49 protein-coding genes and 1 riboswitch (1 of these 50 running past the window's edge) are annotated in these 49126 nt (G+C 53.9%); of the genes, 48 read left to right on the plus strand and 1 reads right to left on the minus strand.

Going from position 1 to position 49126, the window contains the following annotated elements:
• The 45 genes from FLZ89_RS11570 to FLZ89_RS11790 form a co-directional block, all read left to right on the plus strand.
• On the plus strand, nt 1-710 hold the 3' portion of the coding sequence (locus FLZ89_RS11570) for a class I SAM-dependent rRNA methyltransferase (RefSeq protein ID WP_141305003.1). The gene continues 472 nt to the left of window position 1, outside the view; only the last 710 of its 1182 coding nucleotides appear in the window; the start codon falls outside the window, past its left edge; its stop codon occupies nt 708-710.
• A gap of 140 nt (nt 711-850) precedes the next feature.
• Nucleotides 851-1360: a YqeG family HAD IIIA-type phosphatase gene (locus FLZ89_RS11575; RefSeq protein WP_141264989.1), complete on the plus strand. Its 510-nt coding sequence runs from the start codon at nt 851-853 to the stop codon at nt 1358-1360.
• 64 nt (nt 1361-1424) lie between these two features.
• Nucleotides 1425-2294, plus strand: a complete 870-nt coding sequence (locus FLZ89_RS11580) for a shikimate dehydrogenase (RefSeq protein ID WP_141305004.1) — start codon at nt 1425-1427, stop codon at nt 2292-2294.
• 182 nt (nt 2295-2476) lie between these two features.
• The gene (aroC, locus tag FLZ89_RS11585) at nt 2477-3628 is read left to right on the plus strand and encodes a chorismate synthase (RefSeq protein WP_141305005.1); all 1152 of its coding nucleotides are present in this window, start codon (nt 2477-2479) and stop codon (nt 3626-3628) included.
• A gap of 13 nt (nt 3629-3641) precedes the next feature.
• Nucleotides 3642-4235, plus strand: a complete 594-nt coding sequence (locus tag FLZ89_RS11590; protein WP_172613588.1) for a shikimate kinase — start codon at nt 3642-3644, stop codon at nt 4233-4235.
• Nucleotides 4214-5287 (plus strand): 3-dehydroquinate synthase, encoded by a 1074-nt coding sequence (aroB, locus tag FLZ89_RS11595; RefSeq protein WP_141264985.1) that lies wholly within the window; start codon nt 4214-4216, stop codon nt 5285-5287. The genes FLZ89_RS11590 and aroB overlap by 22 nt, the downstream gene beginning before the upstream one ends.
• Nucleotides 5288-5350: 63 nt before the next feature.
• Nucleotides 5351-7006: a GspE/PulE family protein gene (locus FLZ89_RS11600; protein WP_141264984.1), complete on the plus strand. Its 1656-nt coding sequence runs from the start codon at nt 5351-5353 to the stop codon at nt 7004-7006.
• Nucleotides 7007-7173: 167 nt separating this feature from the next.
• On the plus strand, nt 7174-8193 hold the full coding sequence (locus FLZ89_RS11605) for a type IV pilus twitching motility protein PilT (protein ID WP_141305006.1): 1020 nt from the start codon (nt 7174-7176) through the stop codon (nt 8191-8193).
• Between the two features lie 55 nt (nt 8194-8248).
• A riboswitch (cyclic di-GMP riboswitch) is annotated at nt 8249-8331 on the plus strand.
• A 27-nt stretch (nt 8332-8358) separates the two neighbouring features.
• A complete protein-coding gene (locus tag FLZ89_RS11610) occupies nt 8359-9594 on the plus strand; it encodes a type II secretion system F family protein (RefSeq protein WP_253256472.1) in 1236 nt (411 codons plus the stop codon).
• 217 nt (nt 9595-9811) lie between these two features.
• On the plus strand, nt 9812-10345 hold the full coding sequence (locus FLZ89_RS11615; RefSeq protein WP_141305007.1) for a prepilin-type N-terminal cleavage/methylation domain-containing protein: 534 nt from the start codon (nt 9812-9814) through the stop codon (nt 10343-10345).
• A 137-nt stretch (nt 10346-10482) separates the two neighbouring features.
• Complete coding sequence (locus FLZ89_RS11620; RefSeq protein WP_141305008.1) at nt 10483-11070, plus strand: prepilin-type N-terminal cleavage/methylation domain-containing protein; 588 nt, start codon at nt 10483-10485, stop codon at nt 11068-11070.
• A gap of 79 nt (nt 11071-11149) precedes the next feature.
• Nucleotides 11150-11902 (plus strand): prepilin peptidase, encoded by a 753-nt coding sequence (locus FLZ89_RS11625; RefSeq protein ID WP_172613589.1) that lies wholly within the window; start codon nt 11150-11152, stop codon nt 11900-11902.
• 46 nt (nt 11903-11948) lie between these two features.
• Nucleotides 11949-12428, plus strand: a complete 480-nt coding sequence (locus tag FLZ89_RS11630; RefSeq protein WP_141305009.1) for a type II secretion system protein — start codon at nt 11949-11951, stop codon at nt 12426-12428.
• Entirely contained in the window at nt 12425-12823 is a 399-nt protein-coding gene (locus tag FLZ89_RS11635) for a prepilin-type N-terminal cleavage/methylation domain-containing protein (protein WP_141305010.1), read from the plus strand. Before FLZ89_RS11630 ends, FLZ89_RS11635 begins: the two co-directional genes overlap by 4 nt.
• Complete coding sequence (locus FLZ89_RS11640) at nt 12814-13326, plus strand: hypothetical protein (protein WP_172613590.1); 513 nt, start codon at nt 12814-12816, stop codon at nt 13324-13326. Before FLZ89_RS11635 ends, FLZ89_RS11640 begins: the two co-directional genes overlap by 10 nt.
• Before the next feature lie 55 nt (nt 13327-13381).
• On the plus strand, nt 13382-14773 hold the full coding sequence (locus FLZ89_RS11645) for a hypothetical protein (RefSeq protein WP_141305011.1): 1392 nt from the start codon (nt 13382-13384) through the stop codon (nt 14771-14773).
• Between the two features lie 25 nt (nt 14774-14798).
• Nucleotides 14799-15707, plus strand: a complete 909-nt coding sequence (gene pilM, locus FLZ89_RS11650) for a type IV pilus biogenesis protein PilM (RefSeq protein WP_141305012.1) — start codon at nt 14799-14801, stop codon at nt 15705-15707.
• 2 nt (nt 15708-15709) lie between these two features.
• Nucleotides 15710-16339, plus strand: a complete 630-nt coding sequence (locus tag FLZ89_RS11655) for a PilN domain-containing protein (protein WP_172613591.1) — start codon at nt 15710-15712, stop codon at nt 16337-16339.
• A complete protein-coding gene (locus tag FLZ89_RS11660; RefSeq protein WP_141305014.1) occupies nt 16336-17676 on the plus strand; it encodes an NPCBM/NEW2 domain-containing protein in 1341 nt (446 codons plus the stop codon). Before FLZ89_RS11655 ends, FLZ89_RS11660 begins: the two co-directional genes overlap by 4 nt.
• 62 nt (nt 17677-17738) lie before the next feature.
• Nucleotides 17739-19142, plus strand: a complete 1404-nt coding sequence (locus tag FLZ89_RS11665) for a TldD/PmbA family protein (RefSeq protein ID WP_141305015.1) — start codon at nt 17739-17741, stop codon at nt 19140-19142.
• On the plus strand, nt 19142-20494 hold the full coding sequence (locus tag FLZ89_RS11670; protein ID WP_141305016.1) for a TldD/PmbA family protein: 1353 nt from the start codon (nt 19142-19144) through the stop codon (nt 20492-20494). The genes FLZ89_RS11665 and FLZ89_RS11670 overlap by 1 nt, the downstream gene beginning before the upstream one ends.
• A 44-nt stretch (nt 20495-20538) precedes the next feature.
• Nucleotides 20539-20997, plus strand: coding sequence for a type II 3-dehydroquinate dehydratase (gene aroQ, locus FLZ89_RS11675; protein WP_141264973.1), 459 nt, complete (start codon nt 20539-20541; stop codon nt 20995-20997).
• Between the two features lie 14 nt (nt 20998-21011).
• Nucleotides 21012-22091, plus strand: a complete 1080-nt coding sequence (locus FLZ89_RS11680; protein ID WP_141305017.1) for a M24 family metallopeptidase — start codon at nt 21012-21014, stop codon at nt 22089-22091.
• A gap of 195 nt (nt 22092-22286) precedes the next feature.
• Nucleotides 22287-22844 carry an elongation factor P gene (efp, locus tag FLZ89_RS11685; RefSeq protein WP_141264971.1) on the plus strand — a complete coding sequence of 186 codons (558 nt, stop codon included), beginning with the start codon at nt 22287-22289 and terminating at the stop codon, nt 22842-22844.
• 58 nt (nt 22845-22902) lie between these two features.
• A complete protein-coding gene (locus tag FLZ89_RS11690; protein WP_141305018.1) occupies nt 22903-23385 on the plus strand; it encodes a CD1247 N-terminal domain-containing protein in 483 nt (160 codons plus the stop codon).
• A gap of 116 nt (nt 23386-23501) precedes the next feature.
• A complete protein-coding gene (gene spoIIIAA / locus FLZ89_RS11695) occupies nt 23502-24554 on the plus strand; it encodes a stage III sporulation protein AA (protein ID WP_141305019.1) in 1053 nt (350 codons plus the stop codon).
• Nucleotides 24548-25066, plus strand: coding sequence for a stage III sporulation protein AB (locus tag FLZ89_RS11700; RefSeq protein ID WP_141264968.1), 519 nt, complete (start codon nt 24548-24550; stop codon nt 25064-25066). Before spoIIIAA ends, FLZ89_RS11700 begins: the two co-directional genes overlap by 7 nt.
• Nucleotides 25067-25086: 20 nt before the next feature.
• Nucleotides 25087-25293 carry a stage III sporulation protein AC gene (gene spoIIIAC / locus FLZ89_RS11705; RefSeq protein ID WP_141264967.1) on the plus strand — a complete coding sequence of 69 codons (207 nt, stop codon included), beginning with the start codon at nt 25087-25089 and terminating at the stop codon, nt 25291-25293.
• 15 nt (nt 25294-25308) lie between these two features.
• The gene (gene spoIIIAD, locus FLZ89_RS11710) at nt 25309-25698 is read left to right on the plus strand and encodes a stage III sporulation protein AD (protein WP_141264966.1); all 390 of its coding nucleotides are present in this window, start codon (nt 25309-25311) and stop codon (nt 25696-25698) included.
• A gap of 78 nt (nt 25699-25776) precedes the next feature.
• Complete coding sequence (gene spoIIIAE / locus FLZ89_RS11715) at nt 25777-27018, plus strand: stage III sporulation protein AE (protein ID WP_141305020.1); 1242 nt, start codon at nt 25777-25779, stop codon at nt 27016-27018.
• A gap of 8 nt (nt 27019-27026) precedes the next feature.
• Nucleotides 27027-27722, plus strand: a complete 696-nt coding sequence (locus FLZ89_RS11720) for a stage III sporulation protein AF (protein ID WP_141305021.1) — start codon at nt 27027-27029, stop codon at nt 27720-27722.
• Between the two features lie 31 nt (nt 27723-27753).
• Nucleotides 27754-28377 (plus strand): hypothetical protein, encoded by a 624-nt coding sequence (locus FLZ89_RS11725; protein WP_141264963.1) that lies wholly within the window; start codon nt 27754-27756, stop codon nt 28375-28377.
• Nucleotides 28378-28427: 50 nt separating this feature from the next.
• Nucleotides 28428-29039, plus strand: coding sequence for a SpoIIIAH-like family protein (locus tag FLZ89_RS11730; RefSeq protein ID WP_141305023.1), 612 nt, complete (start codon nt 28428-28430; stop codon nt 29037-29039).
• A 220-nt stretch (nt 29040-29259) separates the two neighbouring features.
• On the plus strand, nt 29260-29910 hold the full coding sequence (locus FLZ89_RS11735; RefSeq protein WP_256369537.1) for a GntR family transcriptional regulator: 651 nt from the start codon (nt 29260-29262) through the stop codon (nt 29908-29910).
• A gap of 23 nt (nt 29911-29933) precedes the next feature.
• Nucleotides 29934-31235: a hypothetical protein gene (locus FLZ89_RS11740; RefSeq protein WP_141305025.1), complete on the plus strand. Its 1302-nt coding sequence runs from the start codon at nt 29934-29936 to the stop codon at nt 31233-31235.
• A 38-nt stretch (nt 31236-31273) separates the two neighbouring features.
• Nucleotides 31274-32239, plus strand: a complete 966-nt coding sequence (locus FLZ89_RS11745) for an ABC transporter permease (protein WP_216363890.1) — start codon at nt 31274-31276, stop codon at nt 32237-32239.
• 111 nt (nt 32240-32350) lie between these two features.
• Nucleotides 32351-33334, plus strand: coding sequence for a sugar ABC transporter substrate-binding protein (locus FLZ89_RS11750; RefSeq protein WP_216363891.1), 984 nt, complete (start codon nt 32351-32353; stop codon nt 33332-33334).
• A 73-nt stretch (nt 33335-33407) separates the two neighbouring features.
• Entirely contained in the window at nt 33408-34916 is a 1509-nt protein-coding gene (locus FLZ89_RS11755) for a sugar ABC transporter ATP-binding protein (protein ID WP_141305026.1), read from the plus strand.
• A 32-nt stretch (nt 34917-34948) separates the two neighbouring features.
• Nucleotides 34949-35782: a sugar phosphate isomerase/epimerase family protein gene (locus FLZ89_RS11760; RefSeq protein WP_141305027.1), complete on the plus strand. Its 834-nt coding sequence runs from the start codon at nt 34949-34951 to the stop codon at nt 35780-35782.
• A gap of 183 nt (nt 35783-35965) precedes the next feature.
• Nucleotides 35966-37183, plus strand: a complete 1218-nt coding sequence (iolM, locus tag FLZ89_RS11765) for a scyllo-inosose 3-dehydrogenase (RefSeq protein ID WP_141305028.1) — start codon at nt 35966-35968, stop codon at nt 37181-37183.
• 61 nt (nt 37184-37244) lie between these two features.
• Nucleotides 37245-38366, plus strand: a complete 1122-nt coding sequence (gene iolN, locus FLZ89_RS11770) for a 3-dehydro-scyllo-inosose hydrolase (RefSeq protein WP_141305029.1) — start codon at nt 37245-37247, stop codon at nt 38364-38366.
• 190 nt (nt 38367-38556) lie between these two features.
• Nucleotides 38557-39585 (plus strand): inositol 2-dehydrogenase, encoded by a 1029-nt coding sequence (gene iolG / locus FLZ89_RS11775; protein ID WP_141305030.1) that lies wholly within the window; start codon nt 38557-38559, stop codon nt 39583-39585.
• Nucleotides 39586-39599: 14 nt separating this feature from the next.
• Entirely contained in the window at nt 39600-40394 is a 795-nt protein-coding gene (locus FLZ89_RS11780; protein ID WP_216363892.1) for a sugar phosphate isomerase/epimerase family protein, read from the plus strand.
• 86 nt (nt 40395-40480) lie between these two features.
• On the plus strand, nt 40481-42019 hold the full coding sequence (locus tag FLZ89_RS11785) for a tagaturonate reductase (protein WP_141305032.1): 1539 nt from the start codon (nt 40481-40483) through the stop codon (nt 42017-42019).
• The gene (locus FLZ89_RS11790; protein ID WP_141305033.1) at nt 42016-43506 is read left to right on the plus strand and encodes a UxaA family hydrolase; all 1491 of its coding nucleotides are present in this window, start codon (nt 42016-42018) and stop codon (nt 43504-43506) included. Before FLZ89_RS11785 ends, FLZ89_RS11790 begins: the two co-directional genes overlap by 4 nt.
• 208 nt (nt 43507-43714) lie before the next feature.
• On the opposite strand, the gene FLZ89_RS11795 is transcribed toward FLZ89_RS11790, so the two are convergent.
• On the minus strand, nt 43715-44092 hold the full coding sequence (locus tag FLZ89_RS11795) for a cyclophilin-like fold protein (RefSeq protein ID WP_141264960.1): 378 nt from the start codon (nt 44090-44092) through the stop codon (nt 43715-43717).
• A gap of 218 nt (nt 44093-44310) precedes the next feature.
• On the opposite strand from FLZ89_RS11795, the gene FLZ89_RS11800 reads away from it, so the two are divergent.
• The 3 genes from FLZ89_RS11800 to FLZ89_RS11815 form a co-directional block, all read left to right on the plus strand.
• Nucleotides 44311-45162, plus strand: coding sequence for an NlpC/P60 family protein (locus tag FLZ89_RS11800; protein WP_216363894.1), 852 nt, complete (start codon nt 44311-44313; stop codon nt 45160-45162).
• Between the two features lie 382 nt (nt 45163-45544).
• A complete protein-coding gene (locus FLZ89_RS11805; protein WP_172613593.1) occupies nt 45545-46357 on the plus strand; it encodes a GGDEF domain-containing response regulator in 813 nt (270 codons plus the stop codon).
• Nucleotides 46358-47029: 672 nt separating this feature from the next.
• The coding region (locus tag FLZ89_RS11815; protein ID WP_253256474.1) for an HD domain-containing phosphohydrolase at nt 47030-49126 on the plus strand (2097 nt) is incomplete at its 3' end.

Consider the following 49126-nt stretch of genomic DNA (forward strand, 5'->3'; position numbering starts at 1 on the left):
CGCCAGTGCGGAAACTGGAGGGCTTGGAGCTGCGGTCGGGATTCCTCAAGGGTCCCTTTGACCCGCAGGTTGTCATACAAGAGAACGGCCTTAAATTTTATGTAGATCTGGCCGCAGGACAGAAGACGGGTTACTTCCTGGACCAGAGGGAAAACCGAGCCGCCCTCCAGCCGTTTGTGAAAGGGGCGCGGGTGCTGGATTGCTTTTGTCATACCGGGGGGTTCAGCGTCCATGCCGCCCATTATGGTGCCCGGGAAGTAGTGGGCCTGGATATCTCGGCAGAAGCCATTGCTATGGCACGGCGCAATGCGGTGCTCAATGGTTATGGGGACCTGTGTTCTTTTGAGGAAGCCAATGCTTTTGACGCCTTGCGAGAGCTGGAGCGCCAGGAAGAAAGGTTTGATGTAGTTATCCTGGATCCGCCGGCATTTGTCAAGGCCAGGAAGGCTTTGGAGGGAGCCATCCGGGGCTATAAAGAGATAAATTTGCGGGCGATGAAGATTTTATCTCCTGGCGGCTTTCTGGTGACCTGTTCCTGTTCCTACCACATGCCGGAGGAACTCTTTTTAGAAGTTATCCAGGATGCAGCCTTTGATGCCCGTCGCCGCCTGCGCCTGCTGGCCAGACGCGGCCAGGCTCCTGACCACCCGGTACTCCTTGGCTACGACGAGTCGCGTTACCTCAAGTGCCTAATGCTTCAGGTAATATAAAAGACAATATTACCTGCTTACAGCTTACCTCGGGAAGGGACTAAAACTACCGCCGTCCCCTCCCATTGAAAATAATGGTTACTCCCCGGCAGTCTTTTTGTGGTATAATAACCTGTAAGTGCCTCTATTAGGAGTGAAACATGCTCAAACTACTGCAACCGGACCTCTATGTGCGTTCCCTGCGGGATATACCCCTGGCAGCTTTAAAGGCGCGGGGTATCCGCGGTTTGATTATTGACCTGGATAATACGGTGACCGAATGGGGACGGGCGACCCTGGACCGGGAAATTTACCGGTGGTTTACGGAATTAAAGAAGCAAGACTTAAGGGCCTGCCTTGTATCCAACAACCGGGATGTCCGGGTGCAAAAAATAGCTGCTTACCTGGGTATTCCCGGAATTTCCAGGGCCGGTAAACCCAGGCGGCGGGCCTTTTACCAGGCCATGGCCGTCATGGAAACGGCAGTTGGTAATACTGCCGTGATCGGCGACCAGGTTTTTACCGATGTCCTGGGAGGAAACCGCCTGGGGCTGTACACAATTCTGGTGATGCCTATAAATAAGCGCGAGTTCATTGGCACCAGGGTGATCCGTCAGATAGAAAAATTGATAACCAAACGCCTGGTAATCAACGATTTAAAGGACTTATAATAGAGTGAGTAAAAAAATTGGCTTTACATAACCCGATTATTAAAAAGAAATGGCAGGGTAGGCCATGCTGCAGGTAAAAGCTTCAACCGGGCTGGTGGCCCTCATGGGATGCCCGGTAGAACATTCTTTATCGCCTTTAATGCAAAATGCGGCCTTTGCCGCCACCGGGCTGGACCTGGTTTACCTGGCCTTTGCCGTTACCCCTTCCGGCCTGCCGGCTGCCCTGGCCGGGCTTAAAGCCCTGGGTTTCCGGGGCGCCAATGTTACGGTACCCCATAAAGAAGCAATTATCAAATACCTGGATGCAATCGATCCCGCGGCGGCTCGCATCGGAGCCGTGAACACAATTGTTAATGACGGGCGCCTGACAGGCTACAATACTGACGCCAGCGGTTTTTTGCGTTCCCTCCAGGAAGCAGGTTTTGATCCGGCCGGCAAGAAAGCGGTCATCCTCGGGGCCGGGGGGGCGGCCCGGGCGGTGGCCTTTGCCCTGGCCGGGGCGGGTTGCACCGGGTTGACCATTGCCAACCGCACATTGGAGCGGGCCGGACACCTGGCAGCCGCCCTGGCCGGTTTAAGCGTCCTGGTAAAGGCCTGCGCCCTGGAAGAGGAAGAGCTGCGTCCCAGGGTAGAAGAGGCCGACCTGGTGGTAAACGCCACCAGTGCCGGCATGGCTACTATGGAAGGAGCCGTACCCCTGCCGGCGGCCTGGCTCCACGCCGGGCAATGGGTCTACGACCTGGTCTACAATCCCCTGGAAACCAGGTTCCTGCGGGATGCCCGGCAGCGGGGTTGCCGGGCTATATCCGGTTTGGGGATGCTCCTGTACCAGGGGGCCGCGGCCTTTACCCTGTGGACGGGGAAGCCGGCACCGGTGGAGGTCATGGGAGAAGCCCTCCGGAAAGCAATACAAGATTCTCATGCCGCTAAGTAGGCACCATCAGAAGGATGAAAATAACAGGCCGGCTTTTGTTCAGAGCGAGCGACTTGGTCGGAGCAGTAAAGCAGCCCGAGGCTGAGACGTAGGCTGTTCCGCGCGGACCAGAGAGCGAGCAAGACGATACCAACCTGGAGTTCTGGCGGAAGGCTGGATAATTAGGAGAGGCAGGAGATACTTTGCTGCGTTATCTTACCGCGGGGGAATCCCACGGGCGGGGTTTAAGTGTGATTGTTGAGGGTATGCCGGCCGGGGTACCCCTCACGGCTGAAGATATTAATACCTGGCTGGCCCGCCGCCAGGGCGGTTACGGCCGCGGCGGGCGCATGAGCATTGAACGGGACCGGGTGGAGATCCTGGCCGGGGTAAGAGGCGGCTATACCCTGGGCAGCCCCGTCGCCCTTTTTATAGCCAACCGGGACTGGGCCAACTGGCAGGAGATTATGGCTCCCGGCCCCGAGGCCCAGGCCGAGCGGGTAGTTACCCGGCCGCGGCCGGGGCATGCCGACCTGGCGGGAGGTTTGAAATACCACCAGGCGGACCTGCGCAATATCCTGGAACGTGCCAGTGCCCGGGAAACGGCGGCCAGGGTGGCGGCCGGGGCTGCGGCTGCTGCTTTGCTCAAAGAACTGGGGATTGAACTGGCGGCCCATGTGGTCCGGATTGGACCGGTTGCAGTTAAAGGGGCGGTAGAATTGAGTGCTGCCCGGCAGGCCTGGGAGTCGCCCGTCTACTGTGCCGACCCGGAAGTCAGCCGGGCAATGGTAGCAGTTATTGAAGAAGCCCGGCAAAAGGGGGATACCCTGGGAGGAGTGGTGGAAGTACTGGCGGCCGGGGTTCCCGCCGGGCTGGGCAGCCATGTTCACTGGGACCGGCGCCTGGACGGGCGCCTGGCCCAGGCTTTAATGAGCATTCCGGCCATCAAAGGGGTAGAAATCGGAGCCGGTTTTGAGCTCGCAAGTATTCCAGGAAGCCTGTCCCATGATGCCATCGCCTACCGGGAAGGACAGGGCTTTTACCATCCCACCAACCGCGCCGGCGGCCTGGAGGGTGGTATGACCAATGGAGAAATCCTTGTCCTGCGGGCGGCCATGAAACCAATCCCCACCCTGATGCAGCCCTTGCCCAGCGTTGATTTCCTGACAAAAAAACCTGTTACGGCTGCTGTGGAACGTTCTGACGTCTGCGCCGTCCCGGCAGTAGCGGTCGTTGCCTGGGCGGCGGTGGCCTGGGTCCTGGCCGGGGCAGTGATGGAGAAATTTGGCGGCGATTATTTACCGGAAATCCAGGAGCGAATGGCCGCTTACCGGCAGTACTTAAGCGGTATTTAACAGGTAAGGGTCTATGATCCTGCCGGGGAGCGAGCAAAACAATGCCACCCTTGAGGAAGATAGAGAAAGAGGAAGACGAAGACGGATGCCGGACAATATTGTTTTGATCGGATTTATGGGCAGCGGCAAAACGACAGCAGGGAAGATCCTGGCAGCCAGCCTGGGCTGGTCTTTCCTGGATACCGACGCCATGATCGAAGAGGACGCCGGTTTGTCTATTAAAGAAATTTTTGCTCGCTATGGAGAGCAATATTTCCGGAAACTTGAGCAGGCGGCAGTTGCCCGGGCAGCTGCTGCCCGGCGGGCAGTTATTGCCACCGGCGGGGGGGCCGTCCTTTCCGGAGACAATGTCCGGCGCTTGCGGGAAGGCAACAAAGTTGTCTGGCTCCAGGTACGGCTGGAAACGGCCCTGCAGCGCGCCGGGGTGAAGGGGGACCGCCCCCTCCTCCAGGGACGGCGCCGGGAAGAGGTGGCCGGGCTCTTCAAGCGCCGCGAGCCCTATTATACCTTTGCCGATGTATATATCGACACTGACGGTAAAGATGCAGACGCCGTGGCCGGAGAAATAAAGGAGGCTTTAAAATTATGGCTGGCGAGCTTAAAGTAAACCTGGGTGAGCGTACTTATAAGATTTTTTGCGGTTCAGGGTTGTTAAAGGAAACCGGCTTCCTGCTTAAAAACCTGGACCTGGCAGCCCCCTGCCTGGTAGTAAGCAATGCTACCATTGCTGGACATTACTGGCCCACCCTGGAGCAAAGCCTCAAGGCAGCCGGTTTTCAGCCCCACCTTGCCCTGGTTCCCGACGGGGAGGAGGCCAAAACCCTTAAAGTTGCGGCTGAACTATATGATGCTGCCCTGGCAGCCGATATTGAGCGCGGGTCAGCCATTATCGCCTTGGGGGGCGGCGTGGTGGGGGATGTGGCCGGGTTTGTGGCCGCCACCTGGCTCCGGGGCGTTCCTTTTATTCAACTCCCGACTACACTTCTAGCCCAGGTCGACGCCAGCGTGGGGGGCAAGGTGGCTGTCAACCATCCCCGGGGCAAGAACCTCATCGGCGCCTTTTACCAGCCGGCGGCCGTCATAGTCGACCTGGCAACCCTGGCCACCCTGCCGCCGCGGGAAGTCCGGGCCGGCCTGGCGGAAGTCATCAAGTATGGCGTGATCATGGATGCCGGCTTTTTTACTTACCTGGAAGATCACCTGGAAGGCGCCCTAAATGGAGAAGAAGGGGTCCTGGAAACCATCGTTTTGCGCTCCTGCGCCTTGAAAGCAGAAATAGTTGCCCGGGATGAGCGGGAAAGCGGCTTGCGGGCCATTTTAAATTTTGGCCACACTATCGGCCATGCCGTGGAAGCCGTAACAGATTTTGCCGCCTACCGCCACGGTGAGGCCGTTGCTATGGGGATGGCCGCCGCCGCCCGCCTGGCCGTCCGGCGGGGAATGTTTTCGGAAGCGGAAACCGGCCGCCTGGTGCGATTGCTGCAGCGGGCGGGTCTGCCTGTTGATTTGCCGGCCGTCGAACCTGCTGCTTTCCAGGCGGCCCTGGGCCATGATAAAAAAATCCGCCAGGGCCGGCTGCGGATGGTCCTGCCGGAACGGTTGGGCCGGGTGCAGGTTACCCCGGTTAGTTTAGAGGAGATTATGGCGGTTATTTGCTGAGGAATATCCGGGGGCTGTCCGCCTCGGCCTGCTAAAGAATGAATGTTGCGGGAGGGGAGCAAAATGGACACCCGGCGGCGGCTGGGGGACCTTTTAATTGCGGCCGGGATGATCACCCCGGCCCAGCTGGAGCAGGCCCTGCAGGAACAAAAGCGCACCGGGGAACGCCTGGGTAAGGTTTTGATCCGCCTGGGATTCATTACTGAAGCCAGTATTCTGGAAGTCCTGGAATTCCAGTTGGGCATTCCCAAAGTCGTCCTGGCCGACTACCACCTGGACCCGGAGGTGGTGCGTCTGGTGCCGGAGGGCCTGGCGCGGCGCTACCAGGCCATCCCCATTCGCCTGGACGGCAACCGTCTCCTGGTAGCCATGGCCGACCCCCTGAACCTGCTGGCCCTGGACGACCTGCGCCTGGCTACCGGCAAGGAGATCATGCCGGCTATAGCTGCTGAAAGGGAAATTGAAGAGGCTTTGAGCAGGTTCTGGCAGAAGGAAACTGCTGCCAGCATGAGCGAGGCGGCGGCCGCCGCTGCCCTGGAAGCTCCCGGTCCCGGCGGTACCGAAGGGGCACCGGCTGTACGGCTGGTTAACAGCTTTATCCAGCAGGCGATCCAGATGCGGGCCAGCGATATCCACATCGAACCCCAGGAAGGGGAAGTACGCGTACGCCTGCGGGTGGATGGCCTGCTGCGGGAGTTAACCCGCCTGCCCCTGGGGGTTCTAAGCAGCCTGATCTCCAGGATCAAGATCATGGCGGGCATGGATATTGCCGAAAAGCGCCTGCCCCAGGACGGCCGTTTTCAATTTACCCTGGGTAAACGCAACGTCGACCTGCGTGTTTCCAGCCTGCCCACGGTTTACGGGGAAAAGATCGTCCTGCGCCTGCTGGACCAGGAGGCCATGCTCCTGTCCCTGGACGACCTGGGATTTTTGCCGGCCATAAAAGAGCGCTTTGCGAGCCTCATCCACAGTTCCTACGGCATGCTCCTCATTACCGGTCCCACGGGCAGCGGTAAGACGACAACCCTCTATGCCACCCTTAACATTTTATGCTCACCGGAAAAAAACATCATTACTATTGAAGACCCCGTAGAATACCTGCTGCCCGGCATCAACCAGGTACGGGTCAATCCCAAGGCCGGTCTAACCTTTGCCTCAGGTTTGCGATCTATCTTGCGCCAGGACCCCGACATAATTATGGTAGGAGAAATTCGCGACCGGGAAACGGCGGATATCGCCGTCCGGGCGGCGACCACCGGCCATTTGGTGTTCAGCACCCTCCATACCAATGACGCCGCCGGGGCCGTCACCCGCCTCTTAGATATGGGCGTTGAACCCTACCTGGTCAACTCTTCCCTTATCGGCGTAGTGGCCCAGCGGCTGGTGCGCCGGCTCTGCCCCCACTGCCGGGAGATTTACCGACCCGAACCGGGGTCTTTGGAAAAGACCTGGCTGCCAGCAGTAGAAGAACTCTGGCGGGGTCGGGGTTGCCAGCGCTGCAGTTTTACCGGTTATGCCGGCCGGACGGCCATCCAGGAGGTACTGGTGATGAATGAAGAACTCCGCGGCCTGGTGACCGCCAAGGCACCGGCAACGGCCCTGAAAGAGGCGGCCGTAGCTGCCGGTATGGTGCCTTTAATCGAGGACGGTTTGGAAAAAGTCCGCCAGGGGATTACCACGGTGAGTGAAGTCCTGCGTGTTTCCCTGGGCGGTTTGTAAAGACCAGACTGTACTGTCCCGGGTGGCATATACTTCCATTGATCTTGAATTCATAGTTCTGCCCTTTGCAGTTAGCCCGGCACTATACGTTGTTTATTAACATTGGTAGCAGTTGGCTATTAAAAATCCTTGCGTTTGTTATCCTGGCTTTATCCGGGAGGATTAAAATGTTCGACATTGAAACCATCCTGCGGGCGGCGGCTGCCGCCGGGGCCTCCGATGTCCATCTCTCTGTCGGCCTGCCGCCGGTTTTCCGGGTCCACGGCGAACTCCAAGTCCAGCGCCAGTGGGAGCCCCTGGATTCCGGAATGACAGCCAGCCTGGTACGGCCTATGGTGGGCGAGAGGTGGGAGGTATTGCAAGAGCGGGGAGAAATAGACCTGGCTTACTCCCTGCCCGGCGTAAGCCGTTTCCGGGTTAATGTCTTTCACCAGCGGGGAAGCGTTAGCGCAGCCATCCGCCTTATACCCAGGGAGATACCCAGCCTGGAAACCCTGGGATTACCGCCGGTGGTGGCCGAGCTGGCAGAACGACAGCACGGCCTGGTCCTGGTGACGGGGCCGACGGGTAGCGGCAAGTCCACCACTCTGGCGGCCATGGTGGATAAAATCAACCGGGAACGCAGCTGCCATATTATTACCCTGGAAGACCCCATCGAATACCTGCACCAGCACCGCCGTAGCATCGTCAACCAGCGGGAAGTGGGTTCAGATACCCGTTCCTTTGCCAGTGCCCTGCGGGCCGCCCTGCGCCAGGACCCGGATGTTATCCTGGTCGGCGAGATGCGGGATTTGGAGACTATTGCCACGGCCATCACGGCCGCGGAAACGGGTCACCTGGTCTTGGCGACTTTACATACCAGCAGTGCCATCCAGAGCATTGACCGGATCATTGACGTTTTCCCGCCCCACCAGCAGGGGCAGGTCCGCATCCAGCTGGCCGACACCCTGGAAGGGGTTATCACCCAGCAGCTTTTACCGCGGGCCGACAGGAAAGGCCGGGTGGCAGCAGTGGAAGTGCTGATTGCTACCCCGGCTGTCAAGAATCTCATCCGCGAGGGTAAAACCCACCAGATTGTTTCCAGCATGCAGACGGGAGCCCGCTACGGCATGCAGACCATGGACATGGCCCTGCGGCAGCTGGTCACCAGGGGTATGATAGAGGATAGAGAATTAAACAATGGTTAACGGCGCCAGGATTAGCAGGAATTTGCCTTTTTATGACGAATAAATGTCCATATATCCTCGTTCAAGGCAAACCCGGCGAAAGCCGGGGGCGCAAAGCTACGGGCCTGTAGACGCTGTCATGGCCGCCGGGCTGCCGGGGAAGAGTTCTATCTTTCCCTGTTGCCGGTGGCTATTTATATTTGGAGGGAAAGCATGAATTTTGCCTACCGGGGAAGGGATGCCAGGGGGAATGCAGTTAGCGGGAATATAGAAGCGGAAAGCCAGGAACTGGCCATCCGGGAACTGCGCCGGCAGGGGATTTTTATTACTTACTGCCGGCCGGCAGTTGTAACCCCAGCCCGGGACTGGCGGAGCCTTTTCCGGCGGCTGGTATCCCGTCGCGACCTGGCCCTCTTCAGCCGCCAGCTGGCGACCATGCTGGGGGCTGGCCTGCCGATTGTGACGGCCTTGCATATTTTACAGCGACAGGCAGAAAATCCTTCCCTGCGAGAAAGTATCGGTATGCTTCTCCAGGACCTGGAGTCCGGGGAGGCCTTTTACCGGGCGCTGGAACGGCAGCCCCGGGTCTTCCCGCCTATCTTCATCCATACCGTCGAGGCCGGGGAGCTGGGTGGGGCCCTGGACGAGACCCTGGAGCGCCTGGCGGGGCACCTGGAACGGGAACATGAAGTAGAGGAAAAGGTCAAGTCGGCCCTGACCTACCCGGCGATAGTCAGCATGGTTGCCCTCCTGGTAGTTATTTTTCTCCTGACTTATGTCCTGCCTTCCTTCCAGGTCATGTTGAACAGCCTGCAGGTGCCCCTGCCCTGGCCGACGCGCCTGGTTCTGGGACTAAGTGAAGGGTTACGGCGCTTGTGGCCTTTTCTGGTCTTTTTCCTGGCCGGCGCTGCTTTCGGGTTTTACCGCTGGCAGCAAAGGCCAGCGGGGCGCTACCAGGTCGACCGTTTGTTCCTTCGTTTACCAATTTTCGGTCCCCTGCATCATAAGGCGGTTCTATCTCGTTTCAGCCGTACCCTGGGTACCCTCCTGCACAGCGGTGTACCGGTCCTACTGGCCCTGGAAATAGTGCGGCGTACGGTGGGCAATGCTGTGGTGGCTGGCGCGGTGGAGCGGGCGGCAGAAAGCGTTCGCGATGGGCAGAGCCTGGCGACTCCACTGGAAGCGAGCGGAGTCTTCCCTCCCATGGTGGTGGAGATGATTACGGTAGGCGAGGAAACTGGGGCCCTGGATGCTATGCTCGAACGAGTGGCGACTCTTTATGAGCAGGAGGTGGAGGCGGTCGTGGCCCGCCTGGCTTCACTGATAGAACCCGTCCTCATCGTCGGCCTCGGCGGCATAGTAGGGCTTATCGTAATTTCGGTCTTTCTTCCCTACTTTCAGATGCTGGGCGGCATAAGGTAGAGGCGGGCGGGGGTTGCAGGCAGTATACCCTTAAAGAATGCCCTGGCCGGCGGTTCCATGTCGAGGAGTGCCAGGATAACTCTGCATCCTGCCGCGTTTGAGATCGGGGATAATAATGCGGGTAAGAGGGGGGTGATCTACTTGTAGGTTTCCCCGGCGGGCTGGCAGCAGGAAAGTAAAAAGCGCAGGCAAAAAAATCAGGGAGGTTGATTGATTCATGTGGCAGAGACTGAAAAAGGCGCGGGACCAGCGGGGTTTCACCCTGGTGGAGCTTCTTGTTGTTATTGCCATTATCGGCATTTTGGCCGCCATCGTCGCCCCCAACGCCTTCAAGGCCATCGAAAAGGGCAAGGTGGCGGCCGCCGAAGCGGACTACAAGGCGATTAAGGCGGCAGCGCTGAATTATTATACCGATACCGGCGTTTGGCCGGAAGACGGTACAGATAGCGAGGGATTTGTTACCGAACCAAGCCCAACGGTGGATGGCTGGAACGGCCCCTACCTTGAGCGCTGGCCGAGCAAGAACCCGTGGGGCGGGACTTATACCTACATGAAACAAGATGATTCATCTACACTTTGGGGTGCCCCTGCCCGCTGGCTCCAGCTGACGGACGTACCAGGAGCACCATCAGACGGTAACAGTAACAATGCTACCGGAGCCGCAAAACAACTTCTAAACGACTTAGGATCTGATGTTGTCAAGTTTGCAAATGGCAGTAGAGACACCCATATTCTGATTTCAAAAGAATAATTTTGATTGGGTCTGCTCCCGGCGCTTCGGTGCCGGGTGTAGACCCACCGACCCGTCCTGCAACCGGTCGTGTGGCCTGTTCCGGCGGGGGTAATGAAGCGGATCCTCTTTTCTCCGGGAGAGGATGTGAGCCATTGATGTTCAGTTTACCTAGACTGCCCCGCGACCAGCGCGGCTTTACCCTGGTGGAGCTTCTGGTGGTTATCGCCATCATCGGCATCCTGGCGGCCATTATTACTCCCAGCGCTTTCAGGGCGGTGGAAAAGGCGAAGATATCGCGGGTGGTTGCCGACGTGCGGGCCATAAAGGCGGCCGGTTATGCCTATTACGCCGATACCGGTGACTGGCCGAAGGCGGGGCAGGATTCCTACGATCGCCCCTACGACCAAGGAGACGAATATGGCTTCCTTTACTTCGTAAACTCTGACGGCAGCACCGGCTGGAACGGGCCGTACCTGGAGAAGCAGCCCGGCACTACGCCCTGGGGCGGCCATTATCGCTACTGGAAGAGTGTAATACCCAGCGGTAGTGTCTATGACGCCGCGGGCAACCAGATTCCAGTTAACAACACCAAATGCGCTGTAGTTACTATCGGCGGCTTCCCTGACCAGGGTATCCGCGACGCCGTGGACCGGCGCATCAGGGAGAGTGTCGGTTACTCCTATGTGGGAGAGGAAAACGGCACGTACTACATCTCGGTGATCATCTGGATGGAGGGGTTATAGCGCCGGCGCGCTTGTCGTTTGGGTAATAGGCGTCTGTCGTGTAGTTGGGCTTGCCATAAATGTGGTAGAAGGGAAAAGTATGTTTTGGATTGAAGTTTTTTTCTTCCTAGCGGGTCTTTTTATCGGTAGTTTCCTCAACGTGGTCATTTACCGCCTGCCGCGCGGGGAAACGGGGGTCTGGGGTCGTTCGCACTGCCCGGCTTGCGGGCGGGCGCTGGCCTGGTACGACCTTATACCCGTATTAAGCTACCTGCTCTTGCGGGGCAGGTGCCGTTACTGCCGCCTGCCGATTTCCTCACGATATCCTTTAGTCGAGCTTGTCACAGGCGTGGTATTTACCACCCTTTTTTATAATTTCGGCCTCTCCTGGATCCTGGTAAAATACCTTTTTCTAAGCGCCGTGTTGGTAGCCGCCAGCTTCATCGATCTGGAGCACTACCTGATCCCTGACCGCCTCGTGGTGACTGGTGCCTGCGGCGGTATTCTTTTAAGCCTGCTGGCGCGGGATGTGGGGTTTTGGTCTTCTTTATGGGGAGCAGTTGCGGCAGCAGGATTTTTGCTGCTGGTTGCCGTAATAAGTAAAGGTGGCATGGGCGGCGGGGATGTCAAGCTTGCAGGTATGGTAGGGCTTTTCCTCGGCTGGCCCCTGGCATCTCTGGCTCTTTTCCTTTCCCTGGTCACAGGCGGCTTGGCGGGCGTTTGCTTGCTGGTTTCCGGTCGGAAAAAGCGGCAGGACCCCCTTCCTTTCGCGCCTTTTATCGCCATAGGGGGGCTGCTGGCGTTGTTTTTTGGCGAGGAAATGTTGCACTGGTATCTTGTTAGGTTTTTGTAAAGTAATGAAACGCGAAGCGTGAGCAGTTTATATAGCGGCGGTTGATATGGCGGGGACGGAAAAATATGGTTCCACGCGGGCGGTACAGGGAGAGCGCGGTTTTACGCTGATTGAAATGGTAGCCGTCATGGCCATCACCGGGCTCCTGGCTACGGTGGTCCTGCCGGTAGTGGCTAAGAGCCTGGCATGGTGGCAGGTGCAGACGGCGGCCTGGCAGCTGGTAAGCGATATCCGAGAAGTACAGCAAATGGCCATTAGCGGCGAAGATTACCACCGCACTATTCTCTTTGATACCGTTAATAATTTGTACCGGATCAGGAAAGACGCAGTGATCGTAAAAGAAACCAAACTGCCGGCGGGGGTATCCTTTGCCAGCGTGGCCTTTCCAGACAGCAAGCTGGCCTTTAACCTTGAAGGTGTTCCCTCGGCCAGCGGAGACATCGTCTTAAAGGATCGCTATGGTCGCTATTACTATATTACTGTCCTGCCGGTTACAGGCCGGGTCAAGGCGGGGAAAACGACGTGAAAAAGTGTTGCTGGCCTGGTAACAACCGTGGTTTAACCCTGATTGAAGTCCTGGTGGCGGTAGCCTTGCTGGCGGCGGTGCTGGTACCAATGCTGGGTATGTTTACTACCGCCGCCCGGAGTTATACCAGGGGCGGCCAGGAGACGTTAGTTTTGAACCTGGCCCGGGAACGCATGGAAACCAGCCTGGCAGCCGGTTATAACGGCCTGGCCTCCCTGCCTGGAGCTGGCGGCACCTGGCAGGCTTACCCCGGCCGGCCGGGATATGAGTACCAGATAACTATAGCAGATTATGACCTCGTCCTACAGGTGAAGGAAGTGATGGTGCGGGTGCGCCCGGTGAATGACCCGGCGGGGCAGGTGGAACTGGCAACCCTGGTTGCCAGGTGGCCGTGAAGTGGCGGCGGGCCGGCCTTACTTTAATTGAAACTGTAATTGCCGCCAGCCTGATGGTCCTGGTCCTTATGTCTTCTTTGAGCATCCTCCAGGCGGGTTTAAAATGGTGGCAGCGTGGCTGGGACCGTATGGATGCCCAGCAAAACGCCCGCGTGGCCCTGATGCAGATGACCAGGGAGATCCAGGCTGCTAAGGAAATAATAAGCGGTTCTGATGCCGGTACCTTAATTATCGCTGATGCGGCGGGCAATCAATATAAATATCTGTTAACGGGTGATAACCTCCAGCGGGCCGTTAAGAAGAAAGGTTCTTTAAGCTTCAGCGGCTATAATCTCCTGGCCTACGGGGTGCAGACCCTGGAATTTTTTTATGACCATCCAGAGGCGCCGGAAAACAGTAAAACCGTAACCATCCACCTGGTTACGCGGGACGCCGAAGGACGGGACTTTGACGTAACTACCGCGGCGGCCCTGCGGCTCAGGGTGATGAACCCCGGAGGTTAGCATTTAACTTGCTGGTAAAGATTCTGGTAAAGATTTTTATTGCAGGTGATATTCTTTGGCCGGCACCTGGCGGCGGAGTATAGCTACAGGCAAGGGAAGAATTGATGGGGTGGGGTTGCCGGGGAGGTGCTGGCACCGGCGGGGCAGCGCCCTGCCGGGGGTCCTGCTGGCCATCCTGGTCCTTTCCCTCCTGGGGGCAGGGCTCCTTTCCCTTTCCCTGGTGGAGCGCCAGGGCGCGGCGAATGAAGTTAAGATTACCCAGGCCACCTACCTGGCCGAAGCCGGTATCCATTTGGCCCTGGCAAGACTACGCCATAACCCCGCCTGGCGGGACGGTTTGGGAGAAACTTACCTGCCTCCGGCAAGGGGTCGGATCATCAGCGTAAGCGTGGAGTCGCAGGCTGCAAGTTATCGCTTGCGTTCCGTTGGGGAAATAGATGGGGTCCAGCGAGCCGTAGAGGTGGATCTGGCCCGGCCCTTTTTCAGCTATGCCCTGGCCGGCGCCGGGGACATAACCGTAAAGAACCCCTTGACCATTATCGGCGATCTTTTTGCCACGGGCAGCATTTACCTGCAAAAGGGGGCCAGCGGCAACGTTGCTGCCGGGAAGGATTTAACCATTCAAAATAACACCACCGTCCAGGGCAGTGTGGTTACCGGCCGCTATCTGTATAATTACGGCACCATTCGCGGCGACGCCACCGTGGGCCAGGTTACCGACAAATACGGCAATGACCCCAATTATTACGGCCGGGTAGACGGTCGGATTATCAAAGGCCTGGGCTTTTCCTTCCCTGCCTGGCCCAGTGACCTGGTGGCTCCTTACACCGGCGGGTATCACCTCCCGGCGGGGGAATACACCCTGGCCAGGCTCCAGGACTTTGTCGATAATGCCCCGGCAGGAGATAATGGGATAAAGATCTTGTATTGCAACGGCGATTTAATTATTAGCAACGGGGATCACGGCAAGGGCAAGGGTGGAGGTAATGATACTGATTTTTATACCGGCAAAGTCATTATTGCCGCGGCCGGGGATATTACTTTGAGCAAGGATATACGGGCAACTACCGGCAGCGATGCCTGGGCCTTTGTGGCAGGATATGATATGATCCTGGAAGGCGGGATAACGGTTGATGCCGTCCTGATGAGCGAACGCTATTTTTACAAACAGGGTGCACCCAGTACCATTAACGGCAGCCTGGTAACAGGGGGCATCGAAGAGATAGATGAAGACAGCGGCAGCGGTAATGGCGATAACCAAGGTGAGGACCATGGCAACTTCAATAACGAGGGCCGTGGCAATGGTGGTAAAAAAGGTAGCGGCCATGGTCACATCAAAGGACAGCTACAAATTATCTACGATAATAACCGGGTACAGCTCCTGAGCCCGGCCCTGGCCGCAGCAGGTTGGCAGATCCTGTCCTGGCGCGGGGCTTCCCTGTATTAAAGAGCTGTTTGGAGTTGACTGCTGGATGCGCTGGCCAAGATTCAAGAGACAACCCCAATACCTGGGCATCGACCTCGGTACAACTGCCGTCAAGGCGGCCGTATACCAGGGCAGGCAGTGGCTGACGGCCAGCGTCCCGACTCCCCAGGGTGGCCTGGCTGATACTCAGGCCATGGTGGCGGCCGTTGCCGAGGCGGCCTCCCGGACCGGCTGGCGCGGTCGCCGGGCCGTGACGGCCGTCAGCGGGGAAAGGGTGATCGTCCGCTACCTGCGCCTGCCGCGGATGACCCCCGAGGAACTCAAAAGTGGCATGGCATATGAAATCGAAAACTACCTGCCCACCGGGGCCCGGGACATGGTAGTGGACTGGGCCATCCTGGATGCCGGTAATGATGCGGCTGCCGACCAGATGCCGGTTCTCCTTGCTGCGGCGCCACGGGAACAGGTGACGGGCTTATACCAGCTTTTCCATGCCGCCGGCCTGGACCTGGTGGCCATCGACCTTGTGCCCCTGGCCCTCTGCCGCGCCCTGGCCGAAGAAGCTGGCGGCAGCACGGTGATAATCGACATCGGCGGGCGATGGAGCAACCTGGTCCTGGCCCGGGAGGGACAGCCCCTTTTCAGCCGGGTAGTAGCTATTGGCGGGGGAGAGCTGGGCCAGCCCGGCATAAGCGGGAGCAGCCGTATGGCCGAATTGGCCCAGGAGATCCGGCGTTCCCTGGAGTTTTACCGTTCCCAGGCCGGGACGGCCTTTAACCCGGAGCGCATCATCCTTACCGGAGGGGGAGCGCAGGTGGAGGGCCTGGTCGATTACTACCGGGAGGAACTGGGAGTAACGGTAATTATCGGCCGCCCGGGGACAGGCTTTAATGGGTCCCCAGACCCGGCCCTGGCCGTAGCCATGGGCCTGGCTTTACGGGAGAGGGAAATATGAGTGTGGCTATTAATTTACTGCCCCCGGAGTACCTGCCGCAGAGGCGGTCGTTGCCCAGGAGAACTGCCATTGCCCTGGCCCTGGCAGGATTTCTCGTAACCCTTTATTTTATCTTCCTAATCCAATGGGGGCTGATGGCCAGGCGCGTTGCCGGGGTGGAGGCGCAGCTGGCCCAGTATGAACCCCAGGCGCAGCAAGCAACAGCCAGTAAAAGCGCCATTAGTGAATGGCAGCAGAAGGAAAGGGAACTGCAGCGTTTGGTAAAGGAAAGGCGGCGCTGGCAGCCGGTTCTGGCTGCAATAAACGATGCCCTGCCGCGGGAGATCTGGCTGACCCGCCTGGAAGCAAATGAAGCCAAAGGAGAATTAATCCTGGTCGGGGGGAGTACTTCCCTCCAGGCCATCGGTAATTATTTAAATAACCTGCAGGCAAGCGGTCTCTGGGAGGCCGTCAATCTCCAGGAAGTTAAGGGTAATGGCAGTAGCCTTGCTTTTACCATACAGGCAGTCTTTAAAGGTGCCCGGGCGGAGACAGGTAAAACAGAGACTGCAAGAGCAGTTCCCGCACCCGGCGATGTAACAAAAGCAAACCCGGATTCTATAAACGCAGGCAGGGAAGGCAACAGTAAATGAAATTTGGTACCTACCAGTTCAGCCGCCGGGAAAAAATATTGCTGGTTTTGCTGGCCGTTGTCGTAGGGATTATTTTCTTCAATAATGTAGTTTTAGGGCAGCAGTTGCCGGCCTACCGGGAGCTCAGGGGAAGGCTCAAGGCAGGCCAGGAGCGCCTGGCTGCCGCCAGGCAGGCGGCAGCATCTGCAGCCGAGCTGGCCCAAAAAGCCGACCAGGCCCGGGCCGCATGGGAGGCTACCAGGCTCCACCTGGGTTTTACCCTCCGGGGTACAGCACCCTTCCTGGAGGCGGCCCAGCCCCGGGACCGGTCCCTCCAGGTACTGGCCTTCCGTCCCCTGCCGGTGGAAAAGAGAGACCCCTTCCGGGTCTATCCCTATGAAGTTACCGTCAGCGGCCCCTACCCGGCGCTGCAGGATTACATAAATCAGCTGGAATCCTTGCCGGCCCTGACGGCCATCCGTAATTTGAAGATCCTTGCGCGCCAGGGAAACGCTGGAACAGTCGAAGGGAGCTTTATTATAGACCTGTACGATCTGGGAGAAGACAATCCAGTCCCTGGAGCTATTGCCCTTTTTCCGGCCGGGCGGGCCGACGGTTTCACGCCCCCGGCGGGGGCGGTTGCTGCCGGGGATGGAGCTAAAGGTGCGGGAGCTTCTCCTGGCCAGGGAGAGGCTGCCGGGAGCAGTCCGGCCAGCCCCTCTACGGCTGCAACTCCTGGTTCGGTACCAGTAAAGCTGTCACCTGCTCCTCCTGCCTCCCCGGCACCTGCGGGTAACCCGGGAACAAACCCACCGGAGCCTGTCTTCCCGGCCCCGGCAGGCGCCGGACAGGCGCCTCAATATACCTTCCCCCGCCAGGTAAAGGGCCGGCTGGAGGCGGGACCGGCCTTCAAGGACCCCCCCGCTGGCAACAGGGATGTCTGGCTGGAAGAACTGCGGGTGCTGCGCAATGTAGGGCCCTTCTATGTTCTGGAGCGGCCGGCGGCCCTGGCCGGCATGCAACTAGCCCGCAGCGTCGGTGTAAATCTAAGCAAGGAGCACAATCAAGCCGAGTTAAAGGTCGATCTCCAGAAACAATACACACGCCTCCAGGGATACATCGGTATCGATGACAGCTTTGCCAACAGCAGCGGTAAAGTTAAAGTCACCATTTTTGCCGACGGCCGGCAGCTTTACCAGGGAGAAATCAGGCCGGGTGATTACCCCCAATACCTGGATTTACCCCTCTTCCTCGTCCAGCAACTGACCTTCAGCCTGGAATGGCAGGCCGGCGGTATTGGTGACTACGATCAATTACTGGCCACCCTGGCCAGCCTCCATTTTTCACGTAAGGATTAGCAGGAATATTTTCCCGCCCCTTGAATTATACTAGTAAGAAGTTATATAGAAAGGGTGGGTAAATGCTTTTAAGTGAAGCCGATCTGAAGGCCATCCTGGAGGCCGCTCTGGCTGAAGGTGGCGATTTTGCAGAAATTTTCCTGGAACGGCGCCGGACGACCAGCATCAGCTGCGAGGATAATAAGATTGAACGGGTTATATCCGGTCTTGACCAGGGAGCCGGTATACGGGTCATTGCCGGGGAAAACACCGCCTATGGTTACAGCAATGACCTGAGCCGGGAGAGCCTCATCCAGACGGCAACCCTGGTTGGTAAAGCCCTGCCAAGCCGGCCCCAGCCCAGGGAAATTAGCTTTAAACGGCCGCAAGCACAAGTGGAATTTACCATTAAAAAGCGGCCCGACCAGGTGCCGGTAGCCGAAAAAGTAGCTCTGGTGCAAAGGGCCAATGAGGCCGCCCGGGCCGTCGATAAGCGCATTACCCAGGTTACGGTGGGTTACGGCGACGTTATTCAGGAGGTAACCATTGCCAACAGCGACGGCATCCTGGTAGATGACGAGCGGGTACGCTGCCGTTTTGTCGTCAATGCCGTGGCCACCGACGGCAAAATTATTCAGACAGGTTTTGAATCGGCCGGCGGGCACCAGGGGTGGGAACTTTTTGAAAGCGTTAACCCGGAAGAGAAGGCGCAACAGGCTGCCCGACGGGCCGTCATGATGCTGGAGGCCAGGCCGGCACCGGCGGGCAAGATGCCGGTGGTTATGGCGGGCGAGGCCGGCGGCACCATGATTCACGAAGCCTGCGGCCATGGCCTGGAAGCCGACCTGGTCCAAAAGCAGCTTTCCGTTTACGCCGGCAAGAAGGGGCAAAAAGTAGCTTCCGACCTGATAACCGTTATTGACGATCCCACCATTCCCGGCAAGTACGGTTCGTACCGTTTTGACGACGAAGGTATGCCGGGACAGAAAACCGTGCTCATCGAAAACGGCATCCTGAAGGATTATATGTATGATTACCTGACAGCCCGTAAGGAGAACCGCCGTTCTACCGGCAACGGTCGCCGGGAATCTTACCAGGACCGCCCCATACCCCGCATGACCAATACCTTTATCGCTCCCGGCAAAGACGACCCGGAAGCTATTTTGCGGGAAACCAAGCACGGCCTGCTGGTCAAGCGCATGGGCGGCGGGCAGGTCAACACCACCAACGGCGACTTTGTTTTTGATGTGGCTGAAGGGTATCTCATCCAGGACGGCAAGATTGGCCCGGCCGTCAGGGGGGCCACCCTCACCGGCAACGGCCCCGAGGTACTGAAGATAATCGACCGGGTGGGCAGCGACCTGGGCTTCTCCTTAGGTACCTGCGGTAAAGACGGCCAGGGAGTACCAGTCGGGGATGCGCAGCCCACGATTCGCATTCCTGAGATGGTGGTCGGCGGCATCCTGGACGAGGAGGATAAAGGCTGATGGATTACCAGGCTTTACAAAAACAGTACCTTGACCTGGCGGCGCGGGTGGTAGAGATGGCGGCCGAAAAAGGGGCTATTGCCGAAGCCTACATAAGTGCCGGTGAAAATTTAAGCATCGAGGTGCGCAACCAGGAAGTCGAGGCCCTGACTACGGCCCGGGATCAGGGCCTGGGTTTAAGGGTCATAGCCGACCAGCGGGTGGGTTTTGCCTTTACCACCGATTTCAGCCCCACGGCCCTTGAACTTTGCGTAGAGCAGGCCCTGGCCAACGCCCGGATGGCTACCCCAGATGAGCATAACTGCCTGCCGGCCCGCTATCCCGGCTACCCCCAGCTGGACCTCTTTGACCCGGAAATTACCACAACCCCGGTGGAAAAAAAGATCGAGCTGGTGCGGGAGATTGAACGCCAGGCCAGGGCTTATGACCCGCGGGTGAAGATCACGGAAAGCTGTTCCTATAACGATTCCCGCTACCTGGTTGTCCTGGTAAACTCCCAGGGGATAACAGCCGCTTACCTTGCCGCCTACTGCGGCGCCAGCACCTTTGTGGTGGCGGTGGAAAACGAAGAGAGCCAGACAGGTTTCGGCCTGGCCTATAGCTTGCGGTATAAAAATATCGATCCGGCGAAGATCGGCCGGGAAGGGGCGGCCAGGGCCGTGCGCATGCTGGGAGCCAAAAGGGTTGATACCCAGCGGGCGGCCGTTGTTTTTGACCCCTATGTAGCCACCAACTTCCTGGGGGTCATCGCCCCGGCCCTTGCTGCCGATGCCGTCCAGAAGGGCAAATCCCTTTTCCGGGGCCGGGTGGGCCAGCAGGTGGCGGCACCGGTTGTGAATATTATCGACGACGGCCGCCGGCCGGACGGCATTGCCTCCAGCCCCTTTGACGGCGAGGGAGTACCCACCCAGCACACGGTGCTGGTGGAAAAAGGGGTCCTTAAATGCTACCTGCACAACACCTATACAGCCGCCCGGGACGGGGTAAAATCCACCGGCAACGGTGCCCGGGGTTCATTCAAGACAACACCGGAAGTCGGGACGACCAATTTTTATATCGAGGCCGGCTCCCGCACCCCGGAAGATATTATTAAAGAGATCCCCAGGGGACTTTACGTCACCGAAGTCATGGGCATGCATACGGCCAATCCCATCTCCGGCGATTTTTCCGTCGGCGCCAGCGGCCTCTGGATTGAAAATGGCGAGCTGACCAGGCCGGTCCGGGGCGTGGCCATTGCCGGCAACATCATCGGCCTCCTGGAGGGCATTGACGCCGTAGGCAACGACCTCACCTTTTTTGGCGCCACCGGTGCCCCGACGGTGCGTATTGCCAGCATGACCATCAGCGGGTAAGTACACTCTACCCAAGAGAGCAATATTATGGTAAAATAGCAGCCATGAAGATTTTAGTGTTAAATGGGCCCAATTTAAACCTCCTGGGCAGCCGGGAGCCGGAAATCTATGGCCGGACTACCCTGGCCGATATCGAAGCCGGCTTAAGGGAGCAGGCTGCCGGCGCCGGGGTGGAAATAGAGTTTTTCCAGTCCAACCATGAAGGGGCCCTTATTGACCGTCTTCATGAAGCCCGGGGGCGGGTAGACGCCGTGGTCATCAATCCCGGGGCTCTGGGACATTACAGCATTGCCCTGCGGGATGCCCTGGCGGCCCTGGATTGCCCGATGGTAGAAGTTCACCTCTCCAACATTTACCGCCGCGAGGAATTTCGCCACCAGACGGTAACGGCAGCGGTGGTAGACGGCCAGATTAGCGGTTTTGGGCCTTTAAGCTACCGCCTGGGACTGGAAGCTGCCATAGAGCTGGTGCGCTCGCAGCGTGAGGGTAAACCTGAAAAATGAAGGGCGGGCTTTTTTTGACCACAAGGTTAGACCGTCTGCGCCGGCTTATGACGGCGGAAGGTATCAAGGCCCTGTGGGTACGCCAGGAAGAAAACCGCCGCTACCTGAGCGGTTTTACCGGCGACAGCGGCCAGCTTCTCATTACTACAACATCGCAGTATATATTAACCGACGGCCGCTTTACTAAACAGGCCAGGGAGGAAGCGCCGGATTTTGAGGTAGTGGACCTGGGCAATAAGCCGTGGGAACAGCTGGGTGCCACCCTGGCTGCTGCCGGTGTAGCAGAACTCCACTTTGAAGCAGAGCACCTCAGCTATGCCACCTATGAAGAATTTTTGGAGCAGGCCAAAGACTGGCCGCGCCCGGTCAAGCTGAAACCAGTAAAGGGCCTGGTAGAAAGGTTACGGCAGGTAAAAGAAGAGGCCGAAGTGCAACTTCTGCAAAAAGCCATTGACCTGGCCGATGCCGGTTTTCGTCACCTGCTCCAGATCTTACGTCCAGGTGTCAGAGAGCGGGACATAGCCCTGGAGTTAGAATATTTCCTGGGTAAACAGGGCTCCAGCGGGCCATCCTTCACCACCATCATCGCCAGCGGTTACCGGGCGGCCCTTCCTCACGGGGTGGCTTCCGGCAGGGTACTGCAGCCGGGTGACCTGGTGGTGATGGATTTTGGTGCCGTCTATGAGGGCTACCACTCCGATCTTACCCGCACGGTAGCCCTGGCGCCGGTGGCCCCGGAATGGCGTCACCTCTACCACGTCGTTCTGGAAGCCCAGGAGAGGGCTATCGCCGCCATCCGTCCCGGGATGACGGGCCGCGAGGTGGACGCGATAGCCCGGGAACATATTGCCGCGGCCGGATACGGGCCCTATTTCAGCCATGGCCTGGGCCACGGTGTGGGACTGGCTGTTCATGAAGGTCCCACCCTTTCCAGCCGGAGCGAGGTTAAACTATCTCCGGGGATGGTGGTCACGGTAGAACCGGGAATTTACCTGCCCGGACGGGGCGGTATCCGCATTGAGGACGTGGTCCTGGTCCAGGAAAACAGTGCTCGTATCCTGTCCCATGCCCCCAGAGAATTTATTGAGCTATAAAGGTTCTCATACGTTTATTTTACGGCACAGCGCAGTGAAGACAAAGGGCAAAACGGTTGCTAGTTTTTAGTGAGAGGTTTGAAAAGGTGGGCATCGGTTTTTCATCCAGAGACCGGCTTAATCAATTGTAACCGCGAATCCCACCTCCCACCTCCCACTTTTCAATTCCCACATCCAATCTAGGAGGTATCCCGCTTGATATCCACCAACGATTTCCGTACTGGTCTTACCATTGAGGTTGACGGTGAAGTTTACCAGGTAATTGAATTCATGCATGTCAAACCAGGCAAGGGTTCGGCCTTCGTCCGTACCAAGCTGAAGAACAGGCGTACCGGGGCGGTAATTGAGCGGACCTTCCGGGCCGGGGAAAAGGTCAACCGCGCCCATATTGACCGGCGCGAGATGCAGTACCTCTACAATGACGGCGAAAACTATTACTTCATGGATACAGAAACCTACGAACAGTTATCCCTGCACAAAGATCAGCTTGATGATGCGATAAAATATCTAAAAGACAATATGAACATTTATGTCCTCCTTTATCAGGGGGAAACCATTGGCATCGAGTTGCCGAACTTTGTTGAGCTAAAGGTTGTGGAAACAGAGCCTGGCATCAAGGGCGATACAGCCACCGGCGGTTCCAAGAACGCCGTTTTAGAAACCGGTGCCGTAATCCAGGTGCCCCTCTTTATCGAGGTGGGAGATGTCGTCCGCATCGATACCCGTACTGGTGCCTATATTGAGCGGGCCTAGTTTAAGTCCGGCCAGGGCCGGTAATAATAAAAGGTAGAAAGGGAAAGGAGTGTAGACAATGAATGACGTCCGCAAGAAGGTTGCCTACCTGAAGGGGTTAGTGGACGGCATGGAGTTAAACCCCGATAGCAAGGAAACCCGCCTCCTTAAGGAAATAGTTGAAGTCCTGGAGCAAATGGCCGAGGCTCTCCACGACCTGCATGAGGACTATGAAGAACTGGAAGACTACCTGGAAAGCATCGATGAGGACCTTTATGATTTAGAAGATGAGGTTTATGATGACGAAGACGAAGATGACTATGACGACGAGGATGACGAGGACGACGAAGACGAGGAAGAGGGCGACTACATTGAAGTAGAATGCCCGAAATGCCACGAGATAGTTTGCTTTGATGCCGATGTCCTGGATGATGAGGATGTAGTGGAAGTTACCTGCCCCAATTGTGAGACGGTCGTCTTTGTCAATGAAGAAGGCGAAACCAGCTCCCTGGCGGCTCGAGAGGAAGAAAAGAAAAACTCTCCCGACACCGATGACATCTAGTTCTGAAAAAGATCATAGCATCAGACCCCGTGATGGGGTCTTATTTTTTTGCCCCGAATTTTCTCTTGCATAAAATTGCCAGGATCATAATAAGCATAATGGCAGGAGGGAGAAAGATGGGCAGCGTACGGCTGGTCAAGGGTGACGGAAAACCACCTTTAGGACAGGCCGGGGAAGGCAGGGGAGGGGGGCTCTCCGGGTTGTTGGCCTTTTTGCCGGCAGCGGTCGCTACTTCCCTGGCTGCCCTGCCCCTGGAGGTAAAAGCAGCCCTGGAAGAAATCCGCCTGCGGCGGGAGCGGCCCCTTCAGGTGCGCTGGGGTGCCGGTGAAGGCTGGGTGCAGGCCGGCGGCACTTTGACAGCTGTACCCAACCTGGCCTATATCGTAAGCGAAAACGATCTCAGCCAGACCATCCAGGCCCTCACCCGCAGTTCCCTTTATGCCCTGGAGGAAGAATTGCGCTCCGGGTATATCACCGTGAGGGGCGGCCACCGGGTGGGGCTGGTGGGCGAAGCAGTGGTACGCCAGGGAGAAGTTCAAACCTTAAAGAATTTTGCCGGCCTTAATTTGCGCCTGGCCAGGAGTATCCCCGGTTGTGCCCGGGAGTTAATGCCCTACCTCCTGGAGCAGGGGCGCCCCCTCAACACCCTTATTCTTTCACCGCCGCGTTGCGGCAAGACTACTTTACTGCGCGATATTATCCGTCTTTTCAGTAACGGCATAGGGGAACTTAAGTTTTCCGGCGTCAATGTAGGCGTGGTGGACGAGCGTTCCGAAATTGCCGGCTGCTGGCTGGGGGTGCCCCAGCTGGATGTCGGCCCCCGGACGGACGTCCTGGATCGTTGCCCCAAGGCGGCCGGGATGTTGATGCTCCTCCGGTCCATGGGGCCGGAGGTCATTGCCACCGACGAGATTGGCCGCCCGGAGGAACTGGCGGCTTTACAGGATATTTTAAATGCCGGGGTGACAATTCTGGCCAGCGTCCATGCCGGCAGCCTGGAAGAGTTGAAACACCGGCCGGGCTGGAGGCCGCTCCTGGAGCGGGGTTTCTGGCAACGCTTGATAATCCTTGGCCGTACCCTGGGACCGGGGACCATCGAATTCCTCCTTAGCGGGGACGGCCGGACCTTGCGCCGCGGTCCCTGGCGGGGGGAGGGCAAGGCATGTTAAAAATGGTGGGAGGCGGGTTGATAATCCTCACCTGCGGTTTGCTGGGCCTGGAGAAGGCCCGCGGTTTTAGCGCCCGGATTGAACAGCTGCGCCAGTTAAATGCCGGCCTGAAATTGCTAGAGACGGAAATAATCTATGGGGCTACCCCCCTCCCCTTGGCTCTCACCCGGGTTGGGAACCAGCTGGCCGGGCCAGTGGCTTTATTTTTCCAGACTGTGGCCCGGGCGCTGCAAGAAAACGCTGCCGCCGGTGCCCTGGCAGCCTGGCAGAGGGGCCTGGAGGAACTGGGGCGGAAAGGGGCCCTGCAGCCCGGGGATCTGGAGATACTAAAGGCCCTGGGTCCTATGCTGGGTAACTCCGGTGCCGGCGACCAGATTAAAAACCTGGAGCTGACCCGCCAGCTCCTGGGGCAGCAGCAGCTGGCAGCCCACGAAGAAAACAATCGCCAGGGCAAGATGTGGCGTACCCTGGGTTTCCTGCTGGGGATAACCCTGGTGCTGTTGCTATATTAAAGCTTCGGGAGGGAGAAAAGATGCTGGGCGTAGATGTGAGCCTGATTTTTAAACTGGCGGCCCTGGCCATTATCATCACTATTTTTTATACTTTCCTGAAACAGGCCGGGCGGGACGAATATGCCTACATGACCCTGCTGGCCGGCCTGGCTATAGCCTTACTCTGGGTCATTCCCTTGATTATGGATCTCTTCAAAGCCGTACGGGCTGTCTTCCAGCTGTATTAAAGGGGTGGCCCCGGGATGGAGATTTTCCAGATCGTCGGCCTGGCCCTGACGGCTACCCTGATTATTGTCATGGTGCGCCAGGCCCGGGGCGCCGATACGGCCCTCCTCATCAGCCTGGTGACAGGAGCAATTATTTTTCTCCTCCTCCTGGACCGCATTGGTACGGTGGTCAAGGTCCTGGCCGACCTCTCGGCCAGGGCCGGTATCAACCAGTTTTACCTGGATACCATCTTAAAGATCATTGGCATCGCCTATGTGGCCGAGTTTGGCAGCCAGGTCTGCCGGGACGCCGGCGAAAATGCCATTGCCGGCAAGGTGGAGCTGGCCGCCAAGGTATTGATTATGGTCCTGGCCATCCCCATAATTGTTGCGATCCTGGAAAGCATTATTCGCCTCTTGCCGTAAGGCAGACAAAGGTTCCTGCTCCTGCCGCGCCTGTTGCAAGGCGGCTTATATAGAAAGAAGCAGCAAGGTTGTGATTTCATGTGTCAGGCAACCACTGCGTGGAAGTTGCTGGTAGTCTTAATTTATATTGGGCTTTACGGATTATATACAGGGCTTACTGCCCCCTCGGCCCTGGCCTATTATCCGGAACCGGCCACAGGAACAGAAGCGGCGGCTGCCATGACCCTGGACGAGCAGCTGGAACGCCAGATGGCCAAACTCAACCTGGGGGGCATCGATACTTTCCTTAACCAGCTGGACCGGGAAGTGGGCCAGTACCTGCCCCGCTTGGGCTTTCAGGAAATCCTGGCCAATCTTCGCCAGGGAAAATTGCCCCTGGATCCGGCGGCCGCCGGGCGGGGGCTGCTAAAGTATCTTTTCCATGAGCTCCTGGCCAGCGGGGCCCTGCTGGGCCAGCTCTTAATCCTTGCCGTAGCCTGCGCTGTGCTGCAAAATTTACAGGCAGCTTTCAGTGCGGGAAGTATCAGCACCGTGGCCCGGGGAGTGGCCTTCCTGGCCCTGATTACCCTGGCCCTGACTTCCTTTACCCTGGCTGTCCGTACCGGCGGGGAAGCCATCGACCGGATGGTATCCTTTTTTCAGTCCCTGCTACCGGCCTTGATTACCCTGCTGGCAGCAACCGGGGGTATAACCGCCTCTACTCTGTTGCAACCGGTTTTGATCTATGCCGTAACCATTACCGGTACCCTCATGCACAACGTTCTCTTTCCTCTCTTGTACCTTACGGCCTGCCTCACGGTAATCGGCCGGATCGCCGATCGCTTCCAGGTGTCCAAAATGGCCGGGCTCCTTAAACAGGCAGCCATGGCCGCCCTGGGACTGATGATGACCGTTTTCACCGGCGTGTTATCGATTTACGGGATCGCCGGTTCAGTTGCCGACGGTGTTGGCCTGCGGGCCATTGAATTTGCCACTGATGCCTTTTTACCTGTGGTCGGCGGCATGCTGTCCGATGCCGTCGAAACCGTTGCCGGGACAACCCTGCTTTTGAAAAGCGCTGTCAGCCTGGTAGGAGTAATCATTATTTTTTTCCTGGCCGCCTTTCCCATGTTAAAAATTCTCTCCCTGGTGGTTGTTTACAAAGTGGCGGCGGCCGTGGTCCAGCCCTTCGGTGAGGACCAGCTGGCCGACGCCCTGGACGGCATCGGCGGAGCTTTAACCATGGTCTTTGCCTGTGTGGCGGTCACGGGATTGATTTTTTTCCTGGCCATAGCCGTAATCGTCGTCCTGGGCAACATCACGGTAGCTTTAAGGGGGTAGGCAGGGAATTGCTGGCTAAAATCGGCGAGATAGTCCGCCAGGTAGCTCTGATTGCCTTGCTGGCGGCCTTCCTGGAAATGCTCCTGCCGGAAAAAAAGATTACCCGTTACGTGCGGCTTGTTTTAGGGCTCTTTGTGGTGGTCGCTATTTTGACGCCCCTGGCGGAAGGGTTGCGTTTCGGGCCGGAGCTGGAGCTGGCTGCCTGGGACCTGCGCCTGGACCCTGCGGCCGCCGCCCCGGTGCAGCAGGGCCGGGAAATGGCCCGGGCCAATGACGAGGCAGCTCTGGAAATTTACCGCAACCGCCTGGCCGGGCAGATCAAGGCCCTGGTCACCCTGGTACCTGGCGTAAAGCAAGCCGAAGTACTGGTGGACGTATCCGGCGAAAAGGAACGGCTGGGGGCCATTCGCCGGGTGGTAGTCACGGCCACCCTGGCTGGAGCAGAGACGGCAAAAGGGGGCGGGGATGCACCACCTTCGCCTGCCGGCAACCTGCCTGGCACTCAAGGGCTCGCGCCTCCTGAAACCCAATTACCAGGGAGGCCGGAACAGATCGCGGGACAAGAGGAAGGACTACCGTCAACTGCGCCCCAAATTACCGCTGCTGAAGTCCAGGAGATTCAATCCCGTATTGTCACCATGATTACCCACTTTTATGGACTGGAACCCGGCCAGGTCGAAGTACGGCTGCTATATGGGAAGTAGAAGGGTTTTACTTTCAGGGAGGTGTTGCCCATTGGACAAAAATAAGTGGCCGGACTGGCGCTTCTTGCCCCAGAAACCACCCTGGTACCTCTGGCTGGCTGCTGGCGCCCTTATTTTGGGGACCATCTTTATCAGCATTGGTAATCTTAACAGCTCTATCCAGCACCAGGGGGTACAGGCGACAGGGCAAACAGCCAGCCAACCCGGACTGGACCGGCAGCAGACGGAACTAATGGTCACCGCCAGGGAACTGGAAGTCCAGCTCCAGGAGATATTAGAGCAAATCGCTGGTGCCGGCAGGGTGGCGGTGCGGGTATCTTTAAAGACCAGCCCCTTAAAGGAGTTTGCTACCAATACCAGGACTAGCAAACACAGCGTGGAAGAGAAGGATCAAAGCGGCGGGACCAGGGTAACTACCGACAGCAACGAAGATGCGCAGCTGGTCATGGCCAGGAACGGCCAGATGAATGGCGGTGAAGCGCCGGTAGTAGCTCGTGAAACCCAGCCGGAGGTTCTGGGAGTAGTGGTAGTGGCCGATGGAGCGAATGATCCTCAGGTGCGGGCGCGTTTCATCCAGGCGGTGCAAACCCTGTGGGGCCTGGCACCCCACCAGGTGCAGGTGCTGCCGATGGAAACCGGGGGGAGCAGTAAGTAACTATGACTGTGCTTTTGATCAAGATGCCAAAATTGGGGAGGGTGAAAAAGATGATTAAGATAGGTGATAAAGGACGAGTAATAATTGCCCTGGTGCTGACCTTTGGCGTCCTGGCTTACCTGGTCCAGGGTGACCAGCAGGGAACAAAGCCGGCCGGCATAGATCTACCCCTGGAGCGACCGGTCCAGCAGGCCAGCCAGCCGGATACCGGTGGAGCTACTAAGGTGGCGGCGCCAATCAAGGACCAGGCAGCGGTTAGTGGACCTAAGGCAGAGGATATACTCAAGGAAGCAAGTTCTAAAGCTGAAGGAGGAGCCGCCTTCTTCATCGAGTACCGCCTGGAAAGAGACCGCCAGCGCAGCCAGCAGATCGCCCTGCTCAAGCAGATTATCGATAACCCCAACGCGGGCGGTGAGGGCAAGCAGGAAGCCCAGAAGCGGCTGGTGGAACTGACCCAGCAGATGGACCTGGAGATGCAGCTGGAAAAGCTCATCGTCGCCAAAGGTTATAAGGATGCGGCGGTGTTCATCCAGCCCAATGCCGTAAACGTCATTGTCATGGCCGACAACTTCGGCGACGAGGACGCCAACAAGATTGGCGACCTGGTCTCCCGCTCCACCGGCCGCCCCCGGGAGCAGATCAGTATGATTCATAAGAAGTAGATAACGCTAATTAAATAAGAGTATAACAAATAACCGGGCTGAGAGCATATGTGCTGGCCCGTTTTTTATTTAAAAAAATTTTTTATCCCTTAGGAGGAATTCAGGCAAGAATGTCGAATATGATAATACAACCGGTATACAAGAAGGATACAAAAGGAACACAATTCAGGGTGGTATTTTTATGGAGACCCTTAGAGGCCTTGATGTTATTCAGCCCGTAATGGGGCAAAGGGTTTATGAAGAGATTAAAGAAGCTATTATAAATAATACCATAAAACCCGGGACCATGATCCAGGAAAGAGTACTTGCTGAAAAGCTGGGTGTTAGCCGGACCCCGGTGCGCGAGGCATTAAGAAGATTAAATTCGGAAGGTTTAATTGAGTTAATACCTGGAAAAGGTGCGACGGTAACTAAAATTACCATTGAAGATATTCGCGAAATTATGCAGGTCCGGGAACCTCTGGAGTGCCTGGCAGTAAAGCTGGCTGCAGAAAGAATTCAGCCCCAGGATATAAAGTATTTGGAAGATATGATTGCTAACTGGGATAAGGAAATTAATTGCTCCGACCAAATTAACTTTCAGAGCTTTAGCACAAAGGACATAGCTTTTCATGAATATATAGTAGAAATTGCCGGCAATAAGCGCCTGGCCTCTATATTAAACATGTTGCGAGATCAAATCAGGCGAATTACTTTTCTGACCCAAGATAACAAGGCTAGAATTGAAACGTCTTTCCCTCAACACCTAAAAATCCTGGAAGCGTTAAAACAAAGGGATCCTGCGGCGGCGGAAGAGAACATGCGCCAGCATATGCAAAGCATAAAGGAATACTACTTTGATAGGTTTGGGTTTAAAGAAGTAAATTTATAATTTGAGCAAGGGGGCAAATTTGTATGTTTGAACATTTGAATGTTCGAATCAACGACAGTCATATTGATTATCGTAATAACTTGATGGTAAACCAAAAAGAGCGTCAAATTTTAAGAGATTTAGCCTCTAAAATTGCTGAAATAGCAGCCAGGCCGGAACAAGAAACAAAAAAGAGACTTTGGATAGAGCATAATGCTTTGAAACCCACACGGCCGCCAATTTTTTGCGATCCAGAAAATGGTTGGAATGAAATAATTACAGATGATCAAATACAATGTGAAAACGAATTAGCGCGATATTGGGAAGCGGTATTACGCAAAGAATTATTCTGGGGAGAATCGATGGGCGATGATCGTGTTATAGAGCCATTTTTTGATATCCATCATATTTATACTGACAGTGGGTGGGGATTGAAAGAACAGAGAGTTGGCGGAGAAATAGATGTTTATCGTTTAGATGGAGGGTCGTATAAGTGGGAAGCCCCTCTCAAAGATTACAACGATGTCAATAAATTACATTTTCCTGAAATTAATATTGATTACGAAACCACCCAAAAGGTTTTTAACTTGGCCCAGGAAATTTTAGGTGATATTTTGCACGTGCGTTTAAAGACTGTTTGGTGGTGGTCTGTAGGCTTAACCGATGATTTGGCGTATCTACGCGGCCTGGAAAATATTCTTTATGATGTTTATGACCATCCTCAAGAATTACACAAACTTATGGCCTTTTTATCGGAGGGGACTTTAGCCAAGCTTGATTTTCTGGAGAAAAACGGTTTGCTGAGTTTAAACAACGATGGGACTTTTGTAGGTTCAGGGGGATATGGCTGGTCGGAAGAATTGCCGCAACAAGATTTTGATGGAAAAGTACGGCTAAAAGATATGTGGGGCATGTCGGAAAGCCAGATAACTGTAGGTTTTTCCCCACAAATGTTCGAGGAATTTGTGTTTCAATATCAATTACCTATACTGGAAAAATTTGGTCTAAATTGTTATGGATGCTGTGAACCATTAAATGCCAGGTGGGATGTAATCAAAAAGATTCCCAGGCTTCGAAGAGTCTCTGTTTCGCCGTGGGCTAATGTTGAAGATATGGCTGAAAAACTAGAAGACAAATATATTTTTTCCTGGAAACCGCATCCCAGTGTACTGGCCACTCCTAATATCGATGAAGAGCAAATCCGTCAGGATATACGTCGCGTCCTGAAGATAACACGTAACTGCAGGCTTGAGATTATAATGAAAGACAATCATACGTTGGGCAAAAATCCGGAAAATGTTATCAAATGGTGTAGAATCGCAAGGGAAGAAGTAGAAAGCATTTAAACGAGCAAGGTAATGTTATAGAGATTGGAGTGGTTCAATTGTCATTTAAACAAAGGTTGCAAAGGCTTAATGAGAGATACGGAACATTATTTATATTACTCTTGATGGTTGTTATAACAACACTTCTATATCCCGGTTTTCTTAGCTCTACAAATTTAACCAATGTAGTTAGGCAAATTTCTATCATAGCAATTATTGCATTTGGAAGTACGTTTGTAATTATATCTGGTGGCATTGATCTGTCGCCAGGATCAATAGTGGGACTTACGTCCGTAGTAGTTGCTAGCTTGGCACATCCGGGGATGTACCCGGTTATAGTGCCGATACTTGCCGGGATGATTGTGGGGTCGTTGGCCGGTCTTGTCAATGGAATGCTAATAGCTAAAACAAAAATTCCACCATTTATTGCTACTTTGGGTATGATGATAGCAGCACGAGGTGCAGCTCTCATTTACAGTGATGGAAGACCTATAGGTAATTTTACTAAGACCTTTGAATTTATAGGCGGGGGAGATTTTTTCGGTATACCTGTACCTATCCTTATATTAGTAGGGCTACTGATTTTAAGCCATATTTTACTCAATAATACTATTTTCGGATTATATACGTATGCGATAGGTAGTAATGAGCAGGCTGCCATGATTTCTGGAATCAATGTTAATAAACATAAAGTGCTTATATACATGTATGCTGGTTTAATGGCAAGCATAGCAGCGATCGTACTGACTTCTCGCATAAGTTCGGGGCAACCAATTGCGGGTGTAGGATTTGAAATGGATGCCATTGCTGCTGCGGTAATTGGTGGGACAAGTTTATCAGGCGGTATAGGTACTATACCTGGGACAGTAATTGGTGCTTTAATTATGGGCATTTTAAACAATGCTATGGATTTATTGGGTGTATCGGCATACTGGCAACAAGTATTTAAAGGTGCAATCATTGTAGGTGCAGTTATTCTTGATCAAAAGAGGAAAATAGCAAGTAATTCTTCTAGTAACAAATAAGTACGAGAGGTGGTAAAACATATAAAATGAGAGTGGGGGTGATATCTCAGAATATTTAACCTTTCTTTAAACTAAACTTCCAAATTATCAAAAAAGGAGGTCCATACAAAAGTGCTGAAAGGGCTTTTTTCTAGGAGAAGTATCATTTTATTAACAACTTCGTTGCTTATACTTTTAATATTATCTGCATGTAGTACCAAGGGAACTACGACAAGTTCTGGAAGTTCTGGGCAGACATCAGAAAAGAAGATTAAAATTGGTGTTACAATGAGCAGCATAGATAAATTTTTATCCTATGTAGTAGATGCAATGCAAAGTTATGCTAAAGAACACCCCGAAATTGAATTAACTGTTGTTGATGCACGAAATGATGCCTCTACGCAATTAAATCAAGTAGAAAACTTTATCGCCAAAAAAATGGATGCAATAGTTGTTAATCCGGTTGATACGGAATCAACTCAACCCATAGTAGATGCGGCCAAGAAAGCAGGCGTTCCACTAATTGGCGTAAATAGAAGAATGGAAGGACTTACTTGTTATGTTGGTTCTGATGCATATCAGTCAGGTCAATTATTAATGGAATATCTTGCTTGGAAAGCGGGTTATAAAGGCAATGTAGCTATAATGGTTGGTACCTTGGGTTCAGAGCCTGCCAGGCTAAGGACACAGGCCATAAAAGATGTTATTGCCAAGCATCCTGATATGAAAATTGTTCTTGAGAATTCGGCTGATTGGCTTAGAGACAAAGGTATGCAATTAATGGAAAACTGGATCCAATCAGGAAAAGATTTTGATATCGTAGCTTCTAATAACGATGAAATGGCTATAGGGGCCATAAAAGCTTTAGAGGCTTCTGGAAAACTATCCAAAGTTATTGTTGGTGGTATTGATGCAACTCCAGATGCATTGCAGTACTTGAAAGATGGAAAGTTGGCAGTAACTGTATATCAAAATGCTTTTGATCAGGGTAAAAGTGCTATAGAAATGGCTCTAAAAGCAGCTAAAGGGGAAAAAATACCGGAAGAAGTAATGATTCCCTATGAAACAGTCAAGCCGGAAGACGCTGATAAATATTTGGCTAAATGGAATAGATAATAGAGTATGAAGAATAGTAGCGGGGATTTCAATATCCCCGCTATCTCAAAGTTAAGTGAGGACGTGATAAACCATGGATGGAAATGGTAATTATATCCTTGAAATGGAAAATATTAATAAACAATTTAGTGGAGTTAAGGTACTGGATAATGTTCAATTGAAAGTAAAACATGGTACAGTACATGCTTTAATGGGCGAGAATGGCGCTGGTAAATCAACGTTAATGAAAATTTTAATGGGAATTTATCAAGCTGATTCTGGTACTATTAAATTTAACGGTACGTACGTAAAAATTAATAATGTTACTGATGCTCTTAAAGTGGGTATATCAATGATACACCAGGAATTAATACAACCCCAGCATTTAACCGTAGCAGAACATATTTTTCTTGGAAGAGAAGCTAACTATAGTATACGAGGTGTGCTAAAAAAAAGAGAAATTATAGCTGAAACCCAAAAACTATTAGATAAGATGGGTATTAATGTAAACCCAGAAGATAAAATTATGGATCTTAACGTAGCTAAAAGACAATTGATAGAAATAACCAAAGCTATTTCTTATAATTCACATTTAATTATTATGGATGAACCGACTTCGGCTCTCAGTGAAGAAGAAATTAAAGAGCTTTTTGATATAATTAAATCCTTGAAGGCGCAAGGTAAATCTTTTATATTTATAACTCATAAGCTGGATGAGGTTTTTGGTATTGCCGACTATATTACAGTTCTAAGAGATGGAAAACATATAGGTACAGACAATGTTGAAAACTTTAACACCGATCGACTAGTACAAATGATGGTTGGTAGAGAGCTTAAGCAAATTTTTGATAAACAACCTCATGCTACAGGAGAAGTAATATTATCTGTCCGAAACTTGACCAAAAGAGGTCAATTTCGGAACGTTTCTTTTGATTTGCATAAAGGAGAAATACTGGGCATAGCGGGCCTTCTTGGTGCGGGGCGCACAGAACTTGTGCAAGCTTTATTTGGGGTTACTCAACCTGATGAAGGAGAAGTCTGGATTAAAGGAAAAAAAGCAACCAACATTACGCCTGCTAGTGCAAAAACTTATTATAAGATGGCTTATCTCACTGAAGATCGACGAACAACTGGTTTATTTCTCAATCGACCAGTTAAAGAAAATATAATTATCGCCAACACTCTGAGTTTCCTTTCTAGAGTACTTCTCAATAAAAAGAAGATAATGGAGGTTTGCCAAAAAGAAAAAGAAAACCTCAATATTAAAGCTTTTAGCCTGGACCAACCTGTAGAATCTTTAAGCGGTGGCAATCAACAGAAAGTACTCATATCAAGGTGGCTATTGTGCAATCCTGAAATATTAATTCTCGATGAACCAACACGTGGTATCGATGTTGGTGCCAAAGCGGAAATTTACAAGTTAATATCCTTTTTAGCTAACCAGGGAAAAGCAATCCTTATGATTTCCTCTGAAATGCACGAGATTTTGGGGCTCAGTGATAGAATTCTGGTTATGCACGAAGGCCAGGTAACAGGGATGCTTAATAGAGAAGAGGCTTCGCAAGAAAAGATTATGAAGTATGCCATGGGGATTAGCGCTTAAAATGTTTACACAATTTAGTGAGGTGTATAGTAATGAAGATCTGTTTTAATGAAGCAACTACCATGAAAAACTCGACCCTGGAACTCGACTTGGAATTATGCAATAAATATGGCTATGATTTAATCGAAATAAGAATGGACAAATTGAAAGAATATCTAGAGACCCATACGATAGATGACCTGGTTAACTTTTTTGAGCAAAATACACTAAAACCATATGCTTTTAATGCTCTGGAATTTGTTACATTCAGACATCCAAACGATTATAAAAAGATAAAAGACGATCTGGTGTTTTTATGCCAATCCGGTGTAAAAATTAATTGCCGCAATATTGTTGTTGTGCCCACCTTTGATCTACCTTACACAAGAAAAGAAATTAAAGAAGAATCGATTAGAGTCCTTCATGAATTAGCCGACGTTGCAGAAACATATAATATGAACCTGGCATTCGAATTTGTCGGCTATCCCAATTGTAGTGTAAATACCTTTGAACAAGCATATGAAATAGTAACTGCTGTAAATCGCAGCAATGTGGGGATAGTTTTGGATTGTTTCCATTTCCATTCCATGAACTCAAAAATTGAATCCTTAAAAAAAGCGGATCCTAACAAGATATTTATTTTTCACATTGATGATGCTGAAGATCTCCCTGTAGGAGCTTTACGAGATCACAACAGATTGTGGCCTGGCGATGGAAGTATTGACTTAGAACTTATTTTGAAGACATTAAAAGACATTGGTTATGATAAAATGGTTTCTGTAGAGCTATTTAGACCTGAATATTGGGAATGGGAACCGGAAAAGACAATAAAGATTGCTAAAGAAAAAACGGAAGCCGTTATCCAAAAATATTTTACTGCGCAATAAGAATGATGTTTGCAATATAAAAATTATAACCTGAAAAGCAGGAATTAATAAAGGTATGTCGAATATTATTTTTTAAGCAAGCGGGTATACCAATGGAATACTAAAGGAACTCCAAAGGTGTTACAACAAAATCTTTTAATTTAAAAAAATAAATTAAAACAAATAGTAAGGAGTGTGTGTTTAATGAGCAACAAAATGCGCGCCGTAGTACTCCATGCCGATTGGGACCCCAAACCGGAATTCAAGCTAGGGCCCAAGGACATTGAAGGCCGGCAGACCTATCTAGGGAGCAAGGTATGGCGCAATCCCAGGGTAACTATCGAGGAAAGGGATGTTCCCCAGGCCGGCCCGGGGGAAGTAGTAATTGAAGTCAAAGCCTGCGGAATATGCGGCAGCGATGTCCATATGGCCCAGCCAGATGACCAGGGTTACATTTTATATCCGGGCCTGACAGGTTTTCCTGCTGTACTGGGTCATGAGTTCTCCGGCGTAATAGTTGATGCCGGCCCGGGCGCTTTTGACAAACGCACCAACAAACCATTCAAAGGAGGCGAGGCGGTTTGTGCTGAGGAAATGCTCTGGTGTGGCGCCTGCCAGCCATGCGCTGATGGATGGCCAAACCACTGCGAACGCCTGGATGAGATCGGATTCAACGTCGACGGCGCCATGGCCAAGTATATAAAAGTTCCCGCCCGTGTAGTCTGGAGCCTTGAACCCTTGCGCGAACATTATTCAGACGAAGAAGTATTTTTGTTGGGGAGCCTGGTGGAGCCTACGTCGGTAGCTTATAACGCCGTGATTGAGCGCAGCGGTTGGGGTATTCTGGGTGGCATTCGGCCTGGCGATAACGTGGTAATTTGTGGTGGTGGGCCGATTGGTATCGCAGCCTGTGCCATTTTGAAGCGCCAGGGCGCGGCTAAGGTTATTTTATCCGAACCCGAACCGTCCCGGGCCGAATTGGGACGCAAGATGGGAGCAGACTATACCATTAATCCCCTTCAGGAAGATTTCACCGAAAGAGTCCTGGAAATTACCCACGGCTATGGCGCCGCCCTGTACCTGGAAGCCACCGGTTTGCCAACAATAGTTTATCCCCAGATTGAAAAAACGATTTGGGAGCAAAAGACGCTGAATGCCAGGGTCATGGTAGTTGCCCGCGCGGATGCCAAAATGCCGGTGACCGGGGAAGTCCTGCAGGTGCGCCGGGCACAGATAATCGGTTCCCAGGGGCATTCCGGGCATGGTACCTTCCCGCGGGTTATTGAGAGCATGGCCGCCGGGATGAATATGTTGCCCATGATCACCAAGCAGATCACCCTCGATGAGGTACCCGAAAACCTGGTGACTTTAAGAACTGACCGGAAAGAATGTAAGATTACCGTGCGCTTGGATAAAGAATAAGTTTCACTTTTAAGCGGGGCAATTTTACTGTCAAAAAATACAAAGCAAAGGAGTAAAGCATATGGACCAAAAAATATGTAAAGGATGGCTATTAACCGATCACCCGGCCATTATCTTTGAAGACAACGAAGTTGGCCGCCTGAAGAAACAAATCTGGGAGGCCTCCGAAGAAGAAATCGACGCTATCCTGAAAGAATACGAGATTCCTTCAGAACCAGAACTGGGTAAACCCGGTACTTATATCCAGAATACCCCCCGGGTCAAGGTAATTGAAAAGCGCAAGAAAAATGACATAGTGTTTGTGCCTATCGGCTGCACAGAAAACCACGGCCTTCATGCCAACAGCGGCCTGGACACCTTCATGGTCACCCAGATTTTAGAGGGTGTGCGTCGTTATACGGCCAAGCAAGGACGAGAAGTGAGCCTGGCTTTTCCGCCTCTGAATTACGGCGGCCATCCCTACCACCATCTGGGTATGCCGGGAACTGTAATCATGCCCAAAGAAGTCGTTGAGGAAACCGTAATCTACACTATGCTGGGCTTATGGAACGATGGCTTCCGGAAGATTATCCTGGTCAACAACCATGGTCACCTGTGGATGCTGGAATCCGCCATCCAGGAGTTTATGAAACGCTTCCAGTTGCCGGGTGTCTTCCAGGTAATTGATTGGCACCGGGCTGTAAGGGAATTCTTCTTCCCGGTAGATAGAGAAGATAGTCTGCAAACGGACTTCATCCATGCCGATGAATCCGAAACCTCGGTTGCCCTGCTGCTATTCCCCGGCATGATCGATATGAGCGTAGTGCAGGACGCCCAGGGAGAAAGCTTCCTGCCTCCGGGACACTTTGATACTTCAGTGGACCCCTACCGGCGTCCCCACCGCTGGTCCGAAGGAGAAGGGCATGCAGCCATTGAACGGGCGGCCACTCCCCAGGGCGTGGTAGGCAAACCCAGCCTGGCGTCCGCCAGGAAGGCCAAGCGACCCATCGCTGCCATTTTGAAGTATCTAACCCTGTTGCATGACCACATCCTGGAAGCCTTCCCGCCCGGCACTGTACCGCCGGTTGAAAAGGTAACCTTACGGACGGAAGAAGAAATGCGGCCCTTCCTGAAAGAACCTTTAAGCGAGGGTTGGAAATCGGTCTACGAGTTACCCTATATTGGAGCGTTCCATAAGCTATAAGTTAATGCATAGATTAAACGGTGTGATTTCTGTATTAGCCTTTTCCTGTTACAAAGAATTACTGGCCAAATAAAAGTTTCAACCTTAAGCTCCGGCGGGCGTCGTAGAACTTGGGCAGCGTTACCTGATGCCCGCCGTTGCTTTAGGTGGTCGGGTTACCTCTAAACTTATTACGAGGGGGCTGCAAGGTATGCCGGAAAAGTTGAAGATAGGTCTGATAGGCGCTGGACGTATCGGCAGGGTTCACGGTGAAAATATTCGCTTTTATATTCCGGAAGCAGAGCTTGTTGCTGTCGCTGATCTTTATAGTGATAAGATTAAAGACTGGGCGAATAACCTGGGGATAAAACACGTTTTTAGTGATCCGCAAAAGATCATTGAAGACGAAAGCATTGACGCCGTTTTAATTTGCTCTTCCACCGATACCCATGCCCCTTTAATAATCCAGGCTGCTCGCGCCGGCAAGCATATTTTCTGTGAAAAACCTATTGACTTTGACTTAAATAAGATCCAGGAAGCTCTTAATGAGGTGGAGAAGGCCGGGGTTAAGTTACAGATTGGCTTCCAGCGTCGCTTCGATCCTGGTTTTAAGAAAGCCTATAACTTGATAGGGCAGGGGAAGATTGGCGATATACGGGTTATAAAAATAACCTCCCGTGATCCCGCACCGCCTCCCATTGACTATATAAAAGTTTCCGGCGGCCTTTTCCTGGATATGACCATTCATGACTTTGATATGGCCAGGTACCTGTCGCGGAGCGAAGTCACCGAGGTACATGTTGTTGGTGGCGTAATGGTAGATAAAGCTATAGGTGAAGCGGGAGATATAGATACTGCTATAGTCACTTTAAAATTTGCCAGCGGTGCCGTTGGTGTGATAGATAACTGCCGCCAGAGTGTCTACGGTTACGACCAGCGAGTGGAAATCCTGGGTTCTAAAGGCTGTGCCATGGTAGGTAATCCACCTTTAACTCCCACTGTATTAAGCACGGAAGAAGGTTTCCTGGCTGATAAACTGCAGCATTTCTTTATCGAGAGATACCAGCAGGCTTATATCGAAGAAATAAAGGCTTTCGTAAACTGCATTTTGAACGACCAACAACCGCCTGTTACCGGCAATGACGGCTTGCAGCCTGTTTTAATCGGTCTGGCAGCCAAGCAATCACTGGCCGAAGGCAGGCCTGTTCCTGTTAAATTACCTGCAGGCGGAGGTCTATAATAATGAAATTAAGTGTGTCCATCGCCCAAAATGTATCTGATAGCGCCCCCTTTATCCTCAGGGGGCCTTATCTTGATAACATTAAAAAGGCTGCTGAGCTAGGATATGATGCAGTAGAGATCCACGTGCGCGACCCGCACGAACTTGAGGTGGAGCAGATTTTAAAAGTTTGTCAGGAGGAAGGAATAACTGTTTCTACCCTGGGGACGGGCCTGGGGTATGTGGTGGATAAATTAAGCCTGACCCATCCTGAGGCTCATATAAGGGAGAAAGCTGTTAAGCGTATTTTAGACCATATTGAAGTTGCCTCATGCCTGGGGGCGGGAGTTATTGTTGGCTCAATGCGAGGAGTAATACCTGGCATTGGCCAATTTAAACAATATGAAAATTATGCCGCAGAAGGCCTGGCTGTTTGCCTGGAGAAAGCTAAAAAATGCGGCGTGGTGCTTTTCTTAGAAGCCATCAACCGCTATGAAACCAATTTTCTCAATACGGCAGCAGATACTTTAAACTTTTTAGCGCGGTTCAATACCCCTTACCTTAAGGTCCATTTGGACACCTTTCACATGAATATCGAAGAGGTTGATCTTGACGAGACTCTGAAAAAGACGGGGGAGGCACTGGGCCATATTCATTTTGCCGATAGCAATAGATTTTATCCGGGACAAGGGCATCTTGATTTTAAAAAGATAATAACAACCTTGAAAAATATGGGTTATCAAGGTTATATCGCCCTGGAGTGTCTCCCCTATCCTGCTCCTGAGAAGGCGGCAGCGGGGGCTATAAGGTATTTAAAAAGCCTGCTGTAAGGAAAATTGAGCATAAACGTAAGCCTAAAAACAGGTTTTCCACGATAAACTTTATGAAATTGGTGCTAGGGAAGGTGAAAAAGAACATGCCTGCACTTAATAAAACACTACTCACCGGCGATTTCAGCTTCCCACCCAACCTGGAGGCAGGCCCTTACCCGGATAACTTACCTGAGCGTATCCTCCAGTTCGGGGAAGGCAATTTCCTGCGCGCCTTTGTCGACTGGATGATCCATGAACTGAACAAAAAAGGTTTGTTCCAGGGCCGGGTGGTAGTAGTGCAGCCTCTGGCCCGGGGCCTGGTCGACAAATTAAACCAGCAGGACGGCCTGTATACCTTGATCCTGCGCGGGTATCAAGACGGCCAGGTTGTAGAAAAACGGGAGATTATCACTTCCATCAGCCGGGGTATTAACCCTTACGAAGACTGGCAGGCCGTCCTGCGCTGCGCCGAAGACCCGCAAATCGACATCGTCATCTCCAACACCACCGAAGCCGGCATCATTTACGACCCCGGGGACAGCTTAACGGCCGCCCCGCCGCGGTCCTTCCCCGGGAAGCTCACAACCTTCCTCTACCACCGCTACAACTATTTCCAGGGCGACCCGGATAAAGGGATGCTCATTCTTCCATGCGAGCTCATTGACCGCAACGGCGACAACCTCAAAGCAATCACCTTAAAGCTAGCTGGAGAATGGGGATTACCGGGAGCATTCCAGCAGTGGCTAAAAGAAGCCAACATATTCCTCAACACCCTGGTGGACCGGGTGGTACCGGGTTACCCCCGCGAAGAAGCAGAGCAACTGGCCAGAGAGCTAGGCTATAAAGACGACCTGCTGGACACCGGCGAGCTGTTCCACCTGTGGGTAATCGAAGGCCCTACGCACCTTAAAGAAAAGCTCCCCTTCCATGCAGGCGGCCTCAACGTTATCTGGACGGACGACATGACGCCGTACCGCACCCGCAAGGTACGCATCCTGAACGGCGCCCATACCGCCACAGCCGCCGTAGCCTTCTTAAGCGGCATCGACACGGTAAGGGAGGCTGTAGAACATCCTCGCATCGGCCGCTTTATGGAGGAATTAATATATAACGAAGTCATACCCGCGACCGATCTGGATAAAGGAATGCTAACCGAATTTGCCGGGGAAGTGCTGCAGCGCTTCCGCAACCCCTATATCGTCCACCGCTGGCAGAGCATTTTGTTAAACACCACCTCCAAATACAAGACGCGAGTACTACCGTCATTACTGGACTACGTAGCCCGGAAGAAAAAAGTACCAGCAAAGCTCACCTTCTCCCTGGCCGCCATGGCAAGCTTATTTAAAGACGGCAAGACAAACGGGCGGCAATTCCAGGGGAAGCGGCCGCAGGGAGAGTTTATTATCGAAGACGCCCCCGAGGCCCTGGCCTTCTGGCAGGCAGCCTGGCAGCAGTATAAAGGAACAGCGGAAAGTGCAAGAGAAGTAGCCGCATATATCCTGGGTAACAGCGAAGTGTGGGGCAAGGAATTAAATAGCGTTCCCGGCCTGGCGAAGAAACTGGGGGTTTACCTGCAAGAGATTGTAACCGGCGGCATGGCGGCAGCCCTGGAGAAGGTGCTGGCGGAAGGAGAAGGAGCATGAAAAAAACAATCCAGCTGCATGCCCGGGATAACGTAGCCGTTGCCCTGGTAAATCTAAAGGCGGGTGAAGCCGTTCTAATAGATGGACGTGAAATACACCTGCAGGAAAACATCAAAGCCGGCCACAAATTTGCCCTTTTAGACCTGCCAGCCGGCCGGGAAGTAAAGAAATACGGCTATGCAATCGGGATAACCACCCAGCCGGTGAAAGCCGGACAGTGGGTGCACAGCCACAATTTGCACAGCAGGCTGGAGAAGCTAGAAGAATACACCTATAACCCCCTCCCCATAACGCCGGTTGCCTTTGAAGGGAATCCGACCTTCCACGGCTACCGGCGACCAGACGGCCAGGTAGGAGTAAGAAACGAGCTCTGGATTATCCCCACGGTGGGCTGCGTCAACCAGCTGGCCGAGAACCTGGCCCGGAACGTTGCAAAGGAACTGGAGGGTAAAAGCGCAATAGACGGCATATATGCCCTCAAGCACCCCTACGGCTGCTCGCAGCTTGGTGACGACCACTATAATACCCAAAAGCTCCTGGCCTCCCTCTGCCGCCACCCCAACGCCGGCGGGGTACTGGTCCTGGGTTTAGGTTGCGAGAACAACAATATCCCGGCCTTCCGCCAGGTGCTGGGAGAGGTAGACCCCGGGAGGATTAAATTCCTGGTAGCCCAGGAAGTAGAAGACGAAATGACCGCTGGTTTAAGGCTCCTTAAAGAACTGGCAGAACATGTTGCCACCTCCAAACGCGAGCCCTGCTCAATATCCGAACTAAAAATAGGGTTAAAATGCGGCGGTTCCGACGCCTTTTCCGGCATAACCGCCAATCCCCTGGCAGGCCTGGTAGCCGACCGGATAATAGCAGGGGGCGGCACGGCGGTACTCACCGAAGTACCGGAAATGTTCGGCGCCGAAACCATCCTCATGGACCGGGCCGTGGATGAAGAGGTGTTTCAAAAGATAGTAAAGCTGATCAACACCTGGAAGCAATACTACCTCGACCACGGCCAGCCGGTTTACGAGAACCCCTCACCCGGCAACAAAGAAGGCGGCATAACCACCCTGGAAGAAAAGTCCCTCGGCTGCGTGCAGAAAGGCGGCACGGCAGCAGTGGTAGACGTCCTGGATTACGGCGAGAGGTGCCAGAAGCAGGGGCTCAACCTCTTAAGCGCGCCCGGCAACGACCTGGTATCCTCCACGGCCCTGGCGGCGGCCGGCTGCCAGATCATCCTTTTCACCACCGGCCGGGGTACACCCCTGGGCACCTGCGTGCCCACGATAAAAATCGCCAGCAACACTGGCATTTACTCTAAAAAATCCCGGTGGTTTGATTTTAGCGCCGGCCGGGTCCTGGAGGGTGAGAATATGGCGGAACTGGCAGGAGAATTACTGGAGCAGGTTTTGCGGGTAGCCTCCGGAGAACCGACAAAAGCGGAAACCCTGGGTATAAGGGAGATCGCTATATTCAAGTCCGGGGTCACCCTCTAAAAGTCAGGAATTTTACAGGGCATTAGAGATTGTTAGTGCAGCTGTACAGGAAGTGAAAATGGCTTCTAAAGTGATTTAGGTAAGTACTCAAGGTACTAAGATCTGTTGTACCCGCGATGGTTTGACATAAAAATGCCCTGCGGCAATACCCCTGCAGGGCTTTTATTTTGTTAGCGGCATGCACGCAAAAACCCTTTCTGTAAACTCACTACCTTGCACCAGCAGCCCGGATTTCTACTTTAGCACCGTCGGGTACTTTTTTTAACAGCCCGGGATCGCTTAAGATGCGTCCGATTTTATTTACTGGGCTGGCGGCGCGGGGCTTGTCATCAATGCTGGCGGGCGTAGGCCCGAAGAACAGGCAGAAGGCGTGGCCCGGCGGCCAGTAAGCGATGTCACCTACTTCCATATCTGCCGTGGCTCCTTCTTCCAACCCGGCCTTTACGGGAATCGGGAAATAAATTTCATCGCCCCAGGTATTCACCCGGCTGCTTATGGGCAGGGCCGCCTCAATTTTCCGGGCGGTTTCGCTGTCGTTGAGCTCGGCCAGTACGGTCAGATCACCAAATTTAATGGCAATTTGCATGGTAAAAAACCCCCGGTAATGAAATTCCAGGCATATTTTAGCATACATACGGATAGGACTTCAATAATATATTTTATTTTGTGGCAAGATAAAAAACCGGAGACATTACAAATCCCGGCAAGAAATCCGGGTTGGGGAGTTGAAGGTTTAGATTGCGACGCCAATTATTTCTTTTCTTGCTCCTGTTTCTAGCTTTAATAATGATAGGGGTGATAACGTTGAATAAAAAGGCCGTACGCTTACCGCTGCCGGGGGAACCTTCAGCGCCGACACCGGCCCGGCAGACTTCCTATTATGTCCGAACACCTGTGGCCGACGTCCGGGCCAACCCCGGCCGGGAGGCGGAATTGGTTACCCAGGCCCTGCTGGGGGATGAGGTAAAGGTATTAAAGCAGGAAGGGGATTGGTTACAGGGCCAGGTACCTGACGGCTATATCGGGTGGTTGAAAACAGCGGATGTGGTCCTGGACACTCCCCCGCCGGCCCGGGACCTGGCAGTTGTGACCGTTCCCCGCGCCTTACTGTACCGGCAGCCGGAAGGTGCGGACGCCACCGGTGAAGCCTTATTGGCTACTGACTTACCGCTGCTGCGGCAAAGAGAAGGCTGGATGGAGGTCTGGCTCCCCGGCCGGGGAACGGCCTGGCTACCGGCAAACGAGGTTGAGGTCTGGCCCGGGGGAAAGGTGAAAGGTAAGCGCAGCGGCGAGGATGTAATTAAGACAGCTGAACGCTTACAGGGAGCACCTTATCTCTGGGGCGGGGTCAGCCTTTACGGCATCGACTGTTCCGGGCTGACTTTCATTGCCTATTATTTAAACGGCGTCCGGCTGCCCCGGGATGCTGATATGCAGTTCCAGGTGGGCCGGCAGGTGGCCCGGGAGGAACTGCAACCGGGCGACCTGGTCTTTTTCAATACGGAAGGTTCGGGGAGCCTGCCCACCCATGTCGGTATTTATACCGGCAACGGAGAGTTCATCAATTCCCGTTCCGGCCGGGGCGTCATATTGAGCCGCCTGGATGAACCGTTATTTGCCAGGGGATACCTGGGAGCGCGGCGTTACCTGCAGTAAGAACGGGTATTCGAGAGCGAGGAGCGGCCATGATGGGGCCGCTTTTTTATTGCCGCTAGGACGCACTGATAATAGCAGATTATAGCATACTTCTGGAACAAGGGGATACTTTTCGGAAAGCCGCCTTCAACCTTTACCAGGACCGGAGGAACTTTTTTGCGAAGATAGGATAACCTTGGAGGAAAATGGTAGTTTGCGTCGAATTTCTAACTTTATTAGCGGGAACGGAAACATAGCAATATGATAGCTTTGAGACGATGAAGCCGGGGTAAATATTTCGGTACGGCCTTTGTCCCTGGTGATAAAAAGGGAGAAAACCCCCTTGATAAATTTAGAATAGATTCCGGGACCGGAAACGGTCTCGAAAGGAGGGCTGAAAATCTTGCTAGCCTTGCCGGAAAAGAGCATCCTGCTGGTGGAAGACTCGACCCTCACCAGGTTTTCCTCCAGGAGAACACTGGAGGAGAAGGGCTATCTGGTGGACGAAGCCGCCACCGGCCAGGAAGCGCTGGTTAAGGCCAGGGGAAAAGTAGAACCGTACGACCTGGTGATTCTCGACATCCACCTCCCGGGAATGGACGGCCTGGCTGTGCTGGAGAACCTCAAACGCCTGCCGGAGTATCGGTACGTCCCGGTCATGGTGGTAACGGTCGAGAGCAACGTCGCCGTGGTCAAGAAGGCGATAGATCTGGGGGCGGTAGAGTACCTCTGCAAGCCCTACTCGGTCGAGGAGCTGGTGCGCCGCGTAGAGAAACTGATAGGACCTGGCGCCAGGGGAGAAGTAGCCCCTGCGGAGCTGCTGCATAAAGTACTCAGGAATGAGATCAACCGGGCGAGCAGGGGCGGGCTAAATGTAGCCCTGGTTCTGGCCCGGTCTGAAAGGTTGGGCAAGGGAAAGATTGGGGAATGCGCCAGGCAGGCGCGGCGGCGCCTGCGCGAGATAGACACCGTTATAGAGCTCAGCAAGAGTACGCTGGCGTTGATTCTCCCTCATACGGGGAAAGAAGGCGCGCAGGTGGTGACAACGAAACTGGAGGGTTTCCTGCCCGGGACGTGGAGCTACGGGATTGCGGTATATCCCGACAACGGGAAGGATGGGGAAGAGCTTTTCGCCTACGCCGAAGTTGCCCTTAAAGAGAGCTGGGAGAAAAAAGAGCCGGGTGCGCCAGCCCAGCAGCAAGCATCTGACACGTAGATCCCAGGACTTATGCCGCAGTCCAGGCTCTCAGCCCTCCGGTCAACGGTGCAGTGTTATGCTTAAGGGGAAGTTATACTAGTGCTTTTTATCGGCCTGCCCTTGGTGCTGGCCGGTATTTCCCTGGACCTACTGAGAGAGTTTTTCCGCTTCTCTCCTTTGCTCAAAAGAATAGTGAGCGAACTTATTCTTTCCAACACCGGCACCTCTTTAGTCCTATAGTCGATGATGGAAATGGCCCGGGCTTCATGCCGTTACCAGCGCGAGGCCGAAAGCGACCCGCTTACCAGTTATACAACCAGCGGGCCTTTTTTACCTCAGCGGCGAGCGTGCTAAAGAGGCCCAGGAAGGGAAGCGCAGCCCAAGGGCCGCGCCTGGAGACACTCCGGGCCCGGCTTGAGAAGCATCTGCAAGCGATACGGTTTTCTGGTGCGGAGATACCCTTGAGCCTGTCGGTGGGGCTGGCGCGGTTTCCTGCAGACGGGAAAGACGTAGATGCCCTGCTCGCAGTGGCCGACGCCAGGGATGTACGCGGACAAGGAGGGAAAGAAAGGCCGCCGAAGAGCCGGCATTTAACAGTCCTGCTGAACTACCGGTCCGGCAAGCAGGCCTTTTTTGGCAAGCACTCCCAGCAGGAGGTATGGGGTTCCTTTCATGGAGAGAGGAAAATTAATGCAGTACTACGAAGAACTGAAACACATCGGCTTACAAAGACTGCAAGAGAGCATGAGCCAGGCCCTGGGGCTGGCAGCTTCGGTCACCTATCCGGACGGACAACTCCTCACCAAAACCTCCAACCTATGCTCTTTCTGCGCCCTCCTTAATGCTAATCCAGAAGGAAGAACCAAGTGTGGGGCTTCACGTGTAATCTTTGCCAGGGCTGCCGTGGACGCAGGAAGAGCAGTCCTCGACACCTGCCATGCCGGGCTGGTACATGTGGCAGTACCCCTCCGGGTAGCAGGAAAAACAGTAGCGGTACTGGTGGGCGGCAGCGTAGCACTTAAGCCGCTCACAGAAGAGGAAGTAGCCGAACTTGCCCGGGAGACAGGCATAGACCGGGAAGAGCTCTGGGTAGCGGCCCAAGGGGTACCTTTGTGGTCTGAAGAACGGCTGCGGAAAGCGGCGGAGATGATACGGGCAGTAACGGAAACTTTGGCCCAGCTGATATACACCAAGCAGGAACAGCAGAAAAAGGCAGACGAACTCAGTGCTCTCTTTGAATTCAGCAAAACAGTTTCCGGCAGCCTGCAGGTGGCCGAAGCCGCCCGGAAGGGACTTCAGGCGGTGCTGGAATTGACCGGTGCCACCAGCGGGTCGGTGGTGATGCTTAGCGAAACGGAGCCGGGGGCGGCAGCTCTTGAGGTAGCAGCTACCATGGAGCCGGACAACAAATTAAGGGTTATTCCTGCAGGGGAAATAATAGCCGCGGTTGGGCGGGAAGCTATCGCCGCGCACTTTGACAGCCGTCCCCGAGAAAGCACGCCCGAAGAAAAGCTGCCGGCAGTTGCAATACCTCTTAAAGCTGGCGGCAAGGTGATGGGAGTACTCACCTTAGCAGGCAAGCCAGGGGGGCAACGCTTCACCGAAGAGGAAGCCGTCTTTTTGACCACCCTGGGCACCATTCTGGGGCTGGCCCTGGAAAATGCCCGGCTTTTCCGGAAGGTGCAGGAAAGGGCAGCAATGCTGGAACGGCTGATCGAAGTAGGGCAGGTGTTATCGAGCCACCTTGATGTCGATCTAGTGCTTGAATCAGCCCTGGCAAGTGTGAGGGACGTGCTGGGTGCACGGTGGTGTGCCCTGCGGGTGCTTGACGAAAATACCGGCGAGCTGGTGCTGAGGGCCAGCCTGGGTATGAGTCCGAAGTTGCAGGCGAGGGTCGCCCGCGTTCGGCCGGAGGATAACTTGCTGGGTGAAGTGCTCCAAAAAGGGGAAGCCGTGGTAATGGAGGACCTGGCCGCCGACGGGTCTGGCAGACACCTGCCCTACTACGCGCTTGAGATGCGGGCCCTGGTTGTGGTGCCGGTGAAAGCAGGCGGAAAGATCGTGGGCACATTGAAGGTTTATTCTCCTGTACCGCGCCGCTGGGCGGAAGAAGAAGTTGAGTACCTGGGTACCGTTGCAGCTCAAGTCGGGCTGGCGCTGGAAAACGCCCGCCTTTACTCCTCGCTGCGGGAGTACTACCTGAGTACCGTACAGGCGCTGGCAGCGGCATTGGAGGCCAAGGACGTATACACGAGGGGGCATTCCATCCGGGTAGCTAAATGGGCACGCTCCTGCGCCCGTATGCTGGGACTTGGTGCTGAAGAGGAGGAACATGTTTATATGGCCGGCCTGTTACACGACCTGGGCAAAATTGGCATACAAGAGGACATTCTTCTTAAACCGGGCCCCCTCACCCCGGAAGAAAGAAAAGAGATGCAGGGTCATCCTGAAGTAGGAGCCAGGATCCTGGAACCGGCCCGGTTCCCAGCGGCGGTCATTGCAGCCGTACGGCACCATCACGAAGACTATGGGGGCGGGGGTTATCCGGCTGGCCTATCAAGAGAGGAGATCCCGCTTCTGGCGCGCATTATTCGTGTGGCCGATGCCTACGACGCCATGACCTCTGCCAGGCCATACAGGGAAGCATTTACCCCGCAGGAGGCATATGAGGAATTGAAACGGTGTGCAGGCCGGCAGTTTGACCCCCGGGTGGTAGAGGCATTTTTACGGATTCCGCAAGAGGAAATGGAAAATATTGCTATAACGGGGGGGGGGGGGGGGGCCCCC

The sequence above is a fragment of the Moorella sp. E306M genome, assembly GCF_006538385.1.
In the GTDB taxonomy this organism is placed as follows: Bacteria; Bacillota; DSM-521; order Neomoorellales; family Neomoorellaceae; genus Neomoorella.

Coding starts and splice junctions, on each gene's coding strand:
- FLZ89_RS11600 (WP_141264984.1), top strand. CDS start 5,351: ATGGACACCCGGCGGCGGCTGGGGGACCTTTTAATTGCGGCCGGGATG.
- FLZ89_RS11615 (WP_141305007.1), top strand. CDS start 9,812: ATGTGGCAGAGACTGAAAAAGGCGCGGGACCAGCGGGGTTTCACCCTG.
- iolN (WP_141305029.1), top strand. CDS start 37,245: ATGGACCAAAAAATATGTAAAGGATGGCTATTAACCGATCACCCGGCC.
- FLZ89_RS11730 (WP_141305023.1), top strand. CDS start 28,428: ATGATTAAGATAGGTGATAAAGGACGAGTAATAATTGCCCTGGTGCTG.
- spoIIIAC (WP_141264967.1), top strand. CDS start 25,087: ATGCTGGGCGTAGATGTGAGCCTGATTTTTAAACTGGCGGCCCTGGCC.
- FLZ89_RS11620 (WP_141305008.1), top strand. CDS start 10,483: ATGTTCAGTTTACCTAGACTGCCCCGCGACCAGCGCGGCTTTACCCTG.
- FLZ89_RS11590 (WP_172613588.1), top strand. CDS start 3,642: ATGATCCTGCCGGGGAGCGAGCAAAACAATGCCACCCTTGAGGAAGAT.
- aroB (WP_141264985.1), top strand. CDS start 4,214: ATGGCTGGCGAGCTTAAAGTAAACCTGGGTGAGCGTACTTATAAGATT.
- FLZ89_RS11740 (WP_141305025.1), top strand. CDS start 29,934: ATGTTTGAACATTTGAATGTTCGAATCAACGACAGTCATATTGATTAT.
- FLZ89_RS11795 (WP_141264960.1), bottom strand. CDS start 44,092: ATGCAAATTGCCATTAAATTTGGTGATCTGACCGTACTGGCCGAGCTC.
- spoIIIAD (WP_141264966.1), top strand. CDS start 25,309: ATGGAGATTTTCCAGATCGTCGGCCTGGCCCTGACGGCTACCCTGATT.
- FLZ89_RS11580 (WP_141305004.1), top strand. CDS start 1,425: ATGCTGCAGGTAAAAGCTTCAACCGGGCTGGTGGCCCTCATGGGATGC.
- FLZ89_RS11760 (WP_141305027.1), top strand. CDS start 34,949: ATGAAGATCTGTTTTAATGAAGCAACTACCATGAAAAACTCGACCCTG.
- FLZ89_RS11625 (WP_172613589.1), top strand. CDS start 11,150: ATGTTTTGGATTGAAGTTTTTTTCTTCCTAGCGGGTCTTTTTATCGGT.
- pilM (WP_141305012.1), top strand. CDS start 14,799: ATGCGCTGGCCAAGATTCAAGAGACAACCCCAATACCTGGGCATCGAC.
- FLZ89_RS11630 (WP_141305009.1), top strand. CDS start 11,949: ATGGCGGGGACGGAAAAATATGGTTCCACGCGGGCGGTACAGGGAGAG.
- spoIIIAE (WP_141305020.1), top strand. CDS start 25,777: ATGTGTCAGGCAACCACTGCGTGGAAGTTGCTGGTAGTCTTAATTTAT.
- FLZ89_RS11790 (WP_141305033.1), top strand. CDS start 42,016: ATGAAAAAAACAATCCAGCTGCATGCCCGGGATAACGTAGCCGTTGCC.
- FLZ89_RS11735 (WP_256369537.1), top strand. CDS start 29,260: ATGGGGCAAAGGGTTTATGAAGAGATTAAAGAAGCTATTATAAATAAT.
- FLZ89_RS11690 (WP_141305018.1), top strand. CDS start 22,903: ATGAATGACGTCCGCAAGAAGGTTGCCTACCTGAAGGGGTTAGTGGAC.
- spoIIIAA (WP_141305019.1), top strand. CDS start 23,502: ATGGGCAGCGTACGGCTGGTCAAGGGTGACGGAAAACCACCTTTAGGA.
- FLZ89_RS11755 (WP_141305026.1), top strand. CDS start 33,408: ATGGATGGAAATGGTAATTATATCCTTGAAATGGAAAATATTAATAAA.
- iolM (WP_141305028.1), top strand. CDS start 35,966: ATGAGCAACAAAATGCGCGCCGTAGTACTCCATGCCGATTGGGACCCC.
- FLZ89_RS11670 (WP_141305016.1), top strand. CDS start 19,142: ATGGATTACCAGGCTTTACAAAAACAGTACCTTGACCTGGCGGCGCGG.
- FLZ89_RS11700 (WP_141264968.1), top strand. CDS start 24,548: ATGTTAAAAATGGTGGGAGGCGGGTTGATAATCCTCACCTGCGGTTTG.
- FLZ89_RS11605 (WP_141305006.1), top strand. CDS start 7,174: ATGTTCGACATTGAAACCATCCTGCGGGCGGCGGCTGCCGCCGGGGCC.
- aroQ (WP_141264973.1), top strand. CDS start 20,539: ATGAAGATTTTAGTGTTAAATGGGCCCAATTTAAACCTCCTGGGCAGC.
- FLZ89_RS11785 (WP_141305032.1), top strand. CDS start 40,481: ATGCCTGCACTTAATAAAACACTACTCACCGGCGATTTCAGCTTCCCA.
- FLZ89_RS11660 (WP_141305014.1), top strand. CDS start 16,336: ATGAAATTTGGTACCTACCAGTTCAGCCGCCGGGAAAAAATATTGCTG.
- FLZ89_RS11575 (WP_141264989.1), top strand. CDS start 851: ATGCTCAAACTACTGCAACCGGACCTCTATGTGCGTTCCCTGCGGGAT.
- FLZ89_RS11665 (WP_141305015.1), top strand. CDS start 17,739: ATGCTTTTAAGTGAAGCCGATCTGAAGGCCATCCTGGAGGCCGCTCTG.
- iolG (WP_141305030.1), top strand. CDS start 38,557: ATGCCGGAAAAGTTGAAGATAGGTCTGATAGGCGCTGGACGTATCGGC.